The following is a 54,340-nucleotide window of genomic DNA, read 5'->3' as shown; positions in this document are numbered from 1 at the left end:
CAGGTGGTCCAGTGCCACCACCAGGTACAAGGCAAAGCAGCCACCGAGGCCGGCGCCGCCGATCACGGCCCACGCGTGCGGCGCGGCATCGGGCCACAGCGCCAGTCCGCCGAAGCCCGCCACCTGCATGGCCAGCGCCAGCGCCATCCAGGCGCGGCGGTCCAGGCTGCGCGCGGCCAGCAGCGGCAGCAGCAGCGCCGCGGCGGCCTGCGCCACCGCCATCAGCGCCACCAGCGACCCGCTCGCCGAAGCGCTCCAGCCGTGGTCCTGGTAGAACGGCGCGAGCCACGCCACCAGCGACGCATAGCCGCCGTTCATCACGCCAAAGCAGGCCATCAGCAGCCAGGTGCGCGGACGCCGCAACAGCGCGCGCGTTGCCCTCGCCGGGCGGCTTGCCGGCACCCCGGGGCCGCGCGCCGCGGCGCGCGGCAGTGCCACCCAGGCCAGCGCCAATGCTGCCAGCGCAGGCACGGCCCACAGCGCCAGCGCATCGCGCCAGCTGCCGGCCAGTGCCGTCACGTCGGGCGACAGCTGCGCGCCGAGCGCGCCGCCGCCCATCAGCGCGGCGGAGTACAGCCCCATCACCGGCGCCACGCGCCCCGGGAATTCCTGCTTGACCAGGCCCGGGCAGGCGGCCTGCACCACGGCCACGCCCAGCCCGCACAGCGCGGCCGAGGCGATCAGCCAGGTGCCGTCCGCCACGCCCAGCCGCAGCGCGCAGCCGGCACCGAGCAAGGCCAGCGCGCCAAGCACCGCGGTGCGCGCACCCAGCCGCTCGCGGATGGCCGGCCCGAAGAACGCGCCCACGCCCATCAGCAGCATCGGCAGCAAGGTCAGCCAGGCCATGCCCTGGTAGCTGAGGCCGGTGCCGCTGCGGATGGCCGGGGCCAGCGGCCCCACCGCGGTCAGGAACGGCCGCAGGTTCAGGCCGATGCCGGCGACCGCGGCCAGCACCAGCCAGCGCGGGGTGGCGCCGCGCGCGCCCTCAGCCACGGGGCGCGCGCGGGCCGTAGAGCTGCGCCGCAGAGAGATCGACCGCCACCCGCGTGAGCGGCAGCGGCGGCGGGTTCAGCGACAGGCGCAGCGCCTGGTAGGCGGCCTCGCTCGACATGCCGTAGGGCGCGGCATCGTGGTTGTCGAAGGCGTAGTAGACCGCCTGCACGCCGGCCATGGTCATCGCCGCCAGGCACATCGGGCAGGGGTGGCCGCTGGCGTAGACCACGCTGCCGCGCAGATCGGGGCGGCCCAGCTTGCGCGCGGCGGCGCGCACCGCCTCCATCTCGGCATGGGTGGTGGGGTCGTGGCTGTGGACGATGTCGTTGACGCCGGTGGCGACGGCCTCGCCGTCGAGCACCAGCACGGCGCCGAAGGGGCGCGCGCCACGGTCACGGTTGGCCGCGGCAAGGCGAACCGCCTCGCGCATGAATTCCTGGTGAGTGGTCATGGTTGGCAAAAAAGTGAGTGCATGCTCGCGAGCAGGGCGGCATGGGTCTTTTGAGGGGCGTTCCCGGTGGCCGCAGGGCGCGGGCCGGGGCAGCGTGCCAACTGTACGCCGGGGCTTGGTAATTGGGAAATTAAATGATGAAATCGCCGGCAGTGGAAAAACCAATGGATAACCGGCCATGCAGGACCCTCGCCTCGATCCCGTGCTGCTGCAGAGCTTTGTCGCCGTGGCGGAAAGCGGCAGCTTTACCCGCGCCGCGCAGCGCGTGCACCTGACCCAGTCAACGGTCAGCCAGCAGGTGCGCCGGCTGGAAGACCAGCTCGGCTGCGTGCTGCTGGACCGCGGCGGCCGCTACGTCACCACCACGCCCGAGGGCGAGCGCCTGCTGGGCTACGCGCGCCGCCTGCAGCAGCTGATGGCCGAGGCGGTGGGGCAGCTGCGCCAGAGCGCCGGCCAGGGCGAGATCCGCATCGGCGTGCCCGAGGACTTTGCCGCGCGGCCGCTGACGCCGGTGCTGGCCGGGTTTGCCGATGACTGGCCTGGCATGCGGCTGGAGGTGACCAGTGGCATGAGCCATGAGCTGTGGCAGCGCTTCCAGGACCGGGAACTGGACCTGGTGCTGGTCAAGCAGCGGGTCGGGCAGGCGCCGGGGCTGGCCAGCTGGCCCGAGCCGCTGTGCTGGATCGACAGCCGCAGCCGTCCGGCGGTGGCGCGCGACCCGGTGCCGCTAGTGGCGTTTCCGGTGGGCGGGCTGTACCGCGGCGAGATGACGCACGCGCTCGACGCCGGCGGACGGCGCTGGCGTGTGGCCTTTGTCAGTGCCAGCCTGGCCAGCATCCTGGCCGCGGTGGCCGACGGCCTGGGCGTTACCCTGCTGCCGCGGCGCCTGGCCACGGCTCAGCACCAGGTGCTGGAGGACGGCGGCTGGCCCGCCGCGGTGCCCGACGTCGAGCTCAGCCTGCACGCGCAGCCGGACCTGCCGGCCGCGGCGCGCGACATGGCCGCGCGGCTGGCCGCGCTATGCGAGACCGTGATGGGGTCGGGCGCGCCGCCCGCGGATCAGCCGAAGAACTCGTTGTAGTAGCGGGTGCAGGTGCCGGCCGGGCGGAAGGTGTAGGGCAGCTCGGCCATCGCCGCGGCTTCCAGTGAGCCGAACGGGATGTCGGGCGCGGCCAGGGGGCCGGCTTCGGGGGCGGACTGGTGGTCGGAGCGCGCAAGCTCGGCGCGGGTGTTGGATGGCGAAGTCATGTCAGGCTCATTCTCAAGGGCCGGGCACTGCACCCGGCAACTGCGGATCGGCGTTGTCAACGCGTGCAGCCATCCTAATGCTGCAGCGCGGCGCAGTCAGCCGCCCCAGCCTGAACACACTGTTGCGCAATCGCGCCCAATCGGGGCGACTTGCCCGGCGTTGCGCGCGCCCGGCTGCCGCCGGCGACTTGCGCCAACGCCGTCCGCGGCAGGGTCTATATTGGCTGAGGGTTGCCTGCGCCGCTTGCTTTGCGGGCAGTGCGGGCCTGAGTGCCGCTGACCTTCCGGAGCGTGCCATGTCGTTGCCTCCATGCTTTACCGATCGCCGCGAGGCTGGCCAGTACCTGGGCCGCCGCCTGGCCGAACTGGGTTTTGGCGCCGCACAACTGGGCCAGCCCGCGCTGGTGCTGGCGCTGCCGCGCGGCGGGGTGCCGGTGGCGTTCGAGGTGGCGCGCGCGCTCGACGCGCAGCTGGACGTGCTGCTGGTGCGCAAGATCGGCGCTGCCGGCTATCCCGAGCTGGCGCTGGGCGCGGTGGTGGAGGGCGATGCCGGCGGCGGCGGCCCGCACACCGTGGTCAATGACGATCCCTGGGCGCGCCGCGCCGTGGAAAGCGGCAGCTTCGATGCCGAGCGCGGCCGCCAGCTCGACGAGATCGCGCGGCGCCAGCGGCGCTATCGCGGCGGTGCGCCGGTGCCAGAGCGCGCCGGGCGCACGGTGATCGTGGTCGATGACGGCGTGGCCACCGGCGCCACCATGCGCGCCGCGCTTGAAGGCGTGCGCATGGCCGGGGCGGCGCGGGTGGTGGCGGCCACGCCGGTGGGGTCGGAGCAGGGGCTGGCCAGCCTGTCGGCCGCGGCCGACGAGGTGATCTGCCTGAACACGCCCCCCAGCTTCGGCGCGGTTGGCGCCTTCTACCTGGATTTCTCCCAGACCAGCGATGAAGAGGCGCTGGCCCTGCTGCGCGCGGCGGCGCCGCCGCCTGCGCGCTGAGGTTCGCTCAGCCCTTGCCCAGGCGCGCCTTCAGGTGCGGCACCAGCCCGCCGGCGGCCAGGATCGCCCGCAGGAAGTCGGGGATGGGCTCGCACGCGACCAGGCTGCCGTCGTCCAGGCGCAGCTGTGCCGTCGCCAGGTCCAGCACCGCGTGCGCGCCGTCGGCCAGGCGGCTGGTGTCGGCGCAGACCAGCACCGGCAGGCCCAGGTTGATGGCATTGCGATAGAACAGCCCGCCGAAGGACTGCGCCACCACGGCGCCCACGCCCAGCGCGCGCAGCGCCTGCGGCGCCTGCTCGCGCGAGGAGCCGATGCCGAAGTTGGCACCCGCCACCAGCACGTCGCCGGCTTGCACGCTGCCGGGGAACTCCGGGCGCAGCGAGGCCAGGCAATGCCGGGCCAGCACGGGCAGCGGCGATTTCATCAGCACGGCGGGGGCCATGGCATCGGTGTCGATGTTGTCGCCGAAGCGCCAGAGGCGGCCAGTGGGATCGGGGGCGATAGCAGAGGTCATGCAAGAAGTCTGTCCCGCCAGGCGGGTACGAAGTCAGGCCCGCAGCGTTACTCCAGCAGGGTGCGCGGATCGGTAATGCGGCCGGTGACGGCGCTGGCGGCCACGGTCATCGGCGAGCCCAGCCACACCGCGCTGCCGGCGTCGCCCATGCGCCCGGAGAAGTTGCGCGCCGTCGACGCAATCGCGCGGCTGCCGTCCGGGAAGCGCGCCGCGCCATAGCCGGCGCAGGCGCCGCAGGCGTTGGGCAGCAGCGTGGCGCCGGCGTCGGTCAGGATGCCAAGCGTGCCCTCCTGCTCGGCCAGCAGCTGGTCGCGGCGCGAGGCCGGCGCCACCTGCAGTGTCACGCCCGCCGCCACGCGGCGCCCGCGCAGCACGCGCGCGGCCATGCGCAGGTCTTCCAGCTTGGCGCCGGTGCAGGCACCCAGGTAGGCGATCTGCACGGGCTCGCCGGCGGCCTGGTCTACCGGCGCGCTGTTGGCCGGAGAGTGCGGCGCCGCCACCTGCGGCACCAGTGCCGCGGCGTCGAAGCGGTGGGTGGCCAGCACCGGCGCATCGGGGTCCGTGCGCCAGTGGGCCAGGTCGATCGCGGCCAGCGTCTGCGCCGGCACGCCGGCCTCGGCCAGCCAGCCGAGCGTGACCGCGTCGGGCGCCACCAGGCCTGTCTGCGCGCCCAGCTCGGCGCTCATGTTGGCCAGCGTCATGCGCTCCTGCATCGGCAGCGCGGCGACGGCGCTGCCGGTGTACTCCAGCGCCTCATAGCGGCCGCCGCCCATGCCGAGCGTGGCGCACAGGAACAGCATCATGTCCTTGGCGCAGACGCCCGCTGCAAGCTGGCCGTCCCATTGCAGCCGGATGGTATGGGGCACGCGCAGCCAGATCTCGCCGGTGGCCAGCACGCCGGCCATCTCGGTCGCGCCCACGCCGAACATATAGGCGCCGAAGGCGCCGCCGGTGGGGCTGTGGCTGTCGCCGCCGACAATCAGGCGGCCCGGCAGCACATGGCCGCGCTCCGGCAGCACCACATGGCAGATGCCTTCGGCGTCGATGAAATGGGCGCCGGACTGGCGCGTCCAGTCGCGCGTGAAGCGCAGGATCGACTCGGCCTGGGCATCGCCGCCCGGCACGAAATGGTCGGTCACCACCACGTAGCGCGACGGGTCCCAGACCCCGGTGCCAAGCTCTTCCAATAGCGGGGCCACGCGGCGCGGGCCGCTGGAGTCGTGCGACATCGCCAGGTCGACCCGGCAGATCACGATCGTGCCGATCTCCGCATGCGCCAGCCCGGCGGCGCGCGCCACCAGCTTCTGCGCCAGCGTGGCGGGGGTGTGGCTCATTCCGGCGAGGCTCCCGAATACTTGACCACGGCGGCCCAGCGCCTGACGTCCTGCTTCACGAACGCGGCGAAGGCGTCGGGCGGCGTGCCCATCGGCTGCGCGCCGTCGTTCTCCAGGCGCTTGCGCACCGCGGGCGTTTCCAGCCCCTTGCGCGCGGCGTGATACAGCGCCTGCGTGACTTCGTGCGGCATGCCGGCCGGACCGAACAGGCCGAACCATGCGCTCGACTCGAAGCCCTTCACGGTGGCGCCGATCGGCGCCGCGCCCGGGAACTGCGGCAGCGGCGCGGGGCTGGTCACGCCCAGCACCTTGAGCTTGCCCGCGCGCACATGCGGCAGCACGTTGATGGTGCTGGCGAACATCAGGTCGCACTGGCCCGCCAGCACGTCGGTGAGCGCGGGCGAGGTGCCCTTGTACGGAATGTTGACGATGTAGGTGCCGGTCATCATCTTGAACATGTCGCCGGCCATGTGCAGCGACGAGCCCACCGAGCCGATGGCAAAGTTCAGCTTGCCCGGTTCGGAACGCGCCAGGCGGATCAGCTCGGGCACATTGCTGGCCGACAGCTTTGGCGTGGCCACCAGCACGCTCGGCACGGTGGCCACCAGCGTGATCGGGGTGAAGTCCTGCACCGGGTCGAACGGCAGCTTCTTGTACAGGGTGGCGTTGATGGTGTGGCTGGTGAAGCTCATCAGCAGCGTGCTGCCGTCCGGCGAACTCTTGGCGACCAGGTCGGCGGCGATATTGCCGCCGGCGCCAGGGCGGTTCTCGACCACCACCGGCTGGCCGAGCTCCTGGGACATTTCCTGGGCGATGGTGCGCGCCAGCGTGTCGGTGGTGCCGCCGGCGGGCGCGCCCACCAGGATCCGGATCGGCTTGCCGCCGGCCACCTGGGGTTGCCCCTGGGCCGCGGCGGACAGCGGCAGGGCCAGCGCGCACGCGGCCAGGCTGCCCATGGCCAGGCGCTGCACCGCGGCGCGGCGGGGGATCGAAGGCAGACGGGTCGGGCTGGACGGGACCAGGCGGAACACTGGCATGGCGACGGCTCCTCGCTTGATGTGATCAGAGATGCGCAGTATCGCTCGGAACGTTACCTGGCGCATCCCTTGTAGCGCCGCCTGCGGGAAGTCGGCGGCGGTCCGCGGGGTCAGTCGCGCAGGCCCGGGCGGGTTTCGCTTTCCACCCAGACGTTGGCGCTGTCGACGCCGGCCGGCGACAACTCCATGCGGTACTCATAGCGGTCCGGTCGGTACTGGCCGAGCAGCAACTGGACCGGGCGCCCGGCCGCGTCCTTGACCACGCGGCGCACCGCCAGCAGCGCGCCGCCTACCGGCACGTCCAGCAGCGGCGCCACCACCACGTCGGCCAGGCGCGCGGACAGCACCTGGCTGGCACGGCCCAGCTTCACGCCGCCGGCCTCCAGCAGCCGCAGCACCGGCTGCTCTTCCAGGGACTGGCGCGTGATCGGCCGGCCCAGGTCGGCGGGCAGGTAGACCGTGATATGCGACAGCGGGCGGTTGCGGTAGTGGCGCACGCGCACGATCTTCACCACCGGATCGCCCGGCTCGATCTGCAGCGATTCGGCCACATCGGGCGTGGCATGGACTTCGTCGATCGAGATCACCTTCACCGACGTCTTCTGGCCCATGTCGATGATGTTGTCGAGCAGGCTGGTGCCGCGTTCCTCGCCGGCCGCCGTCGCCGGGCGCACCGGATGCGGATTGACGAAGGTGCCAAGCCCGCGGTGGCGGCGCACCAGGCCTTCTTGCACCAGGCGGTCGAATACGCGCCGCATGGTCACGCGCGAGGCATGGAACTGCTTGGCCAGGTCGATCTCGCCCGGCAAAGGGCCCTGGCCGAAGCGGCCTTCCACGATCTGCTGGCGCAATACCACGTAAATCTGGTGATACAGGGGAACGACGGCTTCACTCATGGTTTCCCTTGCGGAGAGATGACAAGTCTGTAATGCCTCTAATGTACTTTAAATCAGACATAGAGCCTAGCATGGATAGCCGCAGTGGCGCTTGCGGGACAACTGCGCCGGCGCAGTGTTGCAGCGATGCATCTCGTCTGCGCCGAGACCCCTTGGCGGGTTGCGCCAGCACGGGTGAAGTCGGTCCGGCGCCGCTGCATGCCTTGCCGGGAAGGACAACGCCGGTGCGGTGGAGCGGGTTGTGCCGTGCGGCGAGAACAGGACATCGGGGCGCCGCCGCGGCAATGGGGAGATACCTCACACGGGCGGCGACGACGGCACCCTCGATGCCGTGTTTCAGTCCCGATACGTAAGGCCGCGCCTCGGGCAAATCCTGGCTGCCTGCATAAGACCCTGAAAAGTAAAGCGTTTTCCGACCACCCCGGAGCCCCCTCAGGTAGGCCGGGAGTGGCCGTGTCACAGCGGTGTGACATGTCGTCTGCCGTGCACAGGGGCGAGGCCGGCAGGCGTCGCGCAAAGCCGCGGAAAGTTCCCGCCAGAGTGCCGGGCAGGCCTTGTAATACAAGGAGTTGGCACCGCAGGTGGCGCAGCTGGCACCGATTATGCGCAGGGGGAGTCTGGTTTGGCTGGGTGCCGGACCTGAACCTCCAGCCGTCGTTCCTCGCAAGAGCGCCGGCCGGAGGCTGAGCCGCTGTGACACTGTGCAATTCTCCTGGGAGCTTCGTATGAAAAAGACCTTACTGGCGTCGGCTATCGCCATGGCATTTGCGGGACAGGCCTGGGCAAATCCGACCAATAACAACGACGTGGTAAGAGGTGGCGGCGACAACACGCAAACCGCCACAGCGACCTCGACGCAGGGTGGCAGCGGCGCGGCGGCAAACGAATATTCGACCGCAGTCCAGGCCAATGACAGCAGCACCAACACCAGGACCACCACGGTTGGCGTCAACAAGACCAAGACCACGACCAACTCGAACAACAGGAGCAGGATCGACTTTGACCATGGCGTAGGCAACGCGGGCTCCAACGGTGGCAGCGCAACCTCCAGCGTCAGCAACGCCTTCAACACCAGCAAGGCACTGGCGATCAGCAAGCTGAATGGGACGGTTTCCAACAACAGCATTGGCCCGATCGGCAATTACGCCACCAACTGGGGTAACGCGAATGGTGCAGCCGGTGGCCGGGGCGGCAATGGCTTTGGCGGTACCGGCGAAGGCGGGCGCGGCGGCAATGGCGGCAACGGCGGTAACGGCGGCAGCGGCGGCTCCGGTGGCAGCGCTACCAACGGTAGCGCCACCAATGGCGACGCCACCAACGGCAGCGCCACGGCTGGTAATGGCGGTGCCGGCGGCAAGGCGATTGGCTGGGCCGGCAGTGGCGGTGACGGCAAGGCATATGGCGGCAGCGCGCTCTCCGCAGCGGGCAGCAAGGGCGGCAGCGGCGGCGATGCTTATGGCAAGGGCGGCGGCGCTCTGAGCGCATCGCTCGGCGCCGGCGGCCGCGGCGGCAGTGCCGGCGCGATCGGCGGTGGTGGCCTGGGTGCCAGCGGCGCCCTGGGCGGCTTGGCAGGTTCGGCCGGCGGCTCGGGTGGCAGCAGCGGCAATGCCAATGGTGCGGGTGGCGACACTACCACTGGCGGCGCGGGCGGCGCAGGCGGCGCAGCGGCCGGTACCAACACGGCTGGCGCAGGCACCGGTTCGGGCGGCGCAGGTACCGCGAGTGGCGGTGCGGGCGGTGCCGGAACGGCAGCTGCAGGCGCGAACGGCGGTGCCGGCAGCGGCACCGGCGGTGCCGGTGGCGCCGGCGGCGCGGCGACCTCGACGGCAACGGCGGGCGCGGCAAGCGGCACCGGCGGCGCGGGCGGCACGCAAGCCAGCGTTGGCGGCGCGGGCGGTGCTGGCGGTTCGGCTACGAACGGCAGCGCAACGAGCTCGGCCTCCAATGGCAGCTCCACGGCTGGCAACGGTGCGGTGGGTGCTACCGGCGGCGCCGGCGGCGCGGGCGGCACTGGCAATGGCGGCACTGGCGGCACCGGCAACGGCGCAGTCGGCGGCGCTGGCGGTAATGGCGGCTACAACATTGTTGACGCGGGCACCTTCAATATGTCCAACACCATGACCAGCGTTGGTCAGACGGCGGCGGGCATCATGATGGCCAACCAGAACAGCGGCGCTGCCTCGCTCGTGCAGCAAAGCGTGAACGTTCAGGCCAACCTGCAGGTCGGCGGCAACCGGTAAGGCGTGCAGCCACGGTCCGGCCCGGGACTTGTGCCCGGGCCAGACCGGCAGCTCGCACTCATGCCGGCAGGACCGGCGCCCGCATCCTGTGTGCGGGCGCGCGGGCCCTGTCATGCCCCAAGCAAGCCTGATTGCCTTGCAGCCGCCCGGATGGGGGCGGCCGGCAGGCAAGGGGAGACGACATCATGCAATCGGTCCGCTTCGCCGTCGGCGCATTCGCGACGGTCTTACTCGCCTGGCCAGTGCTGCAGGCGCACGCTGAGCCGCCAGGGCTGGACGCCGCCATGGCAGCGGCGCGCGCTGCCTCTGGCACAGCCCCGGACACGGCTGCAACCACCGCGCAGCCGGCGGCCGCAACTTCCTTGTTCGGAGGGGTGGCGAAAGCCGTACCCGTGTCTAAACTGGATGACATTCGTGGCGGCGCCGAAGTCACGGTCAACGATATGCGCCTGCACGGTACCGTGGCCGACAACGCCGCGGTCAATATTCTGTCCGGCACCAACAACATCGCGGACGGGGCCTTCTCGAATGCGGCAGGGATTCCCACCGCGATCCAGAACTCGGGCTCCAACGTACTGATCCAGAACGCCACTATCGTCAACGTCCAGTTCAAGCAATGAAGCCGCTGCGAAACCTGTTGGCGTCTGTACCGTTCTTGCTGGCCGCGGGGGGCGTTCCATGTGCCCAGGCTGCCGACACCCTGATATACGGGCCGGTCGGCGAGCCCTACAGCGTCCGGGTCACGAGCGTGCGCGAGGCGCGCTTCAAGTCCACGATCCGGCAGCAGTTCGACTTCAGCTGCGGCTCGGCCGCGGTGGCCACGCTGCTGAGCTACCAGTACGGCCATCCGATGAACGAGGCCACGGTCTTCCAGAACATGTACCTCAACGGCGACCAGCAGAAGATCCGCGCCGAGGGGTTCTCGCTGCTCGACATGAAGCGCTTCCTGGCCGCGCTCGGCTATGAGGCCGACGGCTACGAGCTGCCACTGTCCAAGCTGGAAGAGACGCAGGTGCCGGCCATCGTGCTGATTGTGGAGAACGGCTACCACCATTTCGTGGTGGTCAAGGGCGTGAAGGGCGACCGCGTGCTGATCGGCGATCCCGCACGCGGCACGCGCGCGATGTCACGCGAGCATTTCGAGCAGATCTGGGACAGCCAGCTGCTGTTCGTGATCCATAACCGCACCGAACGGGCGCGGTTCAACCTTGCAGCCGACTGGCGCGTTGCGCCGAGCGGTCCTTACTGGATGGGAGTCAACCGGGATAGCCTGTTCTTCACCGTCATGCCCAAGCATGGCGCGGGCGATTTTTGAGGAACGCATCATGTTGCAGACTTCCTTCCCGACCCCAGCAGCCCCTCGCAGCGCCGGTCATGCGGCCGCGGCGATGCTGCTCGGCGCCGGTTTGGCCTGTGCCGGCACGGCACAGGCCACCATGCTGCCACAGCCCGACGCGGTCGACGCGTCGGCGCTTCCATCGCAGGGGGCCATGCCCTCGAGCGACGGGCAGGACCAAAACCCTCTGGCTGCCGCACGCGGCAGCATGGCCGGCTGGAAACCGGTTGCACACGAAAAGCTCGACGACATGCGGGGCGGCTTCGAGATGCCGGGCCTGCAGGTTTCGTTCGGTATCGAACGCGCGGTGTACATCAACGGCGCCCTGGTGGTTGCCACCAGCATTAACATCCCCGATGTCAGCCGCATCACTGCCGACCAGGCCGCGCGGCTTGCCTCGACGCTGGGCCCGGCCATCGTTGCCAGCACCAATACGGCGGTCGCCAACGCGCTGGCGGCGGCGGGCGCGGCCGGTTCGGATGGGAGCGCCACCTCGGCGGCCAATGGCGCCTCGGCCAGCAGCACCGGCACGCCCGGGGTCGGTTCGGGCGCCAGCGGTGCGGCCGGCTTGCCGGCGGCGGTGGTGAATACGGCCACCGGTCAGGTCGTGAGCAACGGGCTGCTGAACGTGATCCAGAACGGCCCGGGCAATGCGGCATCGGTGGGATCGCTGGCGGGGACGCCAACGACCGTGATCCAGAACACCTTGAACAACCAGAGCATCCGGAGCCTGATGACAATCGACGCAAGCGTAAATACGCTGCAGGCATTCCGGTCGCAGTTGGCCAACACCACGCTGAACAACGCGCTGATGCGGGCCGCAAGCATGAGGTAGTCGTAGCGAGGCATCGGGCAGTACAGGTCGCAGGCTCCTGCAAGAACAGTCTGCCGTCCCGGGGGAGGAAGACGTCATGAAGAAGCGGTCGATGCAGGGCATTCGCAATGCGGGATGCTCGACGTTACTGTTGCTCGGCGGCCTGGCGCAGGCCCAAACGCCGCCGGATGCGGGACCACCCGCAGCCGGACTGGAAGCACTGCAGAAGGAGCTTGCCGAACAGGCCAGCCAGCTCGACGCCATGAAGCGGGCTCTGGCCGAACAGGAGGCGGTGATCCGCGAACTGCGCAACGTGATCGGCACCGAGGTGCTGGCCAACAAGCGCGGCGGCCAGCGCGCGGGGCCCGGCGTGTCGCCGTCCGACAACGCCACCAACGCCGCCACCGCGGCGGCCGCTGCCAGCGCCACCCAGCCAGCGCCCAACGCGGTCAACAACCCGCAGCAGATCATTCTCCAGCCACCGCAGGACATGGCCCAGGGTCCGCAGGCGGGCGAGTCCGCCGACCGGCAGACCGTGGCCCTGGAAGAACCCGTGGGCCGCCCGCCGGAGGAAGACCGCCGTCCGCCCGAGATCGCGCCGATCATCGACCAGCCCGGTGTGCTGACCGCCCAGGGCAAGCTGGTGATCGAGCCCGGCTTCCAGTACGGCTATTCGTCCAATAACCGCGTCGCGCTGGTCGGCTACACGGTCATCCCGGCCATCCTGATCGGCCTGGTCGATGTCCGCGAGGTCAAGACCTCGACCTACATTCCGTCGGTCGCGTTTCGCTACGGCCTGACCAAGCGGCTGGAAATCGAAGCCAAGGTGCCTTACGTGCACTCATCGGGCCAGACCGTCAGCCGCGAGGTCTTCACCGGCACGGCCGTCGACCGCGTGTTCAATGCGAGCGGCAGCGGCATCGGCGACGTCGAGGCGACGGTGCGCTACCAGCTCAACTACGGCAACGAGAAGATTCCGTACTTCGTCGGCTGGCTGCGCTACAAGTCCAATACCGGCAAGGACCCGTTCGAAGTCGTGACCGATTGCGTGACGCGCTGCGTGGGCAATGCCACCGGCACCGGCCTGCCGCTCGGGCTGCCCACCGGCACCGGCTTCCAGGCGCTCCAGCCCGGCATCACCTGGCTGCTGCCGACCGACCCGGCGGTGTTCTTCGGCACCTTCAGCTACCTGCACAACTTTGCGCGCGACAATGTGAGCCGTACCGTGCTGAACGGCGAGAAGGAGAATCTCGGCAAGATCGCCCCGGGCGACATCTTCGAGTTCAGCTTCGGCATGGGCCTGTCGCTCAATGAGAAGGCGTCGTTCAGCATCGGCTATGACCAGGCCATCATCTGGCCGACCAAGCAAAACGGCCAGACCGTGCCGGGCTCGGTGCGCGTGACCCAGGGCACCTTGCTGGTGGGCTATTCGTACCGCTTCAACAACCGCTACACGGTGAACCTTTCAGTGGGTGCGGGGCTGACGCGCGACACCCCCGACCTGCAGGTGAACCTGCGCCTGCCGATCACTTTCTGACGCGCTTTTCTGCGCATTTCCGCCTGACGTGACGCGTGCCCCGCATGTGCGGGGGCACGTGCGCATCACATCCGCGGCGAGGGTGCGCAGGCACGGAAACGCGCCTTGCGCTGGCCCCTTGAACGGCGTACAAAGAAATAACCCCGCGCCGCCAGCGGTACTTTCTGACCAGGTTCAAACTCACCGGCGGTGCGGCCTGAAAAAGGAGAGAGACATGCGCAAACGCATCTTCTGGTTGTTGCCCGACCTGGCGAGTGCCCGTCGCACCATGGACGACCTGCTGCTTGCCCGGCTCGAGAACCGCCACATCCACTTCGTGGCGCGCGACGGCTCCGACATGACCGGCCTGCATGAGGCCAACCTGTTCCAGACTTCCGACATCGTGCATGCCGCCGAGATGGGCCTGATGGTCGGCGGCGGCGTGGGCGTCGTGGCCGGCGTGGTGGTGGCGATGTTCCCGATCGTCAGCGACACCCCGCAGTGGGGCCTCGTCGGCGTGCTGGCGGTGCTGGGCGCGGTGTTTGGCGCGTGGGCTTCGAGCATGATCGGCAGCTCGGCACCCAACAGCCGCCTGCGTGCGTTCGAAAAGGACATCGAGGCCGGCAAGATCCTGCTGATGGTCGACGTGCCGCGCGGCCGTGTCGAGGAAATCGAAACCCTGCTCGCGAACGCGCATCCGGAAGCCAGCTTTGCGGGGATGGACCCGGCTGTACCGGCTTTCCCCTAAGCCACCGGCTTATCGCCGCTGGTTGTCGTCCAGCGCTGTCGCATCTCTTTGCGCGCGCCCTTGCGGCGCGCCTTGACGCGCATCCTTTGGCGCGCCCCGGCTCGCACCGGAACTGCCTGCGCGGTTCCGGTGTGAGGCTGCTGCAACACCCCGAACTTTCCCGGTTTGCCCCCATGAGACGCATGCGGTAACTTGCGTGACGGCGCACGGCCGTGCATACCGTGCCGCAATAAAACGATGAAGCCAGCCGGACAGGCGCAAGGGGTCGAGACAATGAAAGCGAAATGGATCGCGTGCGGCATGCTGGCCGCCACGCTGGGATGGGCCGCGCAGACGGCCCTGGCGGAACCGGGCGTGACCCGCAACACCATCCGCATCGGCCAGTCGGCCGGCGTCACCGGTCCGGTGGCCGGTTCGGTCAAGGAGCAGATCGCCGGCGCGCAGGTGTACCTGCGCACCATCAACGCCAGCGGCGGCGTGGCCGGGCGGCGCATCGAGCTGGTGACCCACGATGACGGCTTCGATGCCAAGCGCACCCCCGACAATGTGCGCAAGCTGATCGACGAGGACAAGGTGTTCGCGCTCTTCATGGTGCGCGGCACGCCGCAGAACGAAAGCATCCTGCCCATCATCGCCGCGCAGAAGGTGCCGCTGGTGGCGCCGCTGACAGGCGCCATCACGCTGCACCGGCCGGTCAACCGCTACGTGTTCAACGTGCGCGCCAAGTACCAGGACGAGGTGGCGCGCGCGATCAACCACCTGGCCACCTCGGGCATGAGCCGCATCGGCATCTTCTACGCCAACGACGGCTTTGGCCGGGACGTGCTCGAAGGCTACAGCGCCGCGCTGCAGGCGCGTGGGGTGCAGCCGGCGGCGACGGCGAGCTTCGCACGGCCCATGGGCGATATCACCCAGAGCGTGGCCGCCATGAACAAGGCCAACCCTCAGGCGGTACTGGTGATCGGCTCGGGCTCCGAGGCGGCGCGCATCATCCGCGAACTGCGCCGCGCGGGCAGCGAGGCACAGTTCGTCACGCTGTCCAACAACGCGGCCGATTCCTTTATCCGTGAACTGGGCGACGATGCGCGCGGGCTGATCATCACGCAGGTGGTGCCGGGCACCAACTCCAGCCAGATGACGCTGGCCAGCGAATACCGCAGCCTGGCCAAGCAGCAGGGTGTGGAGCCGTCCAACGCCGGCATGGAGGGCTTCATGTCGGCCAAGGTGCTGGTCGAAGGGCTGCGCCGCGCCGGCCCCGACCTGACGCGCGAGCGCCTGGTCACGGCGCTGGAAGGCATGCGCGACTACGACCTTGGCGGCATCCTGATCAGCTACAGCGCCGAGCGCCATACCGGCTCGTCGTTCGTGGAAATGTCGATCGTCTCGTCCACCGGCAAGCTGATCCGCTGAAAGCCGCGGGCAGGGGGGCTGCGGTATAGTCCCCCGCATGGCTACTCCTACCCCCTCCCCCGATTCCCGTACCCCGTTCTCGCTGCACGGCCGCGTGGCGCTGGTGACCGGCGGCGCGCAGGGCCTGGGCCTGGCGATTGCCGCCGGGCTGGCCGACGCCGGCGCCCATGTGCTGGTGGTGGCGCGCAATGCGCAGCGCGTGCAAGCGGCCGTCGCCGCGCTGGCCGCGCGCGGCGGCAGCGCCGAGGCGCTGGTGCTCGATATCACCGATGAAGCCGCCGTGGCGGCCGCGTTCGACCGCATCGACGCCGCCCATGGCCGGCTCGACATCCTCGTCAACAACGCCGGCGCGCGCAACCGCAGCACCATGGCGCAGCTCGATGCCGGCGACCTGCGCGCCATGCTCGAGACCAACCTGGTGGCGCCCTACGCGCTGTGCCGGCTCGCCGCGCAGCGCATGCGCGGCGGCGATTACGGGCGCATCGTCAATGTGAGCTCGATCGCGGGCCAGGTCGCGCGTGCCGGCGACGTGCTCTACCCCGCCACCAAGGGCGGCCTGGATGCGCTCACGCGCGCCATGGCGGCCGACCTGGGGCGGCACGGCGTCACCGTCAATGCGATCGCCCCGGGCTACTTCGCTACCGAGCCCAACCAGCCCATGGTCGAGGACGAGAGCGTGGCCGAGTGGCTGCGCCAGCGCACCTCGCTGGGCCGCTGGGGCCAGCCGGAGGAAGTGGCGGGGGCGGTGGTGTTCCTGGCGTCGCCGGCCGCATCCTATGTCACCGGGCAGGTGCTGGCCGTGGACGGCGGCTATCTCGGGCACTTCTGAGGCGCCATCGGCAGCAAAGCGTACCCAATTCTGCGTGCCGCTCCTGCCGGGTTTTCAGCGCCGCGCGGGCGGCTTGCCGCCGCGGTAGAACGCCTGCAGGCAGTCGATCATCGCGGCTGCCGCGGCCGAGTCGCCGCGGTCCTTGAGCCGCACCAGGCAGATATCGCGCACCAGCGACGGCAGCTGCAGCGGCCGGATCGCCAGCCCCTCGCGCCGGAACTGAAACAGCGCCAGCGACGGCACCGCGCTCACGCCCAGCCCCGCCTGCACCAGCGCCGCCACCGTTGCCAGGTGCTCCACCTCCATCACGCTGGTCAGGCGCAACGGATGCAGCGCGGCGTCCAGGTGCTGGCGCACGCTGGTCGTGCGCGACAGCTGGATAAACGGCAGGCCCGCCAGCATCTGCGGCGTGATGCGGCGCTTGCGCGCCAGCGCATGGTCCGCCGGGCACACCAGGTGGAAGGTGTCGCGCACCAGCGGCTCCACGCGCAGGTCTTCGTCCTCGGCCGGTGCCGGGGCCAGTGCAAAGTCGGCGCGGCCCTGGCGGACCAGTTCGATGCAGCCGTCGGCGAGCTGGTCGAACAGCTCCAGCGCGATGCCCGGATAAAGCGCGCGGAACTGCGCCAGCAGCGGCGGCAAGTCGCCGCCGGCCAGCGACGGCAGCGCCGCGATCGACACCCGCCCCTTGCGCCGCTCGGCGTGCGCGCGCAGGTCCTCGAACGCGGTTTCGAAATCAGCCAGCAGCCGGCGCGCGGTCTGCTCGAAGCGCACGCCGTCGCTGCTCAGCTCCACATGCCGCGTGGTGCGTTCGAACAGCCGGCTGCCGGCCTGTTCCTCCAGCGTCTGCACCAGCGCGCTGAAGGCCGATTGCGACAGGTGGCAGGCGCGCGCCGCGCGCGTGAAGTTGCGGTAGGTGGCCAGCGCCACGAAGGCGCGCAGGTGCTTGACCGAGAGGTTCATGGGCCGGGCGGATTTATCCACTAAATCGATAGATTAATCCAAATAATCCGTTTTTTGGCTGAACGTACCCGCCCTAGAATGGGGGCGACCCCACCAACAACCTGCCCCCGACCATGACTGCTCCCTTGCTGATCGGCTCCGGCGCCGGCTTCTCCGGCGACCGCACCGATGCCGCGCTGCCGGTGGTGCGCACGCTGATTGCCTCCGGCCAGCCGGCCGCGCTGATCTTCGAGACCCTGGCCGAGCGCACGCTGGCGCTGGCGCAGCTGGCGCGGCGCAACGATCCCGCACAGGGCTACGAGCCGCTGCTCGATGCGCTGCTGGAGCCGGTGCTGGGCCTGTGCCTGCAACACCGCATTCCCATCGTCGGCAATTTCGGCGCCGCCAATCCGCGCGCCGCGGCGCGGCGCGTGCTGCAGCTGGCGCAGGAACTGGGCCTGCCCGCGCCGCGCGTTGCAGTCGTGGAGGGCGATGACTTGTCCGACGATACGGGGCGCGCGCGCTTGCAGGGCATTCTTGGCGATGCATTTGACGCCGATCGCTTCGTCTGCGCCAACGCCTATATCGGAGCACAGGGCATCGCCGAGGCGATCACTGCCGGCGCCCAGGTGGTGGTGTGCGGACGCGTGGCCGATCCGGCGCTGGCAGTGGGGCCGGCGATGGCGCACTTTGGCTGGTCGTGGGACGACTGGGACCGGCTGGCCGCCGCGACCATGGCCGGCCACCTGCTCGAATGCGGGGCGCAGGTCTGCGGCGGCTACTTTGCCGATCCCGGCATGAAGGACGTACCCGATGTGCATGCGGTGGGCTTCCCGATCGCGCAGCTGGCCGAGGACGGCGGCATCGAGATCTTCAAGGCCGCCGGCACCGGCGGCTGCGTCGACCTGCGCACGGTCAAGGAGCAGCTGCTGTACGAGGTCCACGATCCGGCCGCTTACCTGACGCCCGACGTGGTCGCAGATATTGGTACGGTCACGGTCACGCAACTGGCCCCCGACCGCGTGGCGGTGCGCAATGTGCGCGGCCATCCCCGCCCGGCGCAGCTCAAGGCCAATGTGTTCAGCCACGGCGGCTGGCTGGCCGAGGGCGAGATCTCGTACGCCGGCCCCAATGCCGCCGCCCGCGCGCGGCTGGCCGCCGACATCCTGCGCCGGCGCATGCAGTTGCTGGGCCATGAGGCACCCATCCGCTTCGACCTGATCGGCGTGCTCAGCGTGCTGGCCGACGATGGCGGCGCCATGTTCGCCCAGCGCCAGCCGCATGAGCAAGCGGCGCAGGACGTGCGCCTGCGCGCCGCGTTGGCGCATCACGACCTGGCGGTGGCGCAGGCCCTGCAGCGCGAGGTCAATGCGCTCTATACCTGCGGCCCGGCCGGCGGCGGCGGCGTGCGCACCGCGCAGCGCGCGCGCCTGAATGCGGTGTCGTGCCTGGTGCCGCGCGAGGCCGTGACGGCCACGCATTCCTTCATTGCCTGAAGAGGTCCGACCATGACTGACACTGCCGCGCTCTACCAGTTCGCCCACGGCCGCACCGGCGACAAGGGCAACCGTTCCAACATCAGCGTGATCGCCTACGACGCGCGCGACTACGACCACCTGGTCGAGCACGTGACCGAGGACGCCGTGCGCGCGCTGTTCCGCGAGCGCCGGCCCACGGCTGTCACGCGCTACCTGGTGCCGTCGCTGCAGGCGATGAACTTCGTCCTCGACGGCGTGCTCGATGGCGGCGTCAACGACGCGCTCAACCTCGACACGCACGGCAAGGCGCTGTCGTTCCGCCTGCTGCAGCTTGAGATCCCGGTGCCGCCTCGGCTCGCGTCCGGCACCGCGGATAGCCACTGATCCATCGCTTCACACCAACAACGATTTCACCAGGAGACCATGATGTACCCATTTCTCAAGCCACTGGCCGTTGCCGCGGTTGCGCTGGTCCTGCCCGCGGGGCAGGCCTGGGCCGAGTTCCCGGACAAGCCGATCCGCTTCGTGGTGCCGTTCGCCGCCGGCAGCGCCACCGACCAGCTGGCGCGTGCCATCGGCCAGGCCATTACCGTGGACAGCAAGGTCACCGTGGTGGTCGACAACAAGCCGGGCGCCAATGGCTTCATCGCCGCGTCGGACGTGGCCAAGGCCGCGCCGGACGGCTACACCGTGCTGATCAGCACCAACACCACGCATGCGGCCAACGAGCACCTGTTCAAGAAGCTGCCCTACGACCCGGTCAAGGACTACGCGCCGATCACCGCGCTGGGCCGCGGCGGCCAGATCATGGTGGTCAACCCGCAGGTGCCGGCCAAGACCGTGGGCGAGTTCATCGCGCTGGCAAAACAGCAGCCGGGCAAGCTCAGCTTCGGCAGCGGCAGCTCGTCGTCGCGCATTGCCGGCGAGCTGTTCCAGCAGATGGCGCATGTGGAGTTGCTGCACGTGCCGTACAAGAGCAACCCGCTGGCCATCACCGACCTGCTCGGCAACCAGATCCAGATGATGATCACGGACACGGCCACCGGCCTGCCGCAGGTCAAGAGCGGCAAGCTGCGCGCGCTGGGGGTGTCGGGCAAGGCGCGCTCGCCGCTGGCGCCGGACGTGCCCACCATCGACGAGGCCGGCGTCAAGGGCTACGAGATGAGCTACTGGTTCGCGGCCTATGCGCCCGCCGGCACGCCGCAGCCGGTGGTGGCGAAGCTCAATGCGATGATGGTCAAGGCCGCGCGCGGCGATACCGCGGCCGGCTTCTACAAGTCGACCGGCACCGAGGTGTTCACCAGCACGCCCGCGGAGCTGGCGAAGTTCCAGTTGCAAGAGTCCGGCAAGTGGGGGCGCATCATCAAGGCGGCGAATATCCAGCCGGAGTGAACGCAGGGCAGCGCAAGCTCCCATGCATGGAAGACGGGGCCAAACGGCCCCGTTTTTTACGCAGAAGTAGGTACGCTTTGGTGCTTGCGGCCTTGATGGGCAAGGGCCGGCTAAGATATGCCTGGCCGCGCGGCCTTGCCGCTCCGGCCTACTCCTCGACAATACCAACCAGAACAGGAACAGGATATGAAGCAGCAGTCCGTGGTGTGCCATGCAACCTTACAGCCGGGCCGTCGCCCGGGGCTGCGCCAGGCCGTATTGCGTGCCGCCATCGCCGTCACCATGGGGGCCGCCGTGCTTCCCGCCATCGCCACTGCGCAGACCGCCACGCCGCCGGCGCAGCAGAAGACCCAGGTGCCGGGCTACTACCGCATGATGGTCGGCCAGCTCGAGGTCACGGCGCTCTATGACGGCTACATCGACCTGGACCCGAAGATCCTCAAGTACACCAGCGCGCGCGAGGTGCAGAGCCTGCTGGCGCGGATGTTCGTCGAATCGACGCCGGGCATGCAGACCGCGGTCAACGCCTACCTGATCCATACCGGCAGCCACCTGGTGCTGGTCGATACGGGCGCGGCTGCCTGCTTCGGGCCCACGCTCGGGCGCATCGGCGAAAACCTGCGCGCGGCGGGCTACGCGCCGGAACAGATCGACACCGTGCTGCTGACCCACCTGCACGGCGACCACGCCTGCGGCCTGGCCGCCAACGGCAAGGCGGCGTTCCCGAACGCAACCGTCTATGTCGACAAGGCCGATGCCGACTACTGGCTCAGCGAAGCCAATGCCGCCGCCGCGCCGAAGGAGGCGCAGGGCCTGTTCGCCATGGCGCGCGCCGCGGTCGCGCCGTATCAGGCGGCGCAGCGCTTCCGGCCCTTCAACGGCGGCGCCGGTGTCGAGCCCGTTCCCGGTGTGCGCGCGGTGCCGGCCAATGGCCATACTCCGGGCCACAGTGGCTACCTGTTCACCTCGGGCAAGGACAGCCTGCTGCTGTGGGGCGACATCGTGCACAGCCATGCGGTGCAGTTCCGCCGCCCGCAAGTGGCGATCGAGTTTGACGTGGACAGCAAACAGGCCGTGATCACGCGCCAGCGCATCCTGGCCGATGCCGCCAAGGGCCGGCTGTGGGTGGGGGGCGCGCATATGCCCTTCCCGGGCCTTGGCCATGTGCGCCGCGATGCGGCCGGGTATGCATGGGTGCCGGCCGAATTCGGTCCGATCCGCAACGACCGCTAGCCGTCCACGCACGGCCATCGCTTTTCGCCTAGAGTCATCCCAGCGGCCCGTATGACGTACGGGACGGATGGTCGTGCCCACTGCGGAGGATTTGCGATGAACGCCAAGGCATCCCGCTTCGATCCTGCCCGCCGCCGCTGGCTTGGCGCCGGCGCCGCGGCCCTGGTGCTGGCCGTGCCCCTGCCGCGCGCCGCGCGCGCCCAGCCTGGCCCGGCGGCCAGCCGCGAGGCCGCCGCGCAGCGTATCGGCGTGATCGGCTCGGGCCGCATCGGCGGCACCGTGGGCGGGCTGTGGGTCAAGGCCGGACACCCGGTCCTGTTCTCGTCGCGGCACCCGGAGGCACTCAAGCCGCTGGTCGAAGAATTGGGTACGCTGGCGCGCGCCGGCACCGTGGCCGAGGCCATTGCGTTCTCTGACGTACTGTTCCTGGCCACGCCCTACGGCGCGTTGCCGCAGCTCAGCCGCGACCATGCCGATGCCTGGCGCGGCAAGATCGTGCTCGATGCCACCAACGCCTATGAGCACCGCGATGGCCCGATCACCGAAGAGGTCAGGCGTGACGGCATCGGCATCACCACCGCGCGCTACCTGCGGGGCGCGCGCGTGGTGCGGGCCTTTAACTTCATGGGGGCGGCACAGTTTGCCAGCGAGCACCACCGGGCGGGCGGCCTGGTGGCGGTGCCCATCGCCGGCGACGACAAGGCCGCGCTCGATGTGGCCGCGCAGCTGGTGCGCGATGCGGGATTCGAACCGGTGGTGGTGGGGCCGCTGGCCAGCGCGGATCGCTTCGCTCCGGGCGGGCCGCTGTTCCGGCAGGTGGGTACGGCCGAGGAGTTCCGGCACAAGATGGGCGCCCGCTGACGCTGCGCCGGGCGCGCTGGCGGATCAGGGCCTGCGCCGCTCCATTGCCACCATCGACGGCGTAAAGCCGAGCTGGCCGAAGAATGCGGCTTCGGAGGAACGCGCCGCGCGCAGCATCCAGGTGATGTCGGGGTCGTTGCCCACGATGTGCCGCACCAGGGCGCGGCCGATGCCGCGCCGGCGGTGGCTGGGCGCGACGGCAACCATCGACAGGAAGCCGTCGCAGACGTCGTCGCACAGCGCGCGGGCAAAACCGACGATCTCGCCGTGCTCCACCGCGACGACCACGCGTTGGGAGTTGGCCACCAGCCGTGCGAATTTCTCCGGGCCGCCAACCCGGTGGGCCCAGCCGTTGGCGATCAGTAGTTGTCTGGCTGCCTCGATGTCGTCGGGCAACAGGTTACGGATTTCCATCGGCGGCTCTCCCAGTAAAGCGTGTACGGCCCCTCGCCGCCCCTTGCCACCAGGGGCGCCGCGAGTCGAGAACGGCACGGGAACCCGTGCCGCGCAATTGGCGGAGTGTAGCGAGCGGGCGCGGGCGCGTCAATTTGGCTTCCGGCGGGGTCGGGTGCTGCTCACGCCGGCGCGCCGGCGCGGTATCATGGCCTCCATGAACGCCCCCGTCTTTTCCTCCGCACATCCGGCCGACCAGCTTGCCGAGTTCACCGACGCGGATGCGGCGATCGCGCGCATCCGCGACATCTACGAAGCTTCTGTCGGCGCCGTGCGCGCGCGCTTCGATGCCTTCGCCAGCGGCAAGCCGCTGCCCTCGGCCGCGCATGCGTGCTATCCGTACCTGGGCATCTCGGTCAACATCGAGACCATGGTCACCGACAGCCGGCCGTCCTGGGGCACGGTGGCCTACCCGGGCGTTTATGGCACCACCGTGACTCGCCCCGACCTGCTGGCGGACTACTACCGCGACCAGATCGAGCGGCTGATGCGCTATCACCGCGTGCCGGTGGTGGTGGGGCTGAGCCGGCGCCCGATCCCGCTGCCGTTCGTGATCGAGGCTTCGACCACCGACATCAGCTACACCCAGGCGCGCGAGCTGGAGGCATCGTTCGTGCTGCCCGAGCTGAGCCGCATCGACGACGGCATCGCCAACGGCACCTATGAGCCGATCCCGGGCGAGGCCTGGCCGCTGTCGCTGTTCCCGGCCGAGCGCGTGGACCTGGCCCTGCAGCGGCTGTACCACTACACCGGCACGGCACCGCAGCATTTCCAGCGCTTCGTGCTGTTCACCAACTACCAGCGCTATGTCGACGAGTTTGTCGAGCTGGGCCGGGGCCTGATGGCCAGCAGCGACGGCGGCGGCTACACCCGCTTTGTCGAACCCGGCGACGTGATGCAGGAACTGGGCGGCGCGGAACCCGACGACGCCTCGCGCCCGCGCGCGCTGCCGCAGATGCCGGCCTATCACCTGGTGCGCGAAGACAAGCTGGGGGTGACGCTGGTCAATATCGGCGTGGGACCGTCCAACGCCAAGACTATGACCGACCACCTGGCCGTGCTGCGCCCGCATTGCTGGCTGATGGTGGGCCACTGCGGCGGCCTGCGCCGCTCGCAGCAGCTCGGCGACTACGTGCTGGCGCACGCCTATGTGCGCGACGACCACGTGCTCGACCACGACCTGCCGCCGTGGGTGCCGGTGCCGCCAATCGCCGAGATCCAGGTGGCCCTGCAGGAGGCCGTTGCGCGCGTGACCGGGCTGTCCGGCAACGAGATGAAGACCCGCATGCGCACCGGCACGGTGGTCTCGACCGATGACCGCAACTGGGAGCTGAAGTCCAAGTCGCTGTATGCGCGCTTCAACCAGTCGCGCGCGATTGCCATCGATATGGAAAGCGCGGCGGTGGCGGCCAACGGCTTCCGGCTGCGCGTGCCCTATGGCACGTTGCTGTGCGTGTCGGACAAGCCGCTGCATGGCGAGCTCAAGCTGCGCGGCATGGCCAACGCCTTCTATCGCCAGCGTGTCAGCCAGCATATGACCATCGGGCTGGAGGCGATCCGCATCCTGCGTGAGAACGGAGTCGAGCAGCTGCATTCGCGCAAGCTGCGCAGCTTTGATGAGCCGGCGTTCCGGTAGGTCGGCACCCGCGCTCATCCGGAAAAGCAGAAGGCCGGCGCCTGATTGGCGCCGGCCTTTTGCATGGCACTGCAGGATCAGAAGCGATACCCCACCCCGATGCTGAACAGCCACGGATCCAGGTTCACCTTGGACACCTTGACATCGCCGGCCTTCACATCGCTCGACAGCCAGATCTTCTTGATGTCGGCGTTGAGGAACCAGTTCTTGGTCAGCTTGTAGTCCATGCCGATCTGCAGGGCCGGGCCCACGCTCCAGCTATCGAGCTGCAGCGCGTTGTTGGCAATGTTCTCGCCCCAGATGCGGGTGAAGTTCAGGCCCGCGCCGACATACGGGCGGAAGGTGCCGTTGGGGATGAAGTGGTACTGCACCAGCAGCGTCGGCGGCAGATGCTTGAAGGTGCCGACCTTGTTGCCGTCCAGGTAGACGTTCTGCTTCTGCGGCACGGTCAGGACCAGTTCGGCGGCGATGTTCGGCGTGAAGAAGTAGGTGACGTCGAACTCGGGAATCCACTTGTTGTTGACCGTGATGCGGTCCGAGGGGCCGACGCCGCCGACAGGGTCGGAGCTGTTGGCCATGTCGAGATAGGTGCCGCGCAGGCGCACCATCCAGTTGCCCTGCGCATCGTCCGCGGCGGCGGCAGGGGTGGCGAAGGCGCCCAGCATGGCGCAGGCGGCGATGGCGGAACAGGTGACCCGGGTGCGAAGAGAGAGTGTTTTCATGAGGTTCTGCTTGGTCTGGTATCAAATCCGGACCCAGTTTGGCCGAGCAGGTCGGGCTGGGCTTTGACCCAAAACAAGTAGCAGGGAACGGGGCCGGCGCGCGTGGCGCAGGCGCTACAGCGAGGAAGGCGCCGCGGTGCCAGTTGCGCCGGCGCTTCTAAACACATGCGGAATTATTCGTGGCGCGGTGCGATGCTGCCCCTTACGCTGTGCGAAAGATCCGAGCACGCATGCAGCGTGTGCGGATCGGCACCGAGCATGTCGTGGGCGTCCGCAAGGGCGTCTTTCCGGGTGTGCCCCGTGGGGGCGGGGCACACCGGTTTTCTTGCGGCGGCTTGCGGTGTCAGGCCTCGGCGGCCTCGGCGGACTGCGGGGCCTGCGCCGCGCCAAAGCCGGCCTGCAGGTGCCGGTTCACGCCCGAGATCACCGCGCGCAGCGACGCCGTGACCAGGTTGGCGTCGATGCCGGCGCCGAACCCTGTCGGCGAATCGCCCACGCGCACTTCCACATAGCAGGCCGCGCGCGCATCCGCGCCGGCGGTCATCGCATGCTCGTGGTAATCCATCACGCGCACCGGCAAGTCCAGCGCATTGACGAAGGCATCGATGGGCCCGTTGCCGGTGCCGCGCACGCTGCACGGCTTGCCGTCGCGCACCATCTGCACTTCGATCTCCGTGGCGCCGCCGCTGTCAGATACCAGCTGGTGCGATACATAGCGCAGCGGTGTCTGCTGCGCGAGGTACTTGCGCTGGAACAAACCATAAAGATCCTCGGCACTCGCCTCGAGCCCGGTGTCGTCGGTCATGGCCTGCACCGCGCGGCTGAATTCGATCTGCAGGCGGCGCGGCATGTAGATGCCATGCACCTGCTCCAGCAGGTAGGCCATGCCGCCCTTGCCGGACTGGCTGTTGACGCGGATCACCGCGTCATAGCTGCGGCCCAGGTCGGCCGGGTCGATCGGCAGGTAGGGCACTTCCCAGATGCCGTCCGGCTGCTGCTGTGCAAAGCCCTTGCGGATCGCATCCTGGTGCGAGCCCGAGAACGCGGTGAACACCAGGTCGCCCACATACGGGTGGCGCGGATGCACCGGCAGCTGGTTGCAGTGCTCAACGCACTGGCGCACTGCGTCGATATCGGAGAAGTCCAACCCGGGTGCCACGCCCTGCGTATAGAGGTTGAGCGCCAGCGTCACCAGGTCGACATTGCCGGTGCGCTCGCCGTTGCCGAACAGGCAGCCTTCGACGCGGTCCGCGCCCGCCATCAGCGCCAGCTCCGCGGCGGCCACCGCGGTGCCGCGGTCGTTGTGCGGGTGCACTGACAGCGCGATGTGTTCGCGCCGTTCCAGGCGGCGGTGCATCCATTCGACCTGGTCGGCGAACACGTTGGGCGTGCTGCATTCGACCGTGGTCGGCAGGTTCAGGATCATCGGCCGGTCCGGGCCGGCCTGCCAGGCGGCAGAGACGGCGTTGCTGACTTCCAGCGAGAAGTCGAGCTCGGCCAGGCTGAAAGTCTCGGGCGAGTACTCATAGGTCCATGCCGTGCCAGGCATGGCATCGGTCAGCGACCTGATCAGGCGCGTGCCCGAGACCGCGACCTCCTTGATCTCTTCACGCGAGGCATTGAAGACGATGCGCCGCCAGGCCGGCGCGATCGGGTTGTACAGGTGCACCGTGGCCCGCGCTGCGCCGCGCACGGACTCGACGGTGCGGCGGATCAGGTCTTCGCGCGATTGCGTCAGCACCACGATGTTGACGTCTTCGGGGATGCGCTGCTGCTCGATCAGCATGCGCACGAAGTCGAAATCGGTCTGCGAGGCGGCGGGGAACGCCACTTCAATTTCCTTCAGGCCGATTTTCACCAGCTGCTCGAAGAAGCGCAGCTTGCGCGCCGGGTTCATCGGCTCGATCAGGGCCTGGTTGCCGTCGCGCAGGTCGGTGCTCATCCAGCGCGGTGCGCGCGTGATGGTGCGGGCGGGCCAGGTGCGGTCAGGGATGTCGACGGTGGTGGCGGGCTGGTACTTGGTGGCGGGATTGCCGAGCATACGGGGTCTCCTTCCTCGCTAAGGGAAGTAAAGGAAAAACGGAAAAAACGGTGGCGAAAGGCTGCCGAACTGCCACGGGGCACTAGGCCCGGCAACCGGTCGATAGGCTTAGCAGTAGCGAGGAAGCGCGCAGGGCGCGGCCCGATGCCAGGGCAGCCAGCACGCGCGCGCGGGCAGCGATGCGGGACGCATCGGCAGCCTGGCTGAGTGTGCTGGTGTAACGGTTCATCGTGCCTGGAGGAGGAGGGCCGGGGCCGCTCGTGGTTGGTGCGCATCCGGCAGGAGCCGGATGACTGGCAAAGGTTAGTCGACAAGGCCGGCCCCGGTCAAGCGTGGGGAGCGCCGGGTGCGAACGTGGCCCGATCGGGGGACTGCCATGCGCGGGTTTGCGCCAAACGGCTGGGGCCAGGATGCGGCCGGGACCCTGCCGGTCATGTTTGCCTCGCCTGAATGGCGGTACCGCTGCGCTGAAAGGATGAACCACGCGCATGCTCTGTGCGCTACGCCTCAGTCCTCTGGCCGGTATTGCGCTGGCACCTTTGTGCTTAGGCTGGTAGCGCGGGAAAAAACACATGACTGGGGGGAACATCATGAGACTGAGAACGTGGGCATCCTGGCTGGCGGGCGCTGCCATGGCGATGCTGCTGGCAGCTTGCGGTGGCGGCGGCGGTTCGAGCACGCCCACCACGCCAAACGCAGGCGGTTCCACGCCGCTGACCTATACGGTGAAGATGAGCGTGACCTCGGGCGAGGTCGGCGTCGGCCGCACGATCACCATCAGCGCGCTGGCAGTGGACAGCAACGGCGTCGACGTCTCCGGCAACACCACCTTCAACTGGACCAGTGCCGACAGCGGCATTGCCACCGTGGAGCCGAGTGCCACCACGCCGGCCAGCGCCGTGGTCAAGGGTATTGCAACCGGGACGACCACTGTCCAGGTGGTGGCGAGCGTCAAGGGCGCCGACAACACCACGGTGCAGCTGCCCGCGCAATCCGCCACCATCACCGTGGTGCCGGCCTCGGCGCTGAGCTACAGCCTGTCGATCCCGAACAGCAGCCTGTCGATGAGCGACGGGCAGGAGCTGCCGGTCAAGGTATCGCTGGTCGATAGCAACGGCGCCGATGTATCTGCCAGCGTCAACAGCTGGGCATGGTCCAGCAGCGGCTCCGCGGTCCAGGTCACGGCCAGCCAGAACAGCGCCACGCTGAAGGCGAGCAACAGCTCACCCACCGCCGTGGCCACGGCCAGTGTCTCGGTATCGGTGACCGCACCGGACGGGCATGCCATTGCCGGGTTGATCGTGGTGACAGTGCAGAAGAACGGCGCCGCCGCCTATCGCGTGGTGACGACCAAGGGCGGCCGCGAGGTGAATGCGCTGCAGGTCTTCAGCAACCGTCCGGAAACCTTCAGCTCGCGTGTGCTGCGCCACGACGGCCAGGACGTGACCGCGGAGTTCGACGGCGCCTGGACCTACACGGCGACCTCGGCCACGCTGTCCGCATCGGAAGCGGCGGGTACGCATGACGCCACGGTCAGCACCAGCCTCGCCAACGACAAGGGTCCGGTCCAGAGCAGCCTGACGGTGACAGCTGTCAGCACCAGGCTGGGCGAACGCCGCAGCGCCACGCTGACGGTGACCGAGAACCCGGTCTGGGCGCTGGTTGGCGACAACCAGGATCCGATGACGCTGCTGCTGATGCCGCCGATGAGTATCCCGGTGACCGCGCGCATGAAGCACCTTGGCGACGATGCGCAGTACACCGCGTGCATCAACTGGGCGTGGACCAGCACCGGCCCGGTGGAGTTGTCGCCTGGCGTCGCGGATCATCAGAAGAACGTCACGGGCACAGCGCAGGGCGACTTCACTCTTACCGTGACCTGTAATGCCGTCGCCGACAATACGCCGCTGAAGCTGGTCTTCTACGGTACGGTCAAGTAAGCAGCAGGTTCCCGCGCCTGGCGAAACGCCCTCCATCCGGAGGGCGTTTCGCTTTGGCGGCAAATTGCAGGCTGCCGGTTTGCTCCCCCTCTCCCGCAAGCGGGAGAACAAGCGGCCGTCGGGAGGGATGCCGGCAAAGCGTACCCGTTTCTGCGTGATCGGCGCCAAGCGTTTCAGGTGCTGCCGGGGCAGGCCAGCAAAGGCGTCGGGACAAGGCTGAGCCTGCCTTTGCGGGACGTCCCCTATATGCGCACCAGGCAAGCCCAGTACGCAAAGCGTACCCGTTTCTGCGTGCAAAAATGCCAGCCCTTTCAGGCATGTTTTATCGCCGCAGGACAGCTCGCAGGCGAGCGCAAAGCGCTGCCTCCGCGCCGGGCGGAAGCAGCGGGCGTACCCGTTTCTGCGTGGATTTGTAGAGGAGGAAAGCGCGCCGTTTAGCGCTTGCGCACGAAGCGGATCACCTGTTCGGCAGGCTTGTCCTGCGTGCCGGAGGTGGTGCCGGCGGTGTTGGATCCGCAGGTATTGCAGCCGCCGTCGTCGCAGCCGCTGGCGCAGCCCGCGGCGGCTTGCGGGGCCAGCCAGCGCACCAGCCGGGCACGCCAGCCGGTGGCGGCGCCGCCGCCCAGGCGCGCGGCCAGCGCCGCCTTGACGCGCTCGCGCGTGCGCGGCGCGTAGCGCGCGATCACCGACACCGCGCATGCCAGCACGATCAGCGGGACCAGCAGCGTTTCGATGGCGTGGTAGAGGGTCATGGCGGCGCGGTGCCTCAGCTGAACATCAGCGCGACGCGGTAGGTCACGAAGGCCGCCAGGTAGGCCAGCCCGGTCAGGTAGGCCGCCGACAGCGCCATCACCTTCCACGAGTCGGTCTCGCGCCGGATCACTGCCAGCGTGGAGATGCACTGCGGTGCGAACACGTACCAGGCCAGCAGCGACAGCGCGGTGGCCAGCGACCATTGCGCGGCGATCATCGGCGCCAGCTGCGTGGCCACGGTCTCTTCGCTGCCCGACAGCGCATAGACGGTTGCCAGCGCGCCCACGGCCACCTCGCGCGCAGCCAGGCCCGGCACCAGCGCAATGCAGATCTGCCAGTTGAAGCCCACCGGTGCGAACACCTTCTGCAGCGCATGGCCGATCATGCCGGCAAAGCTGTAGTCGATGGCCGGCGCGGTCGCGCCCACGGGCGCGGACGGGAAGGACGACAGGAACCACAGCAGCACCGTCAGCGCCAGGATCACCTTGCCCACCCGCGACAGGAAGATGCGGGCACGCTCCCACAGGCCGATGGCCACATCGCGCGGATTGGGGATGCGGTACGACGGCAGCTCCATCAGCAGCGGATGGTCGGTGCGGTCGCGGCGGAAGAACTTGAGCGCGTAGGCCACCACCAGCGCGCTGACGATGCCCGCCACGTACAGCGCGAACAGCACCAGCCCCTGCAGGTTGAACAGGCCCATCACGGTGCGCTCGGGGATGAAGGCGCCGATCAGCAGCGCATACACCGGCAGCCGTGCCGAGCAGGTCATCAGCGGCGCCACCAGGATGGTGGTGAGCCGGTCGCGCGGGTCCTGGATGGTGCGCGTGGCCATGATGCCGGGGATGGCGCAGGCAAAGCTGGACAGCAGCGGGATGAACGAGCGCCCCGACAGCCCCGCGCCCATCATCAGGCGGTCCAGCAGGAAGGCCGCGCGCGGCAGGTAGCCGGATTCCTCCAGCGTCAGGATGAACAGAAACAGGATCAGGATCTGCGGCAGGAACACCACCACGCTGCCCAGGCCCGCGACCAGGCCGTCGACCAGCAGGCTCTTGAGCATGCCGTCGGGCAGGTAGGCGCCCAGCATCTCGCCGGCCCAGTGCACGCCGCCCTCGATGCCGTCCATCAACGGCTCGGCCCACGAGAACACCGCCTGGAACATCAGGAACAGCAGCACCGCCAGCAGCAGCAGGCCGATCACCGGATGCAGCACGATGCGGTCGAGGCGGTCATCGAGCGCGGCGGTGCGCGCCGGCATGCTGACCGCGGCCGCCAGCAGGCGGTTGACCTCGGCATGCACGTCAATGTCGTTGGCGGGTTCCGGCGTGACCGGCGGGGCCGGCGGCAGGGTGTCGTCAAGCAGGCTGACCAGTGTCGCGGCGCCGTCGTGCTTCACCGCCACGGTGCTGACCACCGGCACGCCCAGCGCGGCCGACAGCTTGTCGCGATCGATCTGGATGCCGCGCCGCGCTGCGGCGTCGCTCATATTGAGCACGACCACCATGGGCAGGCCCAGGCGGCGCAGTTCCAGCACGAAGCGCAGGTGCAGGCGCAGGTTGGTCGCATCGACCACCGACACCAGCAGGTCCGGGCGCTGCTCGCCGGCGCGCCTGCCCAGGCAGACATCACGCGTGATGGCTTCATCGAGGCTGGCCGCGTGCAGGCTGTAGGCGCCCGGCAGGTCCAGGATGCGCACCTGGCGCCCGGCCGGCGACACGAAGTAGCCTTCCTTGCGCTCGACGGTCACGCCCGCATAGTTGGCCACCTTCTGGCGGCTGCCGGTCAGGCGGTTGAACAGTGCGGTCTTGCCGCAATTGGGATTGCCGACCAGCGCAATGCGCAGGGCAGAAGTGGAAGGAGCTGCAGACATAATCCGGGGGAAGGCTCAGGCAGTCCGTTTTGCGGACGGTTTGGCGGTCTGGTCGCCGCCCTGCGTGGCGGGGGCGATGCTGGTGACCGAGGCGCTGGCGACCTCTACGCCGATGCGTGCCGCTTCCGAGCGGCGCAGCGCAAAGCGGGTGAAGCCTACCTGTGCCACCAGCGGGTCCATGCCGAAGGGGCCGTAGGCGATGATCTGCACGGCTTCACCGGGGACGAAGCCCAGTTCGCGCAGGCGGCGCGCGACCGGGTCTCCCGGGGTGGCGTCGTCCACCGATTGCACAACGGCGGGCGTGCGCCGTGGAAGTTCAGACAACCGCATCATGCTTCCAGTCCGTGGCGCGGTCTGCCGCCAAGCGGTCAGCGCGACCACGCCGGGGTGTGTAAATGAAAATCGTTTTCATTGTATCGTAATTGAGGCATGGCGTTGCCCCCTCAAAGGGCGGGCACGCCGGCCTGCTGCCGCCGTCATTGCGCCGCAGGAGGCAAATGATAACCGTTCGGGGTGTGGGGGCTGAGGGTGCGCGGGGCGGGTCATGCTGCCTCGGCAACGTTTCCCGGGCCTAGCGTCACGCGCGAGCGGTGCCGCAGGGGGCTGGTAGAAGTGTAGAAGGCTGCGCATGAATTCAGCCCGATGCAGCGCAGTTCGGCTTTGCGAAGCCGAATGCAACCAGCTTCATGCAGTGCCGGTCAATTACTGCATTTGCGTTATTGGATGCCGTAAGCGGCCAGGGTTAAGCTTCAGGCACGCTGAACACCCCGTTCCACGCGTACTTCACAAGCCATCGGTCTATGGACCGGTGGCTTTTTCTTTGGGGCTGCCTTGGGCGGCGGCTGTCATCTCCCGCACCATGCCGACGAAATGGTCGCGCGCCGGATGGTCCGGCGCCGTCTTCCACGCGCAGTAGACCTCCGAGCGCACCGACGCGTCGGCCAGTGGCCGGAACGCGGCCCCGGCCATGCCGGAGCGCGCCAGCGCCGCCGGCACCACCGCCACGCCCATCCCCTGCGACACCAGCGACACCACCGACAGCCAGTGCCGGACTTCATGCCGGATCTGCGGGTAGAAGCCCTGCGCGGCGCACATGTCGAAGATGCGGCTGTAGTAGTCCGGCGACGCCTTGCGCGAGAACAGCACGAATGGCTCGCCGCGCAATGCCGCCAGCGGCAACTCCGGCAGCGCGGCCAGCGCATGGTCGGCCGGCAGGCAGCAGACAAAGGGCTCGCTGTGCACCAGCGTTGCCTGCAGCGTGTCCGGCACGCGGCCGCTGTGGATAAAGGCGGCGTCGAGCTCGTCATGCAGCAGCGCGTCGATCTGCTCCTGTGAGTTGAGCTCGGTCAGCGCCACCTGGATGCCGGGATAGGCCGCCTGGAACGCGCGCAGCGTCTGCGGCAGCCCGCGATACAGCATCGAGCCGACAAAGCCCACCCGCAGCCGCCCGACCGCGCCCGCCTCGATCTCGCGTGCCAGCACCCGCGCCGCCTCGGCCTGCGCCAGCAGCGCCGTGGCCGATTCGCGGAAGGCGCGCCCGGCCGCGGTCAGCCGCACGCCGCGACTGTCGCGGTCGAACAGCCGCGCCCCGACCGAGGCCTCCAGCTGCTGGATATTGAGCGACAGCGGCGGCTGGGAAATGGCAAGCCGGCGCGCGGCCCGGCCGAAGTGCAGTTCCTCGGCCAGCACGAGGAAGTAACGCAGGTGGCGGAATTCCATGGCGATACAGAAATTATATTGATCAAGCCAATTTTAGAATTAGACGCGAATCTTTGGGGTTCCAATAATGGAGGCCAAAGGGGCCGCAAGTCGGCACCAGCCAATTCCAGGAGACCAGCCATGCCGTCCAGCGCCGTGCGCGACACCACACTTCAAGCCCAATCCGCCGCACCGGCCGCTGCCCACCCGGTACCGGACCGCCAGGGCGGCAGCCTGTTTGCCGCCGACCCGGACCTGCGCGCGCTGCTGCCGCTCTACCTGCCGTCCGACCTGTTCAAGCACCTGCTGCCGCACCTGGAACGCATGGGTGCGCTGGCCGGCGGCGTGCTCGACGAACTGGCCGGCGTGGCCGACCGCCATCCCCCCGAACTCAGCTACCGCACCCGCGCGGGCGTGGACGCGCAGCGCATCGACAAGCATCCGGCCTATGTGGAGATGGAGCGCGTGGCCTTTGCCGAATTCGGCCTGGCGGCGGCGTCGCACCGCAGTGGCGTGCTGGGCTGGGACAAGCCCATGCCGCCTGCGGCTAAGTACGCACTCACATATCTGTTTGTGCAGGCCGAGTTCGGCCTGTGCTGCCCGCTTTCGATGACCGATTCGCTGACGCGCACGCTGCGCAAGTTCGGCGACCCGGCGCTGGTCGGGCGCTACCTGCCCAACCTGACCACCCAGGTGTTCGATGATCTGTACCAGGGCGCGATGTTCATGACCGAGCAGGGCGCCGGCTCCGACGTCGCCGCCACCGCCACCCGCGCGGTGCGCGACGCTTCGGCCGAGGGCGGCTGGCGCCTGCTGGGCGACAAGTGGTTCTGCTCCAACCCCGACGCCGCGCTGGCGATGGTGCTGGCGCGCGTGGAGGATGAGGCCGGCATCGCCGTGCCGGGCCACAAGGGCGTGTCGCTGTTCCTGCTGCCGCGCAAGCTGGCCGACGGCAGCGACAACCACTACCGCATCATCCGCCTGAAGGACAAGCTGGGCACGCGCTCGATGGCCAGCGGCGAAATCCGGCTGGAAGGTGCGCATGCCTGGCTGGTCGGCGAACCCGGCCGCGGCTTCGTGCAGATGGCCGACATGATCAACAACTCGCGCCTGTCCAACGGCGTGCGCGCCGCCGGCCTGATGCGCCGCGCGCTGACCGAGGGCCTGTTCATTGCACGCGAGCGCCAGGCGTTCGGCAAGCGCCTGCAGGACATGCCGCTGATGCGCCGCCAGCTGCTCAAGCTGACCCTGCCCACCGAGCAGGCGCGCACCATGGTGTTCCAGACCGCCGAAGCACTGCGCCGCGCCGATGCCGGCGAAGCCGACGCCTACCCGCTGATGCGCATCCTGACGCCGCTGATCAAGTTCCGCGCCTGCCGCGACGCGCGCAAGGTCACCGGCGACGCCATGGAGATCCGCGGCGGCTGCGGCTATATCGAGGAATGGAGCGATCCGCGCCTGGTGCGCGATGCCCATCTCGGCTCGATCTGGGAAGGCACCAGCAATATCGTCGCGCTTGACGTGCTGCGCGCGGTCCGCCGTGAAGGCGCGCTGCCGGTACTGCAGGCACACCTGGCCGGCCTGCTGGCCGATACGCCGATGCATGCGGCGGCGCGTGCCGTGTTCGAAGGCGCCATCGCCGCTGCGGCGAAGCTGGCCGCGCAAGCCGCTGATGCCGGCGCCGACGGCGAACTGCTGGCGCGCCAGGCGGCCTCGGCGCTGTACCACGTCACCAGCGCGGTGGCGATGGCCTGGGAGGCCGGGCGCATCGGCTCGGTGCGCCGCATGCGGCTGGCGCAGCTGGTGTTGCGCCACCGCGTGCTGCCGCAGGACCCGCTGGCCGCACAGGCCGAGCCCGAGTGGCTGGCCGAGACCGTCGCGCCGGCTGACGGCACCGTGCGCGCCGCCGGCGCGGTCGACCAGGTCAACGTGTTCTGACCGGATCCACATCCGGCACCAATCCCCCCGCAACACCATCCCGCCACCAGCGGGAGACGTCCTATACCCAGGAGACAACGCCATGAAACTCTGGCACCGCGTAGCGGCCATCGCCGCCTGCTCGCTCTGTATTGCCCCCGCCTTCGCGCAGAAGGACTTTCCGTCCAAGCCGATCATGATGGTCGTCACCTACCCGCCGGGCGGCCCCACCGATGCCATGGCGCGCACGCTTGCCGCCGCGCTCAAGACCAGCCTGGGCCAGCCGGTGGTGGTGGAAAACCGCGCCGGCGCCGGCGGCAACATCGGCGCCGAGGTGGTGGCGCGCGCCGAGCCCGACGGCTACACGCTGATGTTCGGCACTTCGGCGCCGCTGGCGATCAACGTCAGCCTGTACCGCAAGATCAACTACGACCCGGTCAAGAGCTTCGCGCCGGTGATCCAGATCGGCCAGCTGCCCAATGTGCTGGTGGTCAACCCGTCCGTGCCGGCGAAGAACGTCACGGAGCTGATCGCCTATGGCAAGGCGCACCCGGGCAAGCTGACCTATGCCTCGTCCGGCAACGGCGCCTCATCGCACCTGGCCGGGGTGCTGTTCAACAACGTCACCGGCACCGATTTCCAGCACATCCCGTACAAGGGCACCGGCCCCGCGCTGAACGACCTGCTGGGCGGGCAGGTCAGCATGACCTTCACCGACGTGCTGACCGCGATGCCCTTCATCAAGAGTGGCAAGGTGCGCGCGCTGGGCGTCACCACCAAGGCGCGCTCGCAGGCGCTGCCGGACGTGCCGACCGTGGCCGAGCAGGGCGTGCCAGGTTTCGATGTATCGGTGTTCTTCGGCGTGGTCGCACCCGCCGGCACGCCGCCCGAAGTGATCGGCAAGCTCAACCGCGCCTTTGCCGATGCGCTCAAGCAGCCCGAGGTGCGCAAGACCCTGCAGGCGCAGGGCCTCGAGTTCGCGCCGTCGACCACGCCCGAGCAGCTTGGCGGCTTCGTCAAGGCCGAGGTCGGCAAGTGGCGCGCCGTGGTGCAGAAGTCCGGCGCCCAGCTCGACTGAACCGCACAGGAAAACCAGCCATGACCCAAACCAGTCCCGGCGCGCTCGCCGGCATCCGCGTGGTCGACCTGTCGCGCATCCTGGGCGGCCCATACTGCGGCCAGATCCTGGGCGACCACGGCGCCGACGTGCTCAAGATCGAACCGCCGCAGGGCGACGACACCCGCACCTGGGGGCCGCCGTTCAAGGACGGCGTGGCCTCTTACTACTTCGGCCTGAACCGCAACAAGCGCGTGATGCGGCTGGACCTGACCGCCGAGGCCGATCGTGAGGTCCTGCTTGCGCTGCTGGCCGAGGCCGACGTGCTGGTCGAGAACTTCAAGACCGGCACCATGGAGAAGTGGGGGCTGGGCTACGACACGCTGTCCGCGCGCTTCCCGCGGCTGGTCCATTGCCGCGTGTCCGGCTTCGGCGCCGATGGCCCGCTGGGCGGCCTGCCCGGCTACGACGCCGCCATCCAGGCCATGTCCGGCATCATGAGCATCAACGGCGAGGCCGATGGCGATCCGCTGCGAGTGGGTTTGCCGGTGGTGGACATGGTGACCGGCCTGAACGCCGTGATCGGCGTGCTGCTGGCACTGCAGGAGCGCGCGCGCAGCGGGCGCGGCCAGTTCGTCGAGGCCGCGCTCTATGACTCCGGCCTGTCGCTGCTGCATCCGCATGCGGCCAACTGGTTCATGAGCGGCAAGACGCCGCAGCGCACCGGCAATGCGCATCCCAACATCTACCCGTACGACACGGTGGCGACCGCCACCGACCCGATCTTCCTGGCGGTGGGCAACGACCGGCAGTTTCGCATCCTGTGCGAGCACCTGCGGCTGCCTGCGCTGGCCGATGACGAGCGCTATGCCACCGCGGGCGCGCGCTCGGTGAATCGCGTGGCGCTGAAGGCGGAACTGGAAGCCAGGCTGTGCGAGTTCGATGGCAAGGTGCTCGCCGACGAGCTGGTGGCCGCGGGCGTGCCCTGCGCGCCGGTGCTGTCCGTGGCTGATGCCTTGCAGCATCCGCATACGCAGCACTGCGAGATGGTGGTGGAGATGGAGGGTGGCTACCAAGGGCTGGGTGCGCCGGTCAAGCTGAGCCGGACGCCGGCGACGTACAGGTATGCGCCGCTCACCGAAGGGGACGAGTTCCTGGATTAGACGCGACGTTGCCGCGCGGCAAACGAAAAGGCGGCCATATGGCCGCCGTTCTTCATTGATTCCTGCTACCCCATCACCCCGGGATCATCCCCGGCAACAGGTAAGCCTGCACCACCGTCATGATGCCGATGATCACGGCAAACAGCAGGCTGTGCTTGACCGTGAAGCGGAACAGCTCCGACTCCTTGCCCACCAGCCCGGTCGCCGCGCAGGCCACGGCGATCGATTGCGGCGAGATCATCTTGGCCGTGACGCCGCCGGTGGTGTTGGCGGCGACCAGCAGCGTGTCCGACACGCCGATCTGGTGCGCCGTGGTGTTCTGCAGCGCGCAGAACAGTGCATTGGACGAAGTGTCCGAACCGGTCAGGAACACCCCCAGCCAGCCCAGGAACGGCGAGAAGAACGGGAAGGCCGCGCCGGTGCCGGCCAGCAGCAGCGCCAGTGTCGACGACATGCCGGAGTAGTTGGCGACAAAGGCGAACGCCAGCACCAGGCCGATCGACAGCACTGGGCGCGCCAGTTCCACCAGGGTCTCGGCAAAGGTGGCCAGCAGCGTGCGCGGCTTCATGCGCAGCAGCACCGCCGAGATCAGCGCGGTCAGCAGGATGGCGGTGCCGACGGCGGAGAGCAGGTCGAGCTTCAGCACCGCGTCATAGGCCTTGGGCGTGGCCACGATCGGCGCGGCCTTGATCACCATCTGGTCCAGGCCCGGGATCTTGAACTTCAGCACCGTGCCCGCCAGCGCGCCATTGGCGGCAAACAGCGCCTTGAACGGCTGCAGGCTCCACACCGTGACGATCGCGGTCAGGATGCCGAACGGCGCCCACGCGCGCAGCGTCTGCGCCAGGGTGTAGGGCGAAGCCTTGCGGCTGGACATCGCACCGCCGAAACCGCCGCCGAAACCGCCGCCGAAGCCCGCCAGCGCGACGGTGCCGCCGCTGACATTGCCGGCACGCTGCGACGCGTTGCGCGGTTGCCATACCTTCAGGAACGCGGCCAGCGACACCAGGCTGACCAGCGCCGAGGTGATGTCCGGCAGCTCGGGCCCGATATGGTTGGAGGTGAAGTACTGCGTCACGGCAAAGCTGCCGCCGCACACCAGCGCCGCCGGCCAGGTTTCGCGCACGCCCTTGGCGCCGTCCATCATGAACACCAGCCAGAACGGCACCAGCAGCGACAGCAGCGGCAGCTGGCGTCCGGCCATGGCGCCGATATGGAAAGGATCGATGCCCGTCACCTGTCCGGCCACGATGATGGGGATGCCCATCGCGCCGAATGCCACCGGCGCGGTATTGGCGATCAGGCACAGGCCCGCCGCATACAGCGGGTTGAAGCCCAGGCCCACCAGCAGCGCAGCGGTGATCGCCACCGGCGCGCCGAAGCCCGCCGCGCCTTCCAGGAAGGCGCCGAAGGCAAAGCCGATCAGCAGCATCTGCAGGCGCTGGTCGTCGGTGATCGACAGCACCGAGGCGCGGATCACGTCGAACTGGCCGGTCTTGACCACGATCTTGTAGAGGAACACCGCGGTCACGATGATCCACGCGATCGGCCACAGCCCATAGGCAAAGCCGAAGCCGGCCGAGGCCAGCGCCTGCTGCGCGGGCATGCCGTAGGCGAAGATCGCCACGGCCAGCGCCAATAGCAGCGTCACGGCCGCGGCGACATGGCCCTTCATGCGCCAGACGGCCAGCGCAATGAAGAAGAACAGGATGGGAATGGCTGCCGCCAGCGACGACAGCCACAGGCTGCCCAGCGGTGTATAGATTTGGGTCCAGGGTTGCACGGTTAGTCTCCTGCTTTGGTGGTGTTTCGGGAAATCTTTGTTTTGTTGGTGAGGACTGCGGGCATCGCAATATCGCGGGCCTTGAAACTCCCGCTTGTTCGCTCCCTCTCCCGCTTGCGGGAGAGGGAGCACGCCGGCGGTACGGGAAGGGGTTTGTGGTGCTGGCCGGCGCTCTTACTCCGGCTGCCCCTTCTCTTTCAGCAAATCCGCCAGGCTCTTCGCCGCCGGCTTCAGCGGCGTGCGGTGCTGCGTCCAGCCCATCTGCTTCGACGGCGTCAGCGCGCGCAGCCGCGTGGCGGCCCAGCGGAACAGCCGGTACGTCGCCGGGTGCGAATACGCGCCGCTCCAGAAGCGCCACACCAGGTGCTCGCCGCGGCTGTACTTGGCGCCCTGGCCGCGCAGCGGGTTGGCGACCTGCTCTTCCGGATCGCGGTTGGCCTCGGTGCGCAGGCGCACCAGCAATTGCGGAATCGGGATGCGCACCGGGCACACTTCGCCGCAGGCGCCGCACAGGCTCGACGCGGTGGCCAGGTCGGCGGTGGCATCCAGCCCCAGCAGGTGCGGCGAGATGATCTTGCCGATGGGGCCGGGATAGGTCGTGCCATAGGCATGGCCACCGATGCGCGTGTAGACCGGGCAATGGTTCATGCATGCGCCGCAGCGGATGCATTGCAGCGTCGCGCGCAGCTGCGTGTCGGCATAGGCCTGGGTGCGGCCGTTGTCGAGCAGCACCAGGTGGACCTCGCGCGGGCCGTCGCGCTCGCCCGCGCGGCGCGGCCCGGAGATCAGGTTGAAGTAGGTGGTGATGGCCTGCCCGGTGGCCGAGCGCGTCAGCAGCGTGGACAGCGGCACGATGTGTTCCAGCCGGGCCACGACCTTCTCCATGCCCATGATGGCGATATGCACGTCGGGCACGGTGGTGGAAAGCCGGCCGTTGCCTTCGTTCTCCACCAGCCACAGCGTGCCGGTGTCCGCGGCGGCGAAGTTCACGCCGGACAAGCCGATATCCGCTTCGACAAAGGCCTGGCGCAGCGCACGGCGGCCGGTCTGGATCAGCGCATCGACATCCTCGGTATAGGGCGTGTCGGGGATATGCGCCTGGAACAGCTGCGCGATATCGCCCTTGGTCTTGTGGATCGCCGGCATCACGATATGCGAGGGCTTTTCGCCGGCCAGCTGGACGATGTACTCGCCCATGTCCGACTCGATACAGTCCACCCCGCGCTCGGCCAAGTAATGGTTCAGCTCGATCTCCTCGCTGGCCATCGACTTGCCCTTGATCACGCGCTGCGCCTGCTTCGATGCCGCGATGCGGTGGATGATCGCGTTGGCTTCGTCGGCGTTCTCGGCCCAGTGCACCTGCACCCCGGCGGCGGTGAGCTTTGCCTCCAGCTGCACCAGCAGGTCCGGCAGGTTGGCCAGCGCGTGCTGGCGCACCGCCTCGCCCAGGTCGCGCAGGCGCTCCAGCTCATCCGCGTCGGGGAACTGCGCCAGGCGCTTGCCTTGCAGGAAGTCCATCGCGCCGCGAAAGCTCTGGCGCAGCTTGGGATCGTCCAGCGCTTCGCGGGCGCGTGCCTTGAAGTCCTGCGGCGGAACAAAATTCAGTGTGTGCTGGCTCATTGCCCGGCCTCCGCAGTGTCGGTCTCGATCACGACCCACAGCCGGCGCGGACCATGCGCGCCGTAGGCCAGCGTCTGCTGGATGTCGGAGGTCTTGGACGGGCCGGAGATCAGCACCAGGTTGGTCGGCATGCCGTCGGACCAGCGCTCGGTGCGCGCGGCCATATGCAGGTCGGCGTGCAGCGTCGAGGCGCGCACCAGCGCGACATGCAGCGGCGGCACCAGCGACACCGTGCGTGGCGAGCCCGCATCTGGCGCGACCACCAGCGTGCCGGTGGCGGCAATGCCGGAGCGCGACACGGTGAAGCCGGCATCGATGGTGTCGAACAGCTCCGCCTTCCAGGCTTCGATCGGGCGGTCGTAGCCGATGGCTTCGATATGGGCCGGCAAGGCGGCCGCCAGCGCGGCACCGGCCGTGCTGGCGGGATCAAGCAGCAGGCGCTTCACGCCGGCATTGGCCAGCTCAGTGGCCAGCAATGCCGGCCAGGCCGCTTCGCTGGCGCACCAGACCTCGGCATGCAGGCCTTGCAGTGCCGCCTGCATCGCGTCGACCAGTTCGCCAACGGCTGGCGTGCCGTGGCGGCGTGCCTCGAAATGGCCGTCGATGCGGCGGTCGAGTTCCGCTGTGCCTTGGGAAGGCGCAGGCGCGGCGGCGCGCAGCCGGCCGAGCATGCGTTCGCGGGCGCCGGGCGTGCTCATGCGGCACCTCCGCTACGGCGCCACAGGAAGGTGGCCAGGTGCTCCACCTGCAGCGGGGCGCGGTCATGTGCCGCGGTATGGCCGATATTGAGCAGGCAGCCGCAGTCGGCCGAGACCAGCCGGTCGCAGCCGGTGGCGCAGGCCGAGGCCACCTTGTCGCGCACCATGGCGCCGGAGATATCGGGATGCTTGAGCGAGAAGGTGCCGCCGAAGCCGCAGCATTCTGATTCGCGTTCATGCTCCACGCGGGTCACGCCCGGCAGCGCGTCGACCAGGGCCACGCCGTGCTGGCGCGTACCCATTTCTCGACGGGCGCCGCACGAGGTATGCAGCACGATGCGCTCCTGCGGCTGGCCCGCCGCTGCGGCATCGCCAAAGTCCACCTTCAGCACATGCAGCAGGAATTCGCCCAGTTCATAGATGCGTCCGGCCAGTTCCAGTGCCTTGGGGCCGGCCACCGGATCGTCGGCAAAGAGCTGCGGCCAGTGGTGGCGCATCATGCCCGCGCACGAGCCCGATGGCACGATCACCGGCCAGGGCTGGCTGAACAGGTCGAGTTGGGCGCGCGCCACCGCACGGGCCGCGTCGGGGTTGCCGCTGCTGTAGGCGGGCTGGCCGCAGCAACTCTGGCCGCGCGGGAAGTGCACGGTGAGCCCTTCGCGTTCAAGCAGCCGCACGGCGTCGAGGCCGGCCTGCGGCACGAACATGTCGACCAGGCAGGTGGCAAACAGGTAGGCCTGCGTGGGGGCAGGGCCGGTGGGGTACTGACGATCCTTCATGTCTCGCTCCGGACGTGCTGGGGTCGCACGTTTCGGCGCATAATTCCCGCTTCCGCGCGGCGGTACAAATTGGTTGGACCAATCTGCGCAACGACGCGCGCAAGCTCAGGAGCGAGGACACACGGCATGACGGCAGCGGCAGCAAGGCACGGGCGCACCCGTGGGCGCGTGGAGTCGGTCATGCGCCGGATCGAGACCGCGCTGCTCGACGGCACCTGGCCGCCCGGCACGCGGCTGCCGGCCGAGCGGGTGCTGGCCGGGCAATACGAGGTCGCGCGCAACACCGTGCGCGAGGCGATCCAGCGCCTCGCCGCGCGCGGCCTGCTGCAGAGCCGGCGCGGTGCCGGGGTCTACGCCACCGACCAGCTGCGCGCCGGCATTGCCTCGCCCTGGGGCCAGCTGGTGGCCGACCACCCCGCACTGCGCGACGACATCCTGGAGTTCCGCCGCGTGCTGGAGGGCGCGACCGCGTATTTTGCGGCGCTGCGCGCGGATGCCGCTGACGTGAAGCGGATCCGCGCCCTGATGGCCGAGCTGGAACGCGCGCGCGCCGCCGACGACAAGCAGGCAGAGGCCGATGCCGATGCGCAGCTGCACGACGCCATTGCCCAGGCCTCGCACAACACCATGTTCCTGCACCTGCATACCAGCGTGATCGGCATGCTGCGCGAGCACATCACCATCAATGGCACCGGCCTGCGCGAACAGGACGACGGCGCGTCAGACCTGCTGCTGCTGCAGCACCGCACGCTGTGCGATGCGATTTGCGCGCGGCGCCCGGAAGAGGCGCGCACCGCCATGCAGACCCATATCGACTTCGTGCGCAGCCGGGTGGAGCAGGACGGCGCCTGAGCAGGTATTGGTCCTACCAGCGCCGCGGCGAGCCGGCTGCGGCACTCAGATCAGTCCGGCGCCGGCCAGTTCCCGCTTCAGGTAGGCATAGAAGATCGGTCCGGCGATCACGCCCGGGATGCCGAACAGCGTTTCCATCAGCAGCATCACCATCAGCAGTTCCCACGCCGCGGCCTGGATGCGCGCACCGATGATGCGCGCGTTCAGGAAGTACTCCAGCTTGTGGATCACCACCAGGAACACCAGCGACGCCACCGCGATCGGCAGCGACACCGACAGGGAGGCCACCACGATGGCGGTATTGGAAATCAGGTTGCCCAGCACCGGCAGCAGCCCGGCAACGAAGGTGATCACCACCAGCGTCTTGGTCAGCGGCAGGTGCACGCCAAAGAGCGGCAGCACCAGCAGCAGGTAGATCGCCGTCAGCACGGTGTTGATGGTGGAGATCTGGATCTGCGCGAAGATGAACTGCGAGAACGCCTGCTGCAGCGCGCGTGCGCGCGCCACCAGCGCCGCGGCCAGCGGACGGCGATTGGGCCGAACCACCGCGCGATACAGCGCCACCATCGCGCCGATCACCAGCCCGATCAGGATATGCACCAGCGTGCGCAGCACCTCGGCGCCCAGCTTCTGCGCCATCGCGGCATGCTCGCGCAGCGTCTCGATCAGCGTGTTGGCCAGCTCGTCCACGCCCTTGGGCAGCGCATCGCTAAGCCACGGCGGCATCTGCCCGCGCGAGCGGTCGATGATGTCGGCCACATGGTTGAGCAGCCCGTCCAGGGTATTGCCCTCGCCACTGACAAAGCGCACCAGCAGCCAGCCCGCCAGCGTCAGCCCCAGCAGGATCAGCGCCGACAGGATGGCCACGGCCAGGGCGTCGTGGCGCTGGTGCAGGCGCTGCAGGCGCGGCGCCAGCACGTCCACCAGCGAGTACAGCAGCAGCCCGGACAGCAATGCCGCCACCAGGTTGGCGTGGAGCACGGTCCACAGCGCCAGGGCGGTCAGCAGGTAGGCGACGGTGCCGACGCTGTACCACGCGGCCGGCAGCAAGCGCGGGGTGGTGGTCGGGTCGGGGTCTTTCATCGAGGTCTCCGGCATGCAAATTGCTCAAAATTTATTCTGAATTCTCGCCGATCCAGATGTTGTTCCTGAGTCAGGCCGTGTGCGCTGAGGCGATGTTGGCATCACGGCACACGCAAAGGCTGTCTATATTAGGGGGAATCGCGCCCGGCAAGGCGCCCGGCGCACCGCTGTCATCGTTTTCCCCAGAGTCCAGGAACGGAACGCATGGCCTACACCCACACCATCGGCACCCACCGCCACGTCTTTGCCGACCTGCGCACGCTGCTGGCCCGGGCCAGCCCGGCGCGCTCCGGCGACGCGCTGGCGGGCGTTGCCGCGGCCAGCGAGCAGGAGCGGATGGCCGCGCGGCTGGCGCTGGCTGAGGTGCCGCTCAAGCAGTTCCTGACCGAGGCGCTGGTGCCGTACGAGGACGACGAGGTCACGCGCCTGATCCTGGACCGGCATGATGGCGCGGCCTTTGCCGCCATCGGCGCCACTACCGTGGGCGACCTGCGCAACTGGCTGCTGCTGCATGAAACCGACAGCGCCACGCTGGCGCGGGTGGCGCCGGGCATCACCCCGGAGATGGCCGCCGCGGTCAGCAAGCTGATGCGCAACCAGGACCTGGTGGCGGTGGCGCGCAAATGCCAGGTGGTGACGCGCTTTCGCAGCACGGTGGGGCTGCCGGGCCGGCTCTCGGTGCGGCTGCAGCCCAACCACCCGACCGACGATCCCAAGGGCATTGCCGCGTCGATCATCGACGGGCTGCTCTATGGCTGCGGCGATGCCACCATCGGCGTCAACCCGGCTTCGGACAACCTGGGCGCCATCGTCTCGCTGCTGCGCATGATCGACGAGCTGCGCAGCCGCTTCGACATCCCCACGCAATCCTGCGTGCTGACCCACGTCACCAATACCCTGCGCGCGATCGGGCAGGGCGCGCCGGTGGATCTGGTGTTCCAGTCGGTGGCCGGCAGCGAGCGCGCCAACGCGGCCTTCGGCATCAGCCTGGCGCTGCTGGCCGAGGCGCACGACGCCGCGCAGGCGCTGGCGCGCGGCACCGTTGGCGACAACCTGATGTACTTCGAGACCGGGCAGGGCAGCGCACTGTCGGCCAATGCGCACCACGGCGTCGACCAGCAGACCATGGAGGCGCGCGCCTACGCGGTGGCGCGCGCGTTCGCGCCGCTGCTGGTCAATACGGTGGTGGGCTTTATCGGTCCCGAATACCTGTACGACGGCAAGCAGATCATTCGCGCCGGTCTGGAAGACCACTTCTGCGGCAAGCTGATGGGGGTGCCGATGGGCTGCGACGTCTGCTACACCAACCATGCCGAGGCCGACCAGGACGACATGGACACGCTGCTGACGCTGTTCGGCGTGGCCGGCATCAATTTCATCATGGGCGTGCCCGGCGCCGACGACATCATGCTGAACTACCAGAGCACCTCGTTCCACGATGCGCTGTACCTGCGCGAGGTGCTGGGGCTGCGCCCCGCGCCGGAGTTCGAGGCCTGGCTGCAGCGCATGGGCATTGCCGATGCCAGCGGCAGGCTGCTCGAGCCCGCCGCGCGCCAGCCGCTGCTGCAGATGGCCCACAGCCTGTAAGGTGCAGCCGATGACGGACAGACGCCCGCCACCCGCCGATCCCGCCAACGCCGATGCCGACCCGTGGCAACGCCTGCGCCAGTTCACGCGCGCGCGTGTAGCGCTGGGCCGTACCGGCCACAGCCAGACCACCGATGCGGTGCTGGCCTTCGGGCTGGCCCATGCGCAGGCGCGCGATGCGGTGCACCTGCCGCTGGACGTGGGCGCGGTCACCGCGGCGCTGGATGCGGCGGGGGTACAGAACCTCGCCGTGCACAGCGCGGCGCCGGACCGCGCGCACTACCTGCGGCGCCCCGACCTGGGCCGGCGCCTGGACGATGCCAGCCGCGCGCGGCTGGCCGCAGCACGGCCTGGCGAGGCGCCCGATGTGGTGTTCGTGGTTGCCGACGGCCTGTCAGCGCTGGCCACGCAGACGCACGCGCTGCCATTGCTCGATGCCACCCGCCCGCGCCTGCCGCCGACATGGCGCATCGGCCCGGTGGTGGTGGCCGAGCAGTCGCGCGTGGCGCTGGGCGACGAGATCGGCGAGCTGCTGGGCGCGCGCCAGGTGGTGATGCTGATCGGCGAACGGCCGGGCCTGAGTTCGCCCGACAGCCTTGGCATCTACCTGACCCATGCGCCGCGCACGGGCCGCACCGATGCCGAGCGCAACTGCATCTCCAACGTGCGCCCCGAAGGCCTGCCGTATGCGCAGGCCGCCGACCGGCTGGCCTTCCTGCTGCGCGGCGCGGCGGCATTGGGCCGCTCGGGCGTGGACCTGAAGGACGACAGCGTGCCGGCGTTGCCTGCAGGCTGAAACGTCTGCCTCACTCACCCGCCCGCCAGCATGCAAAACAGCCGCCACGCGGGTTCGCAACCGCGTGGCGGCCGTTCAGTGGCCAATAAAATGCGCCGCTTACATCATGCGGCGCGAAAACTGCCCGTGCCCAGCGTCCGACATCAACTTCGAGAACTGCTCGCCGCTCATGTGCACCAGTTCCTGGTGGTCACCGCCTTCGAAATACACGTCGGGCTGCGCCATCAGGCTGTCGTCCACATAGGTCTGCATGCCGTAGGCCATCGCCACCGGCGGGATCGCGCCGAGGTCGCAATCCTTGAAGATCTCGCGGATCTCGTCCTCATGCGCCAGCACCAGGTTGCGCCCGGTCTGTTCGCAGATGGCGGCCATGTGCAGATGGTGGCTTGAAGGAATCACGGCAGCGACATAGCCGCGGTCATCCTCCAGCAACAGCGTCTTGGCCAGCCGGTCCCCGGGAACATGCGCTGCCTCGGCAGTGGCCATGCTGCTGAGGGTGTAGGGGTGGCGGATGATGTCGTACTGGGTGTTCTTGCTGCTCAGGCAGCTTGCAAGCGTGCTAGCCAGGGCCATGGTAGCTCCTCAGGTGCGGATGCGCCGACGGTTATCCTTGTGCTCCTACTATAGTCCGTGGCGACCACTGCCGAAGGCACCGCTAGCGGTGCAGCCGCGGCCACACTGCCTGCAGCTCGGTTTTCAGGAAGTTCAGCAGGTAGCGCGTGGCCAGCGTCTGGTAGCGGTTGGGCATGGTCAGCATGTAGAGCTTGCTGCCGAACACGCTGATGCGGTAGTCGCACAGCAGCGGCACCAGGGCGCCGCTGTCCAGTTCCGCGCCGATCGCATAGATCGGGAAGATGCCGATGCCGAGGCCCGCCAGCACCGCCTCTTTCAGGAAGGCAAAGTTCTCGGAGGTGAGCGTTGGCTCCAGCACCACCTGCTCACGGATCTCACCGCCGTCGCCGCCGCCACTGTGCCGGATGCCCGTTGCCTTGAGCTTCTGCCCCTCGGGCGACGCGCACACGAACGCATGCCCCTGCAGCTCGGCCAGCGCTTGCGGCGCCAGGTGGCCGGCGAGGTAGGCTGGCGACGCGCACACGATCCAGTCGACTTCGCCGATCTCGGTGGCGACCACTGAATCCGGCGGGGTGGAGATGATGCGCAGGGCCACTTCGACGTCCTCGGACACCAGGTTGTGCACACGGTTGTCGAAGACCACGTCGAGCGTGATGTCGGGATAGCGCTGCTTGAACAGCACCAGCAGCGGCGACAGCAGTGAATGGCCCAGCCCGGTAGGCACCGAGAGCCGCACATGGCCCTTCAGGCTTTTGCCCATATTACTGATCAGTGCATTGGCGGCGGCCACCTCGCCGAGGATGTTGCGGCCGTGCTCGTACAGGCCGGCACCGACCGGAGTCGGCTCGACATGGCGCGTGGTCCGGCGCAGCAGCTGCACACCCAGCTCTTCTTCGAGCGCCTTGAGCCGGTAGCTGACATTGGCGCGCGTCATCTTGAGCTTGCGCGCGGCCGCGCTCAGGTTGCCCGCATCGACGATGTCGACGAACAGGCGCAGGGCGTTCAGGTCCATGGGGTGATCAATGAAAGAGGGGGCGATTACGGCCCCGTATATTGCCATGCTCTTGGCGGCGTCCCGCGGCATTGCACCGCGGGGTGCGCATCAATGCTCGTGATGCAGGTATCTGGCCTGGCGCGGCAGGCGCAGGCTGACGAAGAAGGCAATCACCATCATCGCCGTCACGTACCAGTAGAACGCGGTCTCGTGGCCTAGCGTCTTCATGCCCAGCGCCACATACTCGGCCGAGCCGCCGAAGATCGCGTTGGCGATGGCATAGGCCAGGCCCACGCCCAGCGCGCGCACCTCGGGCGGGAACATCTCGGCCTTCACGATGCCGCTGATCGAGGTGTAGAAGCTGACGATGGCCAGCGCCACGGCAATCAGCACAAAGGCAAGCTCAGGGCTGCTGACCGTGCCCAGCGCGGTCAGGATCGGCACCGTGCAGAGCGCACCCAGCGCGCCGAACAGCAGCATGTTGGTGCGCCGGCCGATGCGGTCGGAGAGCGCGCCGAACACCGGCTGGATGCACATGTACAGGAACAGGCATCCCGTCATCACATAGCTGGCGGTCTTGATCGACATGCCGGCAGTGTTGACCAGGTACTTCTGCATATACGTGGTGAAGGTGTAGAAGATCAGCGAGCCGCCCGCGGTATAGCCCAGCACGGTGAAGAAGGCGGCCTTGTGGTGGCGGAACAGCGCGGCCACGCTGCCGGCTTCCTTGTTGCCGCGGGTGGCTGCCGACGAGGTCTCGTGCAGCGTGCGGCGCAGGAACAGCGCCACCACCGCGGTGACCGCGCCGACCACGAACGGGATGCGCCAGCCCCAGGCCTTCAGTTCGGACTCGTCCAGCAGCTGCTGCAGGATCACCACCACCAGCACTGCCAGCAACTGGCCGCCGATCAGCGTCACATACTGGAACGACGAGAAGAAGCCGCGCCGGCCGCGCAGCGCCACCTCGCTCATATAGGTGGCGGTGGTGCCGTATTCGCCGCCGACCGACAGGCCCTGCATCAGGCGCGCGAGCAGCAACAGCGCCGGCGCCCAGTTGCCGATGCTGTCATAGGTGGGCAAGCAGGCAATCAGCAGCGAGCCGGCACACATCATGATCACCGAGATCAGCATCGAGTTCTTGCGGCCATGGCGGTCGGCGATGGTGCCGAACAGCCAGCCGCCAATGGGCCGCATCAGGAAGCCGGCGGCAAAAACGCCGGCGGTGTTCAGCAGCTGCGCGGTGGGATCGGACTTGGGGAAGAACGACGGCGCGAAGTAGATCGCGCAGAAGGCGTAGACGTAGAAGTCGAACCATTCGACCAGGTTGCCCGACGAGGCGGCGACGATGGCGTAGACGCGCTTGCGCACTTCTTCGCGGCTCGGGGCGGCCGTTTGGGCTGGAGTAGCGGTGAGATCGGTCATGTTGTTGTGTGCAGTCAGGGGCGGCGCAGGGCAGCCGCGGGTCAGGTCGCGCTGCGCAGTGCTGGCGGCAGATGCCGGAAGACATGGCGGCCGCAGGGCACCGGAACGGTGGGGGCGGCAAGGGGAACACGGGGGAAGGCCGGGCGGAAGCCCGTCGGTCTGGGGCGTGAACTGGCGCGCACTGCGGCGCATTTGCCATCGAAGCGTAGCCCGATCCGCCAGACCTGCCCACCCCTTGATATGCTGCAGTGCAGCATGGATCGACCGGGTCGACGCAGCCATCAGGGTTTGCGGGCGATTGTCCATGTGGCTGGACACTGAATCTGGCTGCGGCCCGTCTGGCGCCCAACCGCAACAGGGTATTGCTTGCGCTGCGGCTTGCAGTGTGCGCGGGGATGGGCAATGATGCGAGCCGGACCTTCAACTGGCCTACTGCGCCCCCCGTTTGCCATGCACCGCTCGTTGCGTCGATGGCTGTGCCTGCCTTTGCTCTTTGCCGGCGCCAGCGCCCCTGCCCAGGACCTGGTCGAATGCAAGCGGATCGAGCACGACCAGCTGATCACCGCCTCGCAGGAAACGCTGCTGTTCCTGCGCTGCCGTGCGCGCCAGGTCGCGTATGAAGCGCCGCGCCTGAAGGGTGTTTCGCAGCGCGTAAAGGACGACCTGGTGTTCGCCTGCCTGGACCAGGCCGACGCCGTGGAGCACCAGCTGCGCGTGCGCCACGGCTACTCGCGCGACACGCTGGCGCGCCAGCGCTGCGAACTGTCCTTGCCGGCGCCCGGGGGCTGACTTCTGGCCCGGCGGGCAACGGCTCAGGCAAAGCCCCCGTTCACCCGCACCACCTGCGCATTGACCCACGCCCCATCCGGCCCGGCCAGGAACGACACTGCCGCGGCAATGTCCTCGGGCGTGCCCAGCCGCTCCAGCGGCGCCACTTTGGACAGCTGCGCCACCTGCTCTTCCGATTTGCCATCGAGGAACAGCTCGGTCGCGACCGGCCCCGGCGCCACCGCGTTGGCGGTGATGCCGCGCCCGCGCAGCTCGTTGGCCAGGACCCGCACCAGCCCTTCCACGCCTGCCTTGGCTGCGATATAGGGACCGTAACCGGGGAAAGAACGCGCGATCACGCTGGTCGACAGCGCGATGATGCGTCCGCCCTGGCCCAGCCGGGCGGCGGCCTCGCCCAGCACCAGGAAAGCGCCGCGCAGGTTGGTGGCGATGGTCTGGTCGAAGGCGTCCAGGCTGGCCGGCGCAACCGGCGCCATCTGCATGATGCCGGCGCTATTGACGACCACGTCGAGCCGGCCGAACGCCCGCTGCGCGGCATCGAACAGTCGTGCCACGTCTGGCGCGTGCGCCACATCGCCCTGGATGGCGATGGCATTGACGCCGGCCTCGCGCACCGCCGCCACTGTCTCTTGGGCCCGGGCGGCGCTGCCGGCGTAGCCAATGGCGACGTCGAAGCCGTCGGCGGCCAGCCGCAGCGCGATGGCGCGGCCGATGCCGCGGGAGGCGCCGGTGACGAGCGCGGCGCGGCGGGAAATAGCTGGGGTGGAGGTCATGGCAGTTTCCTTGGGGAGCAAAGGGAAGATGACCTCATGATGGATGTTGGCTGTCTTTGGATAAATGTGCTGAAATAAACTTTATTAGCTAAAATTTCTCAACAATATCTGGCGTGCCGCATGCGCCGCACCGCATTGCACATCCGGGAAATCCCGCGCTGGCGTTGCAGGCTCCGCCTGCGCCGCCCCCAAGCATGCGTTAAGATTCTTCCTTTCCAGCCGTCTTTGGCGCTGCATCCTGCCGCTGTATCCCGCGTTTCGCCATGAGCAACCTGAACCAGCAATCCATCCTCTCCGTCCATCACTGGACCGACACCCTTTTCAGCTTTACCTGCACGCGCGACCCTGGTTTTCGCTTTGAAAATGGCCAGTTCGCCATGGTCGGGCTGGAGGTGAACGGTCGCCCGCTGCTGCGCGCCTACAGCATTGCCAGCGCCAACTATGAGGAAACGCTGGAATTCTTCAGCATCAAGGTGCCCGACGGCCCGCTGACCTCGCGCCTGCAGCATCTGCGCGAGGGCGACCAGATCTTCGTCGGCAAGAAGCCGACCGGCACGCTGCTGGTGGACAACCTGCTGCCCGGCAAGACGCTGTGGCTGCTGGCCACCGGCACCGGCCTGGCGCCGTTCCTGTCGATCATCCGCGATCCGGAGGTCTATGAGCGCTACGACAAGGTCGTGCTGACCCACACCTGCCGCTTTGTCGAAGAACTGGCCTACCGCGAGCTGATCCAGGAACACCTGCCGCAGCACGAGCACCTGGGCGATCTGGTGCGCGAGAAGCTGGTGTACTTCCCGACCGTGACGCGCGAAGAGTTCGATAACCGCGGCCGCATCACCGACCTGATCGCCTCGGGCGAGCTGTTCGAGCGCCTGGGCGTGGAGCCGTTCTCGCTGGAGAACGACCGCATCATGCTGTGCGGCAGCCCTGACATGCTCAAGGACGTCCGCGCCATCCTGGAAGAGCGCGGCTTTGCCGAAGGCAATATGAGCCATCCTGGCCATTTCGTGCTGGAAAAGGCCTTCGTCGGCTAAGGCCGGCCTGCCCCGGCGCGGATCGGTTCCGTGCCGGGGCGCATCCCTGCTGTACCCCCCGCTGTACTCCCGCTATACCTCCCGCTATACCTCCCGCGTCATCCCCTTCAGGTCGATCCACTCGGCAAACTGCGCCTCGGTGACATGCCCGGACGCGATCGCCGCCTCGCGCAGCGACAGGTTGCGCTTGACCGCCAGCTTGGCGATCTCCGCGGCCTTGTCGTAGCCGATATGCGGGTTGAGCGCGGTCACCGGCATCAGCGAACGCTCCAGCAGTTCGGCGATGCGTTCGCGGTCGGCCTCGACGCCTTCGACCATATGCTCGGCAAAGCTCGACGCGGCGCCCGCCAGCAGGCTCACCGACTGCAGCAGGCTGTAGATGATCACCGGCTTGTAGGCGTTCAGCTCCAGCGTGCCCAGCCCGTTGGCCAGCGTCACCGTGGTGTGGTTGCCGATCACGCGGCAGCACACCATTGCCAGCGCCTCGGCCTGGGTCGGGTTGACCTTGCCCGGCATGATCGATGAGCCCGGCTCGTTGGCCGGCAGCACCAGCTCGGCAAAGCCGGCGCGTGGCCCTGAGCCCAGCAGCATGAAGTCGCGCGCGATCTTCAGGAACGACGAGGCCGTGGTGCTGAGCGCGCCGGACAGGTCGGCCAGCGCATCGTGCGAGGCCTGCAGCGCATAGCGGTTGGGCGCGGGCTCGAACGGCAGGCCGGTGTAGTCGGCCAGCGCGCGCGCGAAGGCCGCGGCGAAGCCGTGCGGGGCGTTCAGGCCGGTGCCCACCGCGGTGCCGCCCTGTGCCACCGGCATCGCGCGCAGCATGGCCTGCTGCAGGCGCGACTGCGCATCGGCCACCTGCGTCATGTAGCCCGAGAACTCCTGCCCCAGCGTCAGCGGCACCGCATCCTGCAGGTGGGTGCGGCCGACCTTGACGATATCGGCAAAGGCTTCCACCTTGCGCGCGAAGGTCTGCTGCAGCTGCTCCAGTGCCGGCAGCAGTTGCTGCTGGATCGCGCGCGTGGCGGCGATATGCATCGCGGTGGGGAAGCTGTCGTTGGAGGACTGGCTGGCGTTGACGTGGTCGTTGGGATGCACCGGCGTCTTGCTGCCGACCTTGCCGCCCAGCAATTGAATCGCGCGGTTCGCGATGACCTCGTTCAGGTTCATGTTGGTCTGCGTGCCGGACCCGGTCTGCCAGACCGACAGCGGGAACTCGTCGGGCCAGCGGCCTTCGATGACTTCGGTCGCGGCTTGTTCGATCGCGTGCGCCAGTTCGGGCTTGAGCACGCCAAGCTCGCCATTGGCGCGCGCCGCGCACAGCTTCAGGACGGCAAAGGCCTCGATCAGCGCCGGCGGCATTTTCTCGTTGCCGATGCGGAAATTCTGGCGCGAGCGCTCGGTCTGCGCCCCCCACAGGTGATCGGCGGGCACGGGCACGTCGCCCAGGCTGTCTTTCTCGATGCGGGTGGCGGCGGTGGACGGGTCAGACATGGGCAGACTCCTATGCAAGGCAGCGGACGGTTGGACCGGGTGGCTTGGTGCAGTCCATTAGAATACCGCTTCACCGCGGCCGGCGCCCACGCGCCCGCCGCCCTTGCCTTGCCCTTAGCGACATCCCTCGGCCGCATGCTCATCGCCCAGCTCAAGTCCTTCTTCATGGTGGCCCGCATCGGCAGCGTCACGCAGGCCGCCAAGCGCCTGGGCCTGTCGCAGCCCACCATCACCGCGCAGATCCGTGCGCTGGAAGAAGCCTACGGGGTCGAGCTGTTCCACCGCGGCGGGCGCCGCCTGGCGCTGTCAGACGCGGGGCTGGCATTGCTGCCGCGCGTCGAGGCGCTGGTGCAGCAGGAAACCGAGATCGACTTCTTCCTGCGCCATTCGGGCGACCTGCGCACCGGCAGCCTGCGCGTGGGCGCGACCGCGCCCTACTATGTGCTGGAGCTGATCCGCGGCTTCAGCGAGCGCTTTCCCGCCATCGATGTCAGCGTGGTGACGGGCAATTCGCAGGAGGTGCTGGAAGCGCTGCAGGAATACCGCGTCGATATC

Annotated in this window: 51 protein-coding genes (2 of these 51 cut by a window edge); 26 read left to right on the top strand and 25 right to left on the bottom strand. The window is 68.7% G+C overall.

Annotated elements, in window-relative coordinates; genetic code table 11:
• A protein-coding gene (locus AC3WVS_RS15410) for a cyanate transporter (protein ID WP_492319350.1) crosses the window boundary here: on the bottom strand, window positions 1-993 show its 5' portion. It extends 240 nt beyond the left edge of the window; 993 of the gene's 1,233 nt are visible here — the first part of the coding sequence; it begins with the start codon at window positions 991-993; its stop codon lies off the left edge, out of view.
• Complete coding sequence (locus tag AC3WVS_RS15405; RefSeq protein ID WP_081225744.1) at window positions 986-1,444, bottom strand: nucleoside deaminase; 459 nt, start codon at window positions 1,442-1,444, stop codon at window positions 986-988. The genes AC3WVS_RS15410 and AC3WVS_RS15405 overlap by 8 nt, the downstream gene beginning before the upstream one ends.
• A gap of 178 nt (window positions 1,445-1,622) precedes the next feature.
• On the opposite strand from AC3WVS_RS15405, the gene AC3WVS_RS15400 reads away from it, so the two are divergent.
• On the top strand, window positions 1,623-2,525 hold the full coding sequence (locus AC3WVS_RS15400) for a LysR family transcriptional regulator (RefSeq protein WP_010811101.1): 903 nt from the start codon (window positions 1,623-1,625) through the stop codon (window positions 2,523-2,525).
• On the opposite strand, the gene AC3WVS_RS15395 is transcribed toward AC3WVS_RS15400, so the two are convergent.
• Window positions 2,504-2,692, bottom strand: coding sequence for a hypothetical protein (locus AC3WVS_RS15395; protein ID WP_492319349.1), 189 nt, complete (start codon window positions 2,690-2,692; stop codon window positions 2,504-2,506). The two genes, AC3WVS_RS15400 and AC3WVS_RS15395, sit on opposite strands and share 22 nt — an antisense overlap.
• A gap of 296 nt (window positions 2,693-2,988) precedes the next feature.
• Between AC3WVS_RS15395 and AC3WVS_RS15390 the strand changes: the two genes are divergently transcribed.
• Complete coding sequence (locus AC3WVS_RS15390; protein WP_011616326.1) at window positions 2,989-3,684, top strand: phosphoribosyltransferase; 696 nt, start codon at window positions 2,989-2,991, stop codon at window positions 3,682-3,684.
• Window positions 3,685-3,691: 7 nt separating this feature from the next.
• Here the strand turns inward: AC3WVS_RS15390 and AC3WVS_RS15385 are convergent, their stop codons facing one another.
• From AC3WVS_RS15385 to AC3WVS_RS15370, 4 genes are all read right to left on the bottom strand, one after another.
• Window positions 3,692-4,198: a LeuD/DmdB family oxidoreductase small subunit gene (locus tag AC3WVS_RS15385; protein ID WP_492319348.1), complete on the bottom strand. Its 507-nt coding sequence runs from the start codon at window positions 4,196-4,198 to the stop codon at window positions 3,692-3,694.
• Window positions 4,199-4,245: 47 nt separating this feature from the next.
• Window positions 4,246-5,532 carry a 3-isopropylmalate dehydratase large subunit gene (locus AC3WVS_RS15380; protein WP_492319347.1) on the bottom strand — a complete coding sequence of 429 codons (1,287 nt, stop codon included), beginning with the start codon at window positions 5,530-5,532 and terminating at the stop codon, window positions 4,246-4,248.
• Entirely contained in the window at window positions 5,529-6,569 is a 1,041-nt protein-coding gene (locus AC3WVS_RS15375) for a tripartite tricarboxylate transporter substrate binding protein (RefSeq protein ID WP_492319346.1), read from the bottom strand. Before AC3WVS_RS15375 ends, AC3WVS_RS15380 begins: the two co-directional genes overlap by 4 nt.
• Before the next feature lie 110 nt (window positions 6,570-6,679).
• Complete coding sequence (locus AC3WVS_RS15370; RefSeq protein ID WP_492319345.1) at window positions 6,680-7,465, bottom strand: GntR family transcriptional regulator; 786 nt, start codon at window positions 7,463-7,465, stop codon at window positions 6,680-6,682.
• 725 nt (window positions 7,466-8,190) lie between these two features.
• Between AC3WVS_RS15370 and AC3WVS_RS15365 the strand changes: the two genes are divergently transcribed.
• From AC3WVS_RS15365 to AC3WVS_RS15330, 8 genes are all read left to right on the top strand, one after another.
• Window positions 8,191-9,705, top strand: a complete 1,515-nt coding sequence (locus AC3WVS_RS15365; RefSeq protein ID WP_492319448.1) for a hypothetical protein — start codon at window positions 8,191-8,193, stop codon at window positions 9,703-9,705.
• Between the two features lie 185 nt (window positions 9,706-9,890).
• Window positions 9,891-10,325, top strand: a complete 435-nt coding sequence (locus AC3WVS_RS15360) for a hypothetical protein (protein ID WP_492319344.1) — start codon at window positions 9,891-9,893, stop codon at window positions 10,323-10,325.
• Window positions 10,322-11,020, top strand: a complete 699-nt coding sequence (locus tag AC3WVS_RS15355) for a C39 family peptidase (RefSeq protein WP_492319343.1) — start codon at window positions 10,322-10,324, stop codon at window positions 11,018-11,020. The genes AC3WVS_RS15360 and AC3WVS_RS15355 overlap by 4 nt, the downstream gene beginning before the upstream one ends.
• Before the next feature lie 10 nt (window positions 11,021-11,030).
• Window positions 11,031-11,876 (top strand): flagellin, encoded by an 846-nt coding sequence (locus AC3WVS_RS15350; RefSeq protein WP_492319342.1) that lies wholly within the window; start codon window positions 11,031-11,033, stop codon window positions 11,874-11,876.
• Between the two features lie 76 nt (window positions 11,877-11,952).
• Window positions 11,953-13,392, top strand: a complete 1,440-nt coding sequence (locus tag AC3WVS_RS15345; RefSeq protein ID WP_492319341.1) for an acetate kinase — start codon at window positions 11,953-11,955, stop codon at window positions 13,390-13,392.
• Between the two features lie 214 nt (window positions 13,393-13,606).
• On the top strand, window positions 13,607-14,119 hold the full coding sequence (locus AC3WVS_RS15340) for a DUF1269 domain-containing protein (protein WP_492319340.1): 513 nt from the start codon (window positions 13,607-13,609) through the stop codon (window positions 14,117-14,119).
• A gap of 273 nt (window positions 14,120-14,392) precedes the next feature.
• A complete protein-coding gene (locus tag AC3WVS_RS15335) occupies window positions 14,393-15,529 on the top strand; it encodes an ABC transporter substrate-binding protein (RefSeq protein WP_010810450.1) in 1,137 nt (378 codons plus the stop codon).
• A 37-nt stretch (window positions 15,530-15,566) separates the two neighbouring features.
• Window positions 15,567-16,358, top strand: coding sequence for an SDR family oxidoreductase (locus AC3WVS_RS15330; RefSeq protein ID WP_492319339.1), 792 nt, complete (start codon window positions 15,567-15,569; stop codon window positions 16,356-16,358).
• 54 nt (window positions 16,359-16,412) lie between these two features.
• On the opposite strand, the gene AC3WVS_RS15325 is transcribed toward AC3WVS_RS15330, so the two are convergent.
• Window positions 16,413-17,318 (bottom strand): LysR family transcriptional regulator, encoded by a 906-nt coding sequence (locus tag AC3WVS_RS15325; RefSeq protein WP_492319338.1) that lies wholly within the window; start codon window positions 17,316-17,318, stop codon window positions 16,413-16,415.
• Window positions 17,319-17,431: 113 nt separating this feature from the next.
• On the opposite strand from AC3WVS_RS15325, the gene AC3WVS_RS15320 reads away from it, so the two are divergent.
• From AC3WVS_RS15320 to AC3WVS_RS15300, 5 genes are all read left to right on the top strand, one after another.
• A complete protein-coding gene (locus AC3WVS_RS15320) occupies window positions 17,432-18,793 on the top strand; it encodes an acyclic terpene utilization AtuA family protein (protein ID WP_492319337.1) in 1,362 nt (453 codons plus the stop codon).
• A gap of 12 nt (window positions 18,794-18,805) precedes the next feature.
• Window positions 18,806-19,159 (top strand): AtuA-related protein, encoded by a 354-nt coding sequence (locus AC3WVS_RS15315; RefSeq protein WP_492319336.1) that lies wholly within the window; start codon window positions 18,806-18,808, stop codon window positions 19,157-19,159.
• Between the two features lie 42 nt (window positions 19,160-19,201).
• Window positions 19,202-20,167, top strand: coding sequence for a Bug family tripartite tricarboxylate transporter substrate binding protein (locus tag AC3WVS_RS15310; RefSeq protein ID WP_492319447.1), 966 nt, complete (start codon window positions 19,202-19,204; stop codon window positions 20,165-20,167).
• 186 nt (window positions 20,168-20,353) lie between these two features.
• A complete protein-coding gene (locus AC3WVS_RS15305) occupies window positions 20,354-21,400 on the top strand; it encodes an MBL fold metallo-hydrolase (protein WP_492319335.1) in 1,047 nt (348 codons plus the stop codon).
• Window positions 21,401-21,496: 96 nt separating this feature from the next.
• Window positions 21,497-22,261: an NADPH-dependent F420 reductase gene (locus AC3WVS_RS15300; protein ID WP_492319334.1), complete on the top strand. Its 765-nt coding sequence runs from the start codon at window positions 21,497-21,499 to the stop codon at window positions 22,259-22,261.
• A 24-nt stretch (window positions 22,262-22,285) separates the two neighbouring features.
• Here the strand turns inward: AC3WVS_RS15300 and AC3WVS_RS15295 are convergent, their stop codons facing one another.
• The gene (locus AC3WVS_RS15295; protein WP_010814084.1) at window positions 22,286-22,675 is read right to left on the bottom strand and encodes a GNAT family N-acetyltransferase; all 390 of its coding nucleotides are present in this window, start codon (window positions 22,673-22,675) and stop codon (window positions 22,286-22,288) included.
• A 187-nt stretch (window positions 22,676-22,862) separates the two neighbouring features.
• On the opposite strand from AC3WVS_RS15295, the gene AC3WVS_RS15290 reads away from it, so the two are divergent.
• Window positions 22,863-24,350, top strand: a complete 1,488-nt coding sequence (locus AC3WVS_RS15290) for an AMP nucleosidase (protein WP_011616336.1) — start codon at window positions 22,863-22,865, stop codon at window positions 24,348-24,350.
• A gap of 77 nt (window positions 24,351-24,427) precedes the next feature.
• Here AC3WVS_RS15290 and AC3WVS_RS15285 read toward each other — a convergent pair whose 3' ends face one another.
• A complete protein-coding gene (locus AC3WVS_RS15285; protein ID WP_492319333.1) occupies window positions 24,428-25,072 on the bottom strand; it encodes an OmpW/AlkL family protein in 645 nt (214 codons plus the stop codon).
• Window positions 25,073-25,415: 343 nt separating this feature from the next.
• Complete coding sequence (gene leuA / locus AC3WVS_RS15280; protein ID WP_492319332.1) at window positions 25,416-27,113, bottom strand: 2-isopropylmalate synthase; 1,698 nt, start codon at window positions 27,111-27,113, stop codon at window positions 25,416-25,418.
• A gap of 590 nt (window positions 27,114-27,703) precedes the next feature.
• On the opposite strand from leuA, the gene AC3WVS_RS15275 reads away from it, so the two are divergent.
• Window positions 27,704-29,053, top strand: coding sequence for a hypothetical protein (locus tag AC3WVS_RS15275; protein WP_492319331.1), 1,350 nt, complete (start codon window positions 27,704-27,706; stop codon window positions 29,051-29,053).
• Window positions 29,054-29,487: 434 nt separating this feature from the next.
• Here the strand turns inward: AC3WVS_RS15275 and AC3WVS_RS15270 are convergent, their stop codons facing one another.
• From AC3WVS_RS15270 to AC3WVS_RS15255, 4 genes are all read right to left on the bottom strand, one after another.
• Complete coding sequence (locus AC3WVS_RS15270; RefSeq protein WP_492319330.1) at window positions 29,488-29,805, bottom strand: DUF6587 family protein; 318 nt, start codon at window positions 29,803-29,805, stop codon at window positions 29,488-29,490.
• A gap of 14 nt (window positions 29,806-29,819) precedes the next feature.
• The gene (gene feoB / locus AC3WVS_RS15265) at window positions 29,820-31,676 is read right to left on the bottom strand and encodes a ferrous iron transport protein B (RefSeq protein WP_492319329.1); all 1,857 of its coding nucleotides are present in this window, start codon (window positions 31,674-31,676) and stop codon (window positions 29,820-29,822) included.
• A 15-nt stretch (window positions 31,677-31,691) separates the two neighbouring features.
• On the bottom strand, window positions 31,692-32,006 hold the full coding sequence (locus AC3WVS_RS15260) for a FeoA family protein (protein WP_035820831.1): 315 nt from the start codon (window positions 32,004-32,006) through the stop codon (window positions 31,692-31,694).
• A gap of 468 nt (window positions 32,007-32,474) precedes the next feature.
• On the bottom strand, window positions 32,475-33,395 hold the full coding sequence (locus AC3WVS_RS15255) for a LysR family transcriptional regulator (protein ID WP_492319328.1): 921 nt from the start codon (window positions 33,393-33,395) through the stop codon (window positions 32,475-32,477).
• Between the two features lie 120 nt (window positions 33,396-33,515).
• On the opposite strand from AC3WVS_RS15255, the gene AC3WVS_RS15250 reads away from it, so the two are divergent.
• From AC3WVS_RS15250 to AC3WVS_RS15240, 3 genes are all read left to right on the top strand, one after another.
• Window positions 33,516-35,312, top strand: coding sequence for an acyl-CoA dehydrogenase family protein (locus AC3WVS_RS15250; protein WP_492319327.1), 1,797 nt, complete (start codon window positions 33,516-33,518; stop codon window positions 35,310-35,312).
• Between the two features lie 82 nt (window positions 35,313-35,394).
• A complete protein-coding gene (locus AC3WVS_RS15245; RefSeq protein WP_013951795.1) occupies window positions 35,395-36,369 on the top strand; it encodes a Bug family tripartite tricarboxylate transporter substrate binding protein in 975 nt (324 codons plus the stop codon).
• 20 nt (window positions 36,370-36,389) lie between these two features.
• Entirely contained in the window at window positions 36,390-37,511 is a 1,122-nt protein-coding gene (locus tag AC3WVS_RS15240; protein ID WP_492319326.1) for a CaiB/BaiF CoA transferase family protein, read from the top strand.
• 73 nt (window positions 37,512-37,584) lie between these two features.
• Here AC3WVS_RS15240 and AC3WVS_RS15235 read toward each other — a convergent pair whose 3' ends face one another.
• The 4 genes from AC3WVS_RS15235 to AC3WVS_RS15220 form a co-directional block, all read right to left on the bottom strand.
• Window positions 37,585-39,294 carry a lactate permease LctP family transporter gene (locus AC3WVS_RS15235; RefSeq protein ID WP_492319325.1) on the bottom strand — a complete coding sequence of 570 codons (1,710 nt, stop codon included), beginning with the start codon at window positions 39,292-39,294 and terminating at the stop codon, window positions 37,585-37,587.
• A gap of 174 nt (window positions 39,295-39,468) precedes the next feature.
• Window positions 39,469-40,914: a LutB/LldF family L-lactate oxidation iron-sulfur protein gene (locus AC3WVS_RS15230; RefSeq protein ID WP_013951798.1), complete on the bottom strand. Its 1,446-nt coding sequence runs from the start codon at window positions 40,912-40,914 to the stop codon at window positions 39,469-39,471.
• On the bottom strand, window positions 40,911-41,612 hold the full coding sequence (locus tag AC3WVS_RS15225) for a LutC/YkgG family protein (RefSeq protein WP_492319324.1): 702 nt from the start codon (window positions 41,610-41,612) through the stop codon (window positions 40,911-40,913). The genes AC3WVS_RS15230 and AC3WVS_RS15225 overlap by 4 nt, the downstream gene beginning before the upstream one ends.
• A complete protein-coding gene (locus tag AC3WVS_RS15220) occupies window positions 41,609-42,391 on the bottom strand; it encodes a (Fe-S)-binding protein (RefSeq protein ID WP_492319323.1) in 783 nt (260 codons plus the stop codon). The genes AC3WVS_RS15225 and AC3WVS_RS15220 overlap by 4 nt, the downstream gene beginning before the upstream one ends.
• Window positions 42,392-42,571: 180 nt before the next feature.
• On the opposite strand from AC3WVS_RS15220, the gene AC3WVS_RS15215 reads away from it, so the two are divergent.
• The gene (locus tag AC3WVS_RS15215) at window positions 42,572-43,243 is read left to right on the top strand and encodes a FadR/GntR family transcriptional regulator (protein WP_010814059.1); all 672 of its coding nucleotides are present in this window, start codon (window positions 42,572-42,574) and stop codon (window positions 43,241-43,243) included.
• A gap of 45 nt (window positions 43,244-43,288) precedes the next feature.
• Here the strand turns inward: AC3WVS_RS15215 and AC3WVS_RS15210 are convergent, their stop codons facing one another.
• Window positions 43,289-44,326 (bottom strand): AI-2E family transporter, encoded by a 1,038-nt coding sequence (locus AC3WVS_RS15210; RefSeq protein ID WP_492319322.1) that lies wholly within the window; start codon window positions 44,324-44,326, stop codon window positions 43,289-43,291.
• A gap of 204 nt (window positions 44,327-44,530) precedes the next feature.
• On the opposite strand from AC3WVS_RS15210, the gene AC3WVS_RS15205 reads away from it, so the two are divergent.
• Complete coding sequence (locus tag AC3WVS_RS15205) at window positions 44,531-45,913, top strand: ethanolamine ammonia-lyase subunit EutB (RefSeq protein ID WP_492319321.1); 1,383 nt, start codon at window positions 44,531-44,533, stop codon at window positions 45,911-45,913.
• Between the two features lie 10 nt (window positions 45,914-45,923).
• Window positions 45,924-46,709, top strand: a complete 786-nt coding sequence (gene eutC / locus AC3WVS_RS15200; protein ID WP_492319320.1) for an ethanolamine ammonia-lyase subunit EutC — start codon at window positions 45,924-45,926, stop codon at window positions 46,707-46,709.
• A 99-nt stretch (window positions 46,710-46,808) separates the two neighbouring features.
• Here the strand turns inward: eutC and AC3WVS_RS15195 are convergent, their stop codons facing one another.
• The 3 genes from AC3WVS_RS15195 to AC3WVS_RS15185 form a co-directional block, all read right to left on the bottom strand.
• Window positions 46,809-47,282, bottom strand: coding sequence for an aminoacyl-tRNA deacylase (locus AC3WVS_RS15195; protein ID WP_010814055.1), 474 nt, complete (start codon window positions 47,280-47,282; stop codon window positions 46,809-46,811).
• A gap of 82 nt (window positions 47,283-47,364) precedes the next feature.
• Window positions 47,365-48,294, bottom strand: coding sequence for a LysR family transcriptional regulator (locus tag AC3WVS_RS15190; RefSeq protein WP_492319319.1), 930 nt, complete (start codon window positions 48,292-48,294; stop codon window positions 47,365-47,367).
• Window positions 48,295-48,384: 90 nt separating this feature from the next.
• A complete protein-coding gene (locus AC3WVS_RS15185; protein WP_492319318.1) occupies window positions 48,385-49,698 on the bottom strand; it encodes an MFS family transporter in 1,314 nt (437 codons plus the stop codon).
• Window positions 49,699-50,148: 450 nt separating this feature from the next.
• Here AC3WVS_RS15185 and AC3WVS_RS15180 point away from each other — a divergent pair, with 450 nt between their 5' ends.
• Window positions 50,149-50,487: a hypothetical protein gene (locus AC3WVS_RS15180; protein WP_051398545.1), complete on the top strand. Its 339-nt coding sequence runs from the start codon at window positions 50,149-50,151 to the stop codon at window positions 50,485-50,487.
• A gap of 23 nt (window positions 50,488-50,510) precedes the next feature.
• Here AC3WVS_RS15180 and AC3WVS_RS15175 read toward each other — a convergent pair whose 3' ends face one another.
• On the bottom strand, window positions 50,511-51,260 hold the full coding sequence (locus AC3WVS_RS15175; protein WP_492319317.1) for an SDR family oxidoreductase: 750 nt from the start codon (window positions 51,258-51,260) through the stop codon (window positions 50,511-50,513).
• A gap of 263 nt (window positions 51,261-51,523) precedes the next feature.
• Here AC3WVS_RS15175 and AC3WVS_RS15170 point away from each other — a divergent pair, with 263 nt between their 5' ends.
• Entirely contained in the window at window positions 51,524-52,294 is a 771-nt protein-coding gene (locus AC3WVS_RS15170; RefSeq protein WP_010814051.1) for a ferredoxin--NADP reductase, read from the top strand.
• 84 nt (window positions 52,295-52,378) lie between these two features.
• On the opposite strand, the gene fumC is transcribed toward AC3WVS_RS15170, so the two are convergent.
• Entirely contained in the window at window positions 52,379-53,785 is a 1,407-nt protein-coding gene (fumC, locus tag AC3WVS_RS15165; RefSeq protein ID WP_010814050.1) for a class II fumarate hydratase, read from the bottom strand.
• Window positions 53,786-53,920: 135 nt separating this feature from the next.
• Here fumC and AC3WVS_RS15160 point away from each other — a divergent pair, with 135 nt between their 5' ends.
• Window positions 53,921-54,340 carry the 5' end (the start) of a LysR family transcriptional regulator gene (locus tag AC3WVS_RS15160; RefSeq protein WP_010814049.1) on the top strand. It continues 471 nt past the right edge of the window, so only the first 420 of its 891 coding nucleotides appear in the window; its start codon is at window positions 53,921-53,923; the stop codon falls past the right edge of the window.

The sequence above is a fragment of the Cupriavidus sp. CPT47-8839-RL05A genome (assembly GCF_058792255.1).
Note: the sequence above shows the minus strand (reverse complement) of the source record. Positions and strands in the feature narration are given on the sequence as shown.

What these genes read in the sequence shown, in the direction of transcription:
- AC3WVS_RS15405 (WP_081225744.1), bottom strand. Translation starts at nt 1,444, where the DNA reads ATGACCACTCACCAGGAATTCATGCGCGAGGCGGTTCGCCTTGCCGCG.
- AC3WVS_RS15400 (WP_010811101.1), top strand. Translation starts at nt 1,623, where the DNA reads ATGCAGGACCCTCGCCTCGATCCCGTGCTGCTGCAGAGCTTTGTCGCC.
- AC3WVS_RS15395 (WP_492319349.1), bottom strand. Translation starts at nt 2,692, where the DNA reads ATGACTTCGCCATCCAACACCCGCGCCGAGCTTGCGCGCTCCGACCAC.
- AC3WVS_RS15390 (WP_011616326.1), top strand. Translation starts at nt 2,989, where the DNA reads ATGTCGTTGCCTCCATGCTTTACCGATCGCCGCGAGGCTGGCCAGTAC.
- AC3WVS_RS15385 (WP_492319348.1), bottom strand. Translation starts at nt 4,198, where the DNA reads ATGACCTCTGCTATCGCCCCCGATCCCACTGGCCGCCTCTGGCGCTTC.
- AC3WVS_RS15380 (WP_492319347.1), bottom strand. Translation starts at nt 5,532, where the DNA reads ATGAGCCACACCCCCGCCACGCTGGCGCAGAAGCTGGTGGCGCGCGCC.
- AC3WVS_RS15375 (WP_492319346.1), bottom strand. Translation starts at nt 6,569, where the DNA reads ATGCCAGTGTTCCGCCTGGTCCCGTCCAGCCCGACCCGTCTGCCTTCG.
- AC3WVS_RS15370 (WP_492319345.1), bottom strand. Translation starts at nt 7,465, where the DNA reads ATGAGTGAAGCCGTCGTTCCCCTGTATCACCAGATTTACGTGGTATTG.
- AC3WVS_RS15365 (WP_492319448.1), top strand. Translation starts at nt 8,191, where the DNA reads ATGAAAAAGACCTTACTGGCGTCGGCTATCGCCATGGCATTTGCGGGA.
- AC3WVS_RS15360 (WP_492319344.1), top strand. Translation starts at nt 9,891, where the DNA reads ATGCAATCGGTCCGCTTCGCCGTCGGCGCATTCGCGACGGTCTTACTC.
- AC3WVS_RS15355 (WP_492319343.1), top strand. Translation starts at nt 10,322, where the DNA reads ATGAAGCCGCTGCGAAACCTGTTGGCGTCTGTACCGTTCTTGCTGGCC.
- AC3WVS_RS15350 (WP_492319342.1), top strand. Translation starts at nt 11,031, where the DNA reads ATGTTGCAGACTTCCTTCCCGACCCCAGCAGCCCCTCGCAGCGCCGGT.
- AC3WVS_RS15345 (WP_492319341.1), top strand. Translation starts at nt 11,953, where the DNA reads ATGAAGAAGCGGTCGATGCAGGGCATTCGCAATGCGGGATGCTCGACG.
- AC3WVS_RS15340 (WP_492319340.1), top strand. Translation starts at nt 13,607, where the DNA reads ATGCGCAAACGCATCTTCTGGTTGTTGCCCGACCTGGCGAGTGCCCGT.
- AC3WVS_RS15335 (WP_010810450.1), top strand. Translation starts at nt 14,393, where the DNA reads ATGAAAGCGAAATGGATCGCGTGCGGCATGCTGGCCGCCACGCTGGGA.
- AC3WVS_RS15330 (WP_492319339.1), top strand. Translation starts at nt 15,567, where the DNA reads ATGGCTACTCCTACCCCCTCCCCCGATTCCCGTACCCCGTTCTCGCTG.
- AC3WVS_RS15325 (WP_492319338.1), bottom strand. Translation starts at nt 17,318, where the DNA reads ATGAACCTCTCGGTCAAGCACCTGCGCGCCTTCGTGGCGCTGGCCACC.
- AC3WVS_RS15320 (WP_492319337.1), top strand. Translation starts at nt 17,432, where the DNA reads ATGACTGCTCCCTTGCTGATCGGCTCCGGCGCCGGCTTCTCCGGCGAC.
- AC3WVS_RS15315 (WP_492319336.1), top strand. Translation starts at nt 18,806, where the DNA reads ATGACTGACACTGCCGCGCTCTACCAGTTCGCCCACGGCCGCACCGGC.
- AC3WVS_RS15310 (WP_492319447.1), top strand. Translation starts at nt 19,202, where the DNA reads ATGTACCCATTTCTCAAGCCACTGGCCGTTGCCGCGGTTGCGCTGGTC.
- AC3WVS_RS15305 (WP_492319335.1), top strand. Translation starts at nt 20,354, where the DNA reads ATGAAGCAGCAGTCCGTGGTGTGCCATGCAACCTTACAGCCGGGCCGT.
- AC3WVS_RS15300 (WP_492319334.1), top strand. Translation starts at nt 21,497, where the DNA reads ATGAACGCCAAGGCATCCCGCTTCGATCCTGCCCGCCGCCGCTGGCTT.
- AC3WVS_RS15295 (WP_010814084.1), bottom strand. Translation starts at nt 22,675, where the DNA reads ATGGAAATCCGTAACCTGTTGCCCGACGACATCGAGGCAGCCAGACAA.
- AC3WVS_RS15290 (WP_011616336.1), top strand. Translation starts at nt 22,863, where the DNA reads ATGGCCTCCATGAACGCCCCCGTCTTTTCCTCCGCACATCCGGCCGAC.
- AC3WVS_RS15285 (WP_492319333.1), bottom strand. Translation starts at nt 25,072, where the DNA reads ATGAAAACACTCTCTCTTCGCACCCGGGTCACCTGTTCCGCCATCGCC.
- leuA (WP_492319332.1), bottom strand. Translation starts at nt 27,113, where the DNA reads ATGCTCGGCAATCCCGCCACCAAGTACCAGCCCGCCACCACCGTCGAC.
- AC3WVS_RS15275 (WP_492319331.1), top strand. Translation starts at nt 27,704, where the DNA reads ATGAGACTGAGAACGTGGGCATCCTGGCTGGCGGGCGCTGCCATGGCG.
- AC3WVS_RS15270 (WP_492319330.1), bottom strand. Translation starts at nt 29,805, where the DNA reads ATGACCCTCTACCACGCCATCGAAACGCTGCTGGTCCCGCTGATCGTG.
- feoB (WP_492319329.1), bottom strand. Translation starts at nt 31,676, where the DNA reads ATGTCTGCAGCTCCTTCCACTTCTGCCCTGCGCATTGCGCTGGTCGGC.
- AC3WVS_RS15260 (WP_035820831.1), bottom strand. Translation starts at nt 32,006, where the DNA reads ATGCGGTTGTCTGAACTTCCACGGCGCACGCCCGCCGTTGTGCAATCG.
- AC3WVS_RS15255 (WP_492319328.1), bottom strand. Translation starts at nt 33,395, where the DNA reads ATGGAATTCCGCCACCTGCGTTACTTCCTCGTGCTGGCCGAGGAACTG.
- AC3WVS_RS15250 (WP_492319327.1), top strand. Translation starts at nt 33,516, where the DNA reads ATGCCGTCCAGCGCCGTGCGCGACACCACACTTCAAGCCCAATCCGCC.
- AC3WVS_RS15245 (WP_013951795.1), top strand. Translation starts at nt 35,395, where the DNA reads ATGAAACTCTGGCACCGCGTAGCGGCCATCGCCGCCTGCTCGCTCTGT.
- AC3WVS_RS15240 (WP_492319326.1), top strand. Translation starts at nt 36,390, where the DNA reads ATGACCCAAACCAGTCCCGGCGCGCTCGCCGGCATCCGCGTGGTCGAC.
- AC3WVS_RS15230 (WP_013951798.1), bottom strand. Translation starts at nt 40,914, where the DNA reads ATGAGCCAGCACACACTGAATTTTGTTCCGCCGCAGGACTTCAAGGCA.
- AC3WVS_RS15225 (WP_492319324.1), bottom strand. Translation starts at nt 41,612, where the DNA reads ATGAGCACGCCCGGCGCCCGCGAACGCATGCTCGGCCGGCTGCGCGCC.
- AC3WVS_RS15220 (WP_492319323.1), bottom strand. Translation starts at nt 42,391, where the DNA reads ATGAAGGATCGTCAGTACCCCACCGGCCCTGCCCCCACGCAGGCCTAC.
- AC3WVS_RS15215 (WP_010814059.1), top strand. Translation starts at nt 42,572, where the DNA reads ATGCGCCGGATCGAGACCGCGCTGCTCGACGGCACCTGGCCGCCCGGC.
- AC3WVS_RS15210 (WP_492319322.1), bottom strand. Translation starts at nt 44,326, where the DNA reads ATGAAAGACCCCGACCCGACCACCACCCCGCGCTTGCTGCCGGCCGCG.
- AC3WVS_RS15205 (WP_492319321.1), top strand. Translation starts at nt 44,531, where the DNA reads ATGGCCTACACCCACACCATCGGCACCCACCGCCACGTCTTTGCCGAC.
- eutC (WP_492319320.1), top strand. Translation starts at nt 45,924, where the DNA reads ATGACGGACAGACGCCCGCCACCCGCCGATCCCGCCAACGCCGATGCC.
- AC3WVS_RS15195 (WP_010814055.1), bottom strand. Translation starts at nt 47,282, where the DNA reads ATGGCCCTGGCTAGCACGCTTGCAAGCTGCCTGAGCAGCAAGAACACC.
- AC3WVS_RS15190 (WP_492319319.1), bottom strand. Translation starts at nt 48,294, where the DNA reads ATGGACCTGAACGCCCTGCGCCTGTTCGTCGACATCGTCGATGCGGGC.
- AC3WVS_RS15185 (WP_492319318.1), bottom strand. Translation starts at nt 49,698, where the DNA reads ATGACCGATCTCACCGCTACTCCAGCCCAAACGGCCGCCCCGAGCCGC.
- AC3WVS_RS15180 (WP_051398545.1), top strand. Translation starts at nt 50,149, where the DNA reads ATGCACCGCTCGTTGCGTCGATGGCTGTGCCTGCCTTTGCTCTTTGCC.
- AC3WVS_RS15175 (WP_492319317.1), bottom strand. Translation starts at nt 51,260, where the DNA reads ATGACCTCCACCCCAGCTATTTCCCGCCGCGCCGCGCTCGTCACCGGC.
- AC3WVS_RS15170 (WP_010814051.1), top strand. Translation starts at nt 51,524, where the DNA reads ATGAGCAACCTGAACCAGCAATCCATCCTCTCCGTCCATCACTGGACC.
- fumC (WP_010814050.1), bottom strand. Translation starts at nt 53,785, where the DNA reads ATGTCTGACCCGTCCACCGCCGCCACCCGCATCGAGAAAGACAGCCTG.